We start from the raw sequence: 56,742 nt of genomic DNA on the forward strand, positions 1-56,742 counted from the left end.
TGCCGCCCCTATCGCCCCGCCCCTGCAGGACAAGCAGGCGTTCGTCGACCATCTGATCAGCCAGATGACCGAGGCCGAGAAGATCGGCCAGCTACGCCTGATCAGCATCGGCCCCGAGATGCCCCACGCGAAGATCCGCGAGGAAATCGCCGCCGGACGCATCGGCGGCACCTTCAACTCGCGCACCGCCCCGGAGAACCGTCCGATGCAGGACGCGGCCATGCGCAGCCGCCTCAAGATCCCGATGTTCTTCGCCTACGACACCATCCATGGCGAACGCACCATCTTCCCGATCGGCCTGGGCCTGGCCTCGTCCTGGGATATGGACGCCATCGCCAAGGTCGGCCGCACCTCGGCCGTCGAGGCGGCCGCCGACTCGCTGGACATGACCTTCGCACCGATGGTCGACATTGCCCGCGACCCGCGTTGGGGGCGCACCAGCGAAGGCTTTGGCGAGGACACCTACCTGACTTCGAAGATCGGCCAGGTGATGGTCAAGTCGTTCCAGGGGTCGAGCCCGGCCAATGCCGACAGCATCATGGCCATCGTCAAGCACTTCGCCCTGTACGGCGCCGTGGAAGGGGGCCGCGACTACAACACGGTCGATATGAGCCTGCCGAAGATGTACAACGACTACCTGCCGCCCTACCGCGCCGCGCTCGACGCCGGTGCTGGCGGGGTGATGGTGGCGCTGAACTCGATCAACGGCGTGCCGGCCACGTCCAACACCTGGCTGATGAACGACTTGCTGCGCAAGCAGTGGGGCTTCAAGGGCGTGACCATCAGCGACCACGGCGCCATCCAGGAACTGATCCGCCATGGCGTGGCCCGTGACGGCCGCGAAGCCGCCAAGCTGGCGATCAAGGCCGGCATCGACATGAGCATGAACGACACCCTCTACGGCGAAGAACTGCCTGGGTTGTTGAAGTCCGGTGAGGTCAGCCAGGCAGAACTGGACCAGGCAGTGCGTGAAGTGCTGGGCGCCAAGTACGACATGGGTCTGTTCAAAGACCCCTACGTGCGCATTCCAAAGCCTGAGACCGACCTGAAGGACTACTACGCCGAGGACCGCCTGCACCGCGAAGCCGCGCGTGACGTGGCACGCCGCGGCCTGGTGCTGCTGGAAAACCGCGAGCAGACCCTGCCCCTGAAAAAGGCCGGCACCATCGCCGTGGTCGGCCCACTGGCCGATGCGCCGATCGACATGATGGGCAGTTGGGCCGCCGACGGTAAACCGCAGCACTCGGTGACCGTGCGTGAAGGTTTGCGCCGCGCCGTCGAAGGCAAGGCCAAGCTGGTGTACGCCAAGGGCTCGAACGTCACTGGCGACAAGGCGATGTTCGATTACCTGAACTTCCTCAACTTCGACGCCCCGGAAATCGTCGACGACCCGCGTCCGGCCGCGGTGCTGATCGACGAAGCGGTCAAGGCCGCCAGGCAATCGGACGTGGTCGTGGCCGTGGTCGGCGAGTCCCGGGGCATGTCCCACGAGTCCTCAAGCCGCACCACCCTGGAGATCCCCGCGGTACAACGCGACCTGATCAAAGCGCTCAAGGCCACCGGAAAACCCTTGGTGCTGGTGCTGATGAACGGCCGTCCGCTGTCGATCGCCTGGGAACGCGAGCAGGCCGACGCCATCCTTGAAACCTGGTTCAGCGGCACCGAAGGCGGCAACGCCATCGCCGACGTACTGTTCGGCGACTACAACCCGTCCGGGCGGCTGGCCATCACCTTCCCGCGTTCGGTCGGGCAGATCCCGATGTACTACAACCACATACGCATCGGCCGCCCGTTCACCCCAGGCAAGCCGGGCAACTACACCTCGCAGTACTTCGAGGAGCCAAACGGCCCGCTGTATCCGTTCGGCTACGGCCTGAGCTACACCAGCTTCGAACTGTCCGACCTGACCTTGTCGCAGACCGAGCTAAAGCGCGGCGCGACCCTCAAGGCCAAGGTCGTCGTGAAGAACACCGGCAAGCGTGACGGCGAGACCGTGGTGCAGCTGTATATCCAGGACCAGAGCGCGTCGATGAGCCGCCCGGTGAAGGAGCTGAAGAACTTCCAGAAGCTGATGCTCAAGGCCGGCGAGTCGCGAACCTTGACTTTCGACATCAGTGAGCAGGATCTGAAGTTCTACAATGGCCAACTGCAGCACGTTGCCGAGGCTGGCCAGTTCAACGTGCAGGTCGGCCTCGATTCCGAAGCGGTGCAACAGCAGAGCTTCGAGCTGCTGTAAGCCAGACCCGGCCCCATCGCGGGACAAGCCCGTTTCCACACATCACGCTGTGGAAGCGGGCTTGCCCCGCGAAGAGGCCGGCACAGACAACCGCAACCCCGGATCCGCCCCATGCCCTCATCCTTCCGCACCCTGCGCCTGGGTTTGATCATCCTGCTGATCCTGGTCGGCACCACACTCAGCGCCGGCTGGGCCATGCACCAGGCCAAGCGCGAGGCGATGGCAACCGACGCCCGCCGGGCCGGCCAGCAACTGGGCCTGTATGCCAACGCCCTGCATACCCTGATCGAGCGCTACCGTGCATTGCCTGCGGTACTGGCGCTGGACCCTGAACTGATCGCCGCCCTGCGCGGCCCGGTTACCGAACAGGTGCAGGACGCCCTGAACCGCAAGCTCGAACGCATCAACGGCGCCGCCAACTCTTCCACCCTGGAGCTGTTGGACCGCACGGGCCTGGCCATCGCGGCCAGCAACTGGCGCCTGCCGACCACCTATGTCGGTTCCAACTACGGCTTTCGCCCCTATTTCAAACAGACCCGCAGCCAGGGCAGTGGCCGCTTCTACGCCGTCGGCGTGACCAGCGGCGTGCCAGGTTATTTCCTGGCGAGCGCGGTGAACGACGAACATGGCCGCTTCCTCGGCGCCATGGTGGTCAAGCTGGAGTTCCCGGAGCTCGAGCGCGAGTGGCGCCAGGGCAACGACATCCTGCTGGTCAGCGATGCCCGCGGCATCACCTTCATTGCCAACCAGGACGGCTGGCGTTACCGCGAACTGCAACCGCTGTCCGGTGCCGACCGCGCCGAGCTGGCGGAGACCCGCCAGTACGACAAGCAGCCGCTGGTGCCCCTGCAGCACCAGGCCCTGACTCGCTTCACCGACACCAGCCACCTGACCCGCGTGCAAGGCCCGGATGGCACCGCCGAGTACCTGTGGGAGCGCCTGCCCCTGGAGGCCGAAGGCTGGACCCTGCACCTGTTGCGCAAGCCGCAGGTCGCCGAGGATGGGCGCAACGCCGCCCTCGCCGCCGCGGCGATCTGGCTGAGCCTGGTGTTCGCCGCGCTGTTCGTCAGCCAGCGCCTGCGCCTGGCCCGTCTGCGTCAACGCAGCCGCGAGGAGCTCAAGCGCCAGGTCGAGGAGCGTACCCGCGAGCTGCGCACGGCCCAGGAAGGCCTGGTGCAGTCGGCCAAGCTGGCGGCGCTGGGGCAGATGTCGGCCGCGCTGGCCCACGAGATCAACCAGCCTCTTACCACCCAGCGCATGCAACTGGAAACCTTGCGCCTGCTGCTTGATCATGGCCGTCATGACGAAGCCCGCCAGGCCCTGGAACCGCTCGAGCAGATGCTCAGTCGCATGGCCGCGCTCACCGGCCACCTGAAAACCTTCGCCCGCAACAGCCCCGGAGGCCTGCGCGAACGCCTGGACCTGGCCACCGTGGTCGACCAGGCATTGCACCTGCTGGACACTCGCATGCGCGCCGAAAACGTCGAGGTGGCGCTGTACCTGGCGCGCCCGGCCTGGGTCCGTGGCGATGCGATCCGCCTGGAGCAAGTGCTGATCAACCTGCTGCGCAACGCCCTCGACGCCATGGCCGACAAGCGCTACAAACGCCTGGAGATCCGTATCGAGGCGGACGATGCGCAGTGGCGCCTGAGCGTGCTCGACTCCGGTGGCGGCATCCTCGACACCGACCTTTGCCGGGTCTTCGACCCGTTCTTCACCACCAAGCCGGTCGGCGAGGGCCTGGGCCTGGGCCTGGCCATCTCCTACGGCATCGTCATCGATGCCGGCGGCCACCTGCAGGTCGAGAACCTGCCGGGGGGCGCCCGCTTCAGCCTCACCCTGCCCCGCGACCTGGAGACGGTATGTTGAATTCAGTGATCGTTGTCGATGACGAAGCCAGCATCCGCGCTGCGGTGGAACAATGGCTGAGCCTGTCAGGCTTCAACGTGCAGCTTTTCGAGCGTGCCGAGGAGTGCCTGGCGCAACTCCCGGCGCACTTTCCCGGCGTGATCCTCAGCGACGTGCGCATGCCCGGCATGTCCGGTCTGCAGTTGCTCGACCGGCTCCAGCAGGCCGACCCCGACCTGCCGGTGATTCTGCTCACCGGCCACGGCGATGTGCCCATGGCGGTGGAGGCGATGCGCAACGGTGCCTACGACTTTCTGGAAAAGCCCTTTACCCCACAGCACCTGATGGGCAGCCTGCGCCGGGCCCTGGAAAAACGCCAGCTGGTCCTGGAAAACCGCCGCCTGCATGAGCAGGCCGACCTCAAGGCCCAGCTGGAGAACACCTTGCTGGGCATGTCCCAGGGGTTGCAGCAACTGCGCCGACAGGTGCTGGAGCTGGCCAGCCTGCCGGTCAACGTGCTGATCCGTGGCGAAACTGGCAGCGGCAAGGAGCGCGTGGCGCGCTGCCTGCACGACTTCGGCCCGCGCGCCGACAAACCCTTTGTCGCGCTAAACTGCGCGGCCATCCCCGAAACATTGTTCGAAGCCGAACTGTTCGGCCATGAAAGCGGCGCCTTTACCGGCGCTCAGGGCAAGCGCGTCGGCAAGCTGGAGTACGCCAATGGCGGTACGGTATTCCTCGACGAGATCGAGAGCATGCCCCTGGCCCAGCAAGCCAAACTGTTGCGGGTGATCCAGGAGCAGAGGCTTGAGCGCCTGGGGGCCAACCAGAGCATCGCCGTCGATCTGCGCATCATCGCCGCGACCAAACCGGACCTGCTTGAAGAGGCCCGTGCTGGGCGCTTTCGCGAAGACCTGGCGTACCGCCTCAACGTTGCCGAGCTGCGCCTGGCACCGCTGCGCGAGCGCCGTGAAGACATCCCGCTGTTGTTCGAACACTTCGCTCGCACCGCTGCCGAACGCCTGGGCCGCCATGCCCCACCGGTCGGCGGAGGACGATTGGCGCAGCTGCTGGCCCACGACTGGCCGGGCAATGTGCGTGAGTTGGCCAATGCTGCCGAACGTCATGCCTTGGGGCTGGATTCGCAGAACCTTGAGAGCCTGCCAGGCGGGCAGTCGCTGGGCGAACAGATGGAGGCGTTCGAAGCCCAATGCTTGCGTGCGGCGCTGCGCCAGCACCGGGGCGAGATCAAGGGGGTGATGGAGGCGCTGCAACTGCCGCGGCGTACGCTGAACGAGAAGATGCAGCGCCATGGCCTGGTGCGTGAGGACTTTCTCGGCAACGAATGAGCGGATTTCCGCTTATCGGTCCAGGCAAATGAGCGGAAGTTCGCTCACTGCATGCTGAATCGCCGGGACTGCCTGGCAGCCCATCGCTGGCAAGCCAGCGCCCCCCAGGCACCATGCAAGCCAGATACGGTGGGAGCTGGCTTGCCAGCGACAGGGCACAAGACGCCCCCAAATGGACCACCAAGCACCCATTTGGCACACCTCCTGCAGAACCCTTCTCAAGCTGCGCCCCGAGCGCGCTCCACAAAAACAACGAGAAGGTATCCCTGATGGATAACGCCAGCACTCTGCCCACCGGGGCGGCCGTTGCGCCCGCCGCGGAAAAGTCCACCGCCAGCCGCCTCAAATCGATCTTCAGTGGTTCCATCGGCAACATGGTCGAATGGTACGACTGGTACGTCTACGCCGCATTCTCGCTGTACTTCGCCAAGGCTTTCTTCCCCGCCGGCGACACCACCGCCCAACTGCTCAACACCGCCGCAATCTTTGCCGTGGGCTTCCTCATGCGCCCGATCGGTGGCTGGCTGATGGGCCTGTACGCCGACCGCAAGGGCCGCAAGGCGGCGCTGATGGCCTCGGTGCTGCTGATGTGCGCCGGCTCGCTGGTCATCGCGCTGACGCCGGGCTACGAGACCATCGGCGTCGCCGCACCGGTCCTTCTGGTCATCGCCCGCCTGATGCAGGGCCTCTCGGTAGGGGGTGAATACGGCACCTCGGCCACCTACCTGAGCGAGATGGCCAGCAAGGAGCGCCGCGGCTTCTTCTCCAGCTTCCAGTACGTCACCCTGATCTCCGGCCAGCTCATCGCCCTGGCGGTGCTGATCGTCCTGCAGAACACGCTGACTACCGAGGAGCTGTACGCCTGGGGCTGGCGCGTACCATTCGTGATCGGCGCGCTGTGCGCGGTGGTCGCCCTGTACCTGCGCCGTGGCATGGAAGAGACCGCCTCCTTCACCAAGAAGGAAAAGTCCAAAGAGAACCTGATGCGCACCCTGATGCGTCATCCCAAGGAACTGATGACCGTGGTCGGCCTGACCATGGGCGGTACCCTGGCCTTCTACACCTACACCACCTACATGCAGAAGTACCTGGTCAACACCGTAGGCATGAGCATCAGCGACTCGACCACCATCTCGGCGGCCACGCTGTTCCTGTTCATGTGCCTGCAGCCGGTGATCGGCGGCCTGTCCGACAAGATCGGCCGGCGCCCGATCCTGATCGCCTTCGGTGTGCTCGGCACCCTGTTCACCGTACCGATCCTCAGCACCCTGCACACCATCCAGACGTGGTGGGGCGCGTTCTTCCTGATCATGGCCGCATTGATCATTGTCAGTGGCTACACCTCGATCAACGCCGTGGTGAAGGCCGAGCTGTTTCCCACCGAGATCCGTGCCCTGGGCGTGGGCCTACCCTACGCGCTGACCGTGTCGATCTTCGGCGGCACCGCCGAGTACGTGGCCCTGTGGTTCAAGAGCAACGGCATGGAGACCGGTTTCTACTGGTACGTCACCGCCTGCATCGCCTGCTCGCTGCTGGTGTACGCGACGATGAAGGACACCAAGCAGCATTCGCGGATCACCACTGACTGATCCCTGCTCGCCAATGTCTAGTCCTGAAATAGGTTTACACCTGTTCAGGTAGGCCGACAGACCTCAAAACGCCCGATGCACCGCATCGGGCGTTTTGTTTTTCAGGGCCATATGAGACCGTTCTGTGTTGTAGATCTGCACTGCCTCATCAACCATCTTCCTCGCCTGCTCAAGATCTTCAGGGATCCTCAACAACAGCTCCGTCTTGAGGATTCCGTTGATGCGCTCCGCCAGCGCGTTCTGATAACAGTCATACCCATCAGTCATGGAGCACTGAACGTCGTGCCGTTGGTGCAGTGACTGGTACAGCGTCGAGCAGTATTGGATGCCTCGATCCGAATGATGGACTAATGGCTGGCGACGACGTCGCTTTCGTAAGGCCTGCTTGAAGGCTTGCGCCACTGACTCGGCATGCAGGCTTTCATGGACGTGGTGGCCAACAATTTTCCTGGAGTACGCATCCGTTACCAGGCTCAGATACAGCGGGCCGTTACGTGCGGGCAGATAAGTAATGTCGGCAACCCAGACGTGCTCTGGCCTTGTCGGTACGACTTGGCTTGGGCCGGGCTTAAGTAAGTTGGGATGACGGTAGAAGCGATGAAAGCTCTGCGTTGTCTTGTGATACGCCCGCTTAGGCAGCACTAGCAAGCGGCGCTCACCCAAGACCTGGAAAAGCCTGTCTCGGCCGAGCTGGACTCGTCTGTCAGGTTGGCAATGCAGCAGATAGTGCAGCTTGCGTGTACCCAGACGAGGCTGGCGCATCCGGATTTGCTGTACGAACTCAACCACTCGATCCGTCTGGCGCTCTTTGTCATCAGCGGCTTGGTTGCGCTTGTAGTATGCCTGTCGACTGATGCCTAGAAACTGACAAGCCCTGGCAATGCTCAGTCCTGCGACTTGACCTTGCGTGAGGACTTGCCGGATCGCTTTTTTACGACCGATACACCGTAGTCATTTTTCAGAACATCAACGACCGTCTCAAAGAACTGAGCCTTCTGACTCATCAGCTCAAGCTGCTGCTCAAGCTCTTTGATTCGCTGCTCTGGAGTGAGCGTTTTGGGGTCAGACATCGCGCAGCTCCTCTCGTCGCGGATCGAGGCCCCCTGGCTCCAATCCTGCCGACCGTGCTTACGCAACCATACCAGAACCGTAGATTTTCCTTGGATGCCGTACCGCTCCCGGGCCTGGGTGCAGGTCAGCTCGCCTTTTTCGATCTGATCGACCACTGCCAATTTAAAAGACAGCGAGTAATCACGCTGTGTGCGCTTTACACCTTGATCCATCTGACTCTCCGGAAATTCGGGATGGGAGGTGTAAACCTTATTCAGGACGGGACACAAACGTGAAAAAGGGGCGCTACGGTTGACGGAGCGCCCCTTTTTAATAGGCGTGTCCCAAACAATAGCGCTATTCGGCTCACAACATGAGCTGAATAGCGCTATTATTCGGCTCATGACCTCAAAACAGCACACCGCTGCAGACACCTTCTGGGTGTGGCAGCAGGCCGACTGGCCCGGCTTTCGCTGGAACGAGTCGCAACTTGCCCCCTTGCTCAGGGACTGCGTCCAGGCGCAGGGTTGCCTGCTGGGCAGAGCGGGAGCAGTGACCGAGGCCAATGCCAACCTGGACACGCTCGATACCCTGTTGCAGAACATTGTCACGTCCTCGGCCATCGAGGGTGAACAGCTGAATGTGGAGTCCGTTCGCTCCTCCCTCGCCCGACGGCTTGGCATTGCCGAGCCGGGAACAACCACGACACGCAGCGAGGGCCTGGCCGAGCTGATGGTGGACGCGACCATGGGCTATGTTCGCCCACTGGATCAGCCGCGCCTGTTCCTCTGGCACCGCTGGCTGTTCCCCGAAACCGACGACTCGCTCGCACCTCCCCTGCCAATCGGCGCATGGCGCGACCATGCCCCGATGCAGGTGATATCGGGGCGTATCGACAAGCCCAAGGTGCATTTTGAGGCACCGCCACGCGCCGGCCTGGAGCAGCAGGTGCAGCAGTTCCTCGACTGGTTCGAGAGCAGCCGCCATGATCGGCAACTCGATCCCCTGCTGCGTGCGGGCCTGGCCCATTTCTGGTTCGTCACCCTGCACCCCTTCGCCGATGGCAATGGCCGCCTGACCCGCGCCATCACAGACCTGGCATTGGCCCAGGGCGAGCAGCGAGCGGTGCGTTTCTACGCCATGTCCAGCAGTATCCTGGAAGATCGCTCCGGCTACTACGCAGCCCTTGAAAGCAGCCAGCGCGGCGATCTGGACGTCACACGCTGGCTAGCCTGGTTCCTTGCCACCTTGCTGCGCAGCCTCCAGCAGGCGCTGGTGCGCATTGACCGGGTGCTGGCCAAGTCGCGCTTCTGGCTGATCCATCGGGGCGATGGTTTGTTGCCCGAACAGGTCAAGGTGCTCAATCGACTGCTCGATGGCGGGTCTCGCGGCTTCGAGGATGGCATCAGCGCCAGCCAGTACCAGGCCGTGGCCAAGGTCTCCAAGGCCACGGCCACCCGGCACCTGGCCGACCTGCTGCAGAAAAACTGCCTGGTTCGTCTGCCCGCTGGCGGGCGAAGTACCCGCTATACGGTGAACACCCAAGCGACCTGACGCTTGTACGAAATGACGCTACCGGACCAGGTGCAAGCCGCCTTGCGGTCTGTGCATGCCTCCCCAGGAACCGCTGCCGCCACGCCTTAATTTCCCATTAATTGTCTGGGCACATGCTGATATGGCCCTGTCGTCGGTCTGCGCTTTTCATTCTTGAGTTCCAGGGCTGATCGGCGAGCAGGGCGCCAGAAGACTGCATTGAAGGTCATTCACGCCCTAACCAATCTAATTATTAGATTTTTATCCATTATTTTTTGCGCTTTTTAATCAAATTTGCAGGCGTAATATTAAACCCATAGAAACAACAACCCCTGGCACTCATCGGAGCAACGACCATGAAAAACAAACTGATCCTTTCCCTCGCCCTGTCGGTACTGGCTACTGGCGCCTTCGCCGAAGACGGTTTCGATCGCACCAACGCCCACACCTTTGCCGCTGCACAGAGCCAGTCGGCCAACTACGCAGAAGATGGCTTTGATCGTACTGGCGGCCAGCGCTTCGCCGAAGACGGCTTCGACCGCACCGGCGGCCAGCGCTTCGCCGAAGATGGCTTCGACCGCACCGGCGGCCAGCGCTTTGCTGAAGACGGCTTCGACCGTACTGGCGGCCAGCGCTTCGCAGAGGATGGTTTCGACCGCACCAACGGCCACCGCATCAGCTGATCACTGATGCGCGCTACCAGCCCGGCTTCGGCCGGGCTTGATCATTTGCAGTTGAGCCAAGCCTTGGCACACTAGGCGCCTCGTCCCCCACCAGGAAGGGCCTCGCGGCCTTGCGCAGATGTACTACTACGAACCCGCCAAAGGCCACGGCCTGCCCCACGACCCGTTCAACGCCATCGTCGGCCCACGGCCCATCGGCTGGATCTCCAGCCATGATCGCGAAGGCCGCCTGAACCTGGCGCCCTACAGCTTCTTCAACGCCTTCAACTACATCCCACCGATCATCGGTTTCTGCAGCGTCGGGCGCAAAGACAGCCTGAACAACATCGAGCAGACCGGCGAGTTCGTCTGGAACCTGGCTACCCGGCCGCTGGCCGAGCAGATGAACCAGAGCTGTGCCGCGGTGGCGGCAGATATCGACGAGTTCGCGCTCAGTGGCCTGACCCCGGCCCTGTCCAACGTGGTCAAGGTGCCACGTGTGGGCGAGAGCCCGGTGAGCTTCGAATGCAAGGTCAGCCAGATCGTCCAGCTCAAACGCGCCGACCAGGAAACTGTCCCCAGCTGGCTGATCCTCGGAGAGGTAGTGGCGGTGCACATTGCCGAGCACCTGCTCAAGGACGGCATCTACGACACCGCCGCCGCCGAGCCGATCCTGCGTGGCGGCGGCCCGGCCGACTACTTTGCGCTGGGCGAGCTGTTCAAGATGGCCCGTCCACAGGTCTGATCAGAAGAGCAGTTCGCCTTCCTCGCCTACACCCTGCAGGCGTTCGAGTTCAGCACAAGCGGCCTCGTCGGCCGCGAGCGCCGACTGGAACACCTGCCCGTCGAGCACTTTGTGAAAGCGCGGCGCACCGCCCATGCCCAGGGCCTTCACGGCGATCGCCGCGTGGTAGCCGCCGCCTTGCACCGGGACCATCGCCGAGACCGCTTCGAAGTGGGGGAATTCTCTACGTGCCATGCTGCACTCCGCCTGAATGATGTAGGGGCGGCATTCTACACATCAGGCGAAGGTATGCAGGTCAAGGCTGCTGACCACCTGCGCCTGGACCAGCTCGCCAAACACCTCCAGGGTGGGCGAGGCGAAATAGCCGCTCATCGCCTGTTGGTCGCTCCAGCTGCCGCTGAGCAGCCACAGATCGGTATCGACCTGCGAACGCTGCACACTGAAACTCAGGCAGCCGGGCGCCCGCAGCGACGGCTCCAGCAGGTCGCGCAGGCGCATGCCGAGTTCCGCCGAACGACCGTTGCTGGCGCGGATGAAAGCCAGGTGAGTGACCGGTTGAGACTGGGTCATGAACGATCTCCTTGAAGCGCTACGGACGGGAAAACAGGCTGCCAAGATTAGGGCCCCGCCCTCGCGCGACGTTAGGCCATTACTGCCGAGCGATTGCCTGATCCTGCCGCGCGACAGGATCAGGCAATCGAACGACAGCATTCGACTAGCGCCCGACATTGCCCATACCTATGCTGGCCCGGTCAGTAGAGGAACCACGCCATGACCACGCTCCCGCCACCCGACTCGCCCCTTGAGCTGCAGCGCCAGGAACTGGCCGCGCTGATCCAGCGCCACGCCGGCCAGCCCCATGGCCCGGCGTCGGCCATCGAGGACCTTTACCTTACGTGCTACGAAGAGGAGATCCGCGGCATGCCCGCGCTGGCTCAACCGGCGTTGTGCATTCTTGCCCAAGGCAGCAAGACCCTGATCCTCGGCGACGAACATTACGCCTATGATCCGCTGCACTACATGGTGGTGTCGGTCACCCTGCCGATCAGCGGCGCCCTGCTCAAGGCCAGTCCCGAGCATCCCGCGCTGGGCTTGCGCCTGGACATCGACCCGGCGCAACTGAGCCAACTGATCGCCGAGAGCAGCCCGATGGTCGTGCCCAACCGGCCATCAGGTCTCGGCCTGTACGTGGAGAAAAGCGATCCGCAGCTTCTGGACGCGTTGATCCGCCTGATCAAACTGCTGGACTCGCCACGCGACATTGCCATCCTCGCGCCGATGATCCGCCGGGAAATCTTCTACCGCCTGTTGCGCGGCCCCCAAGGTTACCGTCTGTACGAAATCGCCCTGGCCAACAGCCAGACCCATCGGGTCTGCCAGGCGATTACCTGGCTCAACAACCATTATCACCAGCCGTTGCGTATCGAAGACCTCGCCCGGGAAGTGAACCTCAGCGTCTCCACCCTGCATCACCGCTTCAAGTCGGTGACGTCGATGAGCCCCTTGCAATACCAGAAGCAACTGCGCCTGCAGGAAGCCCGACGCCTGATGTTCAACGAGGGGTTGGAGGCTGCCGTGGCCGGTTACCGGGTGGGCTACGAGAGCCCGTCCCAGTTCAGCCGAGAATACAGCCGGTTGTATGGCGCGCCGCCGATCCGCGACGTGGCAAGGTTGCGCGCCAGCGCCAGCTGAGTGACCAACCACACCTGAGGGAGCAACTATCTTGTGTGGTTTGTAATGGCCTCATCGCTGGCAAGCCAGCTCCCACAGGGATGGCGCTTAACCTGAGGCGGCGCGATAGGGGTGGGAGCCGGCTTGCCGGCGAATCGAGGGCACAGCCCTCGTGGCGCAGTCAGCCTTGCACCGCCAACTGCCATTGCCCCTGATCCACCTGGATCAACGTCGGCCCCAGGCGCTCCACCGCTCGGCCCAGCGCCGCCTGCAACTGCGCCACGTCAGCCACCGACTCGGCGTCGGCCCCCAGCGCCCGCGCCACGCCGATGAAGTCCGGGGTGTGGATGTCCACACCGACCGGCTCGATCGCCCGATTGACCATGTACTTCTTGATTTCCTCGTACCCCTGGTTGTTCCACAGCAGCACGATCAGCGGCACCTGCGCCTCGACTGCACTGGCCAGTTCGGGCAGGGTGAACTGCAGCCCGCCATCACCGATCAGGCATACCGTGGGCGCACGCGCGGCGCGCACTTCGGCGCTGCCGAGCCAGGCGCCCATGGCCGCCGGCAACGCGTAGCCCAGCGTGCCGTAGCCCGTTGACGCGTTGAACCAGCGGCGTGGCCGGGTCATGTCCAGGGTCAGGTTGCCGGTGTAGACCGGCTGGGTCGAATCGCCCACCAGCACGGCATCCGGCAGGGTTTCCAGGATGCTGTTCAGCAAACGGGTCTGGCTCAAGGTCGGCTGGTCCCAGGTGGCTGCGTTTTCCTGGCGCAGTCGGGCGGCCCGAGCAGCGCCCCAGTGACCATCACGCAGTGGTTGCGCCTGCATGTGCAGGGCCACCAGCAGGGCCTCGGTCGCCTGTGCGGCATCGGCCACCAGGGCCAGTTCGGGCGGGTAGTTGCGCACCGTCTGGTCCGGGTCGATATCGATCCGCAGGAGGCTGCCGGGAATCTCGAAACCACCCTTGAACGTCACGTCGTAATCGGTCTCGGCCAGCTCGGTGCCGATGGCCAGCACTACGTCGGCCTCGGCCACCAGCGCACGGGTGGCCGGCAAAGTCTGGGTCGAGCCGATCTGCAGCGGATGGTTGGCCGGCAGCAGCCCCTTGGCATTGATCGTCAGCGCTACCGGCGCCTGCAGGTGCTCGGCCAGCCTGGCCAGCCCGGCGGCGGCGTCCAGGGCACCACCGCCGGCAAGGATCAACGGCCGGCGCGCCTTGGCCAGGCGCATGGCCATCTGCTGCACGGTCTGCGGCGCCGCGCCCGCCCGGGCGGTGCGCACCGGGCGGGCCGGTAGCAGGTGATCTGCGGGCTCCACCAGCACATCCAGCGGAATCTCGATATGCACCGGACGCGGACGGCCACCGTCGAACACTGCGAAAGCGCGAGCCAACACCTCGGGCAGATCGTCGGCACTCATCAAGGTATGCGAAAACGCCGCCACCCCTGCCACCAGCCCGGCCTGGTTGGGCAGTTCGTGCAACTTGCCGCGCCCGCCACCCAACTGACTGCGCGACTGCACGCTGGAAATCACCAGCATCGGGATCGAGTCGGCGTAGGCCTGGCCCATGGCGGTGGTGATGTTGGTCATGCCCGGGCCGGTGATGATGAAGCACACACCAGGCTTGCCCCGGGTACGCGAGTAGCCGTCGGCCATGAACCCGGCGCCCTGCTCGTGGCGCGGGGTGATGTGGCGGATCGAGGAGGCAGCCAGGCCGCGGTAGAGTTCCACGGTATGCACGCCGGGAATGCCGAAGACATGGTCGACACCATAGCCTTCGAGGAGTTTGACCAGCACTTCGCCACAGGTTGCCATCTTCGAGTACCCGATTCTTGTTGAGACTGGTGCTCATGGAACCAAGTGCCGACTACCGCCACAATGCAAAAAAACACATACTAGCCATGACCTCATATCATGGCTTGTCACAATGAAACGCCTGCCGCCCCTCCCCGCTCTGCACACCTTCCTGGTGACCGCGCAGCACTGCAACTTCACCCGTGCCGCGCAACAGTTGCATATCACCCAGGGCGCGGTCAGCCGACAGATCGCCGGGCTCGAGGAACATCTGGGCTATGCGCTGTTCCAGCGCCAGGCCCGTGGCCTGGCCCTGACCCGCGAAGGACAGGACTGGCTGCCTCGGGTGCAGCAGGTCTTCGCCCTGATCGAGCAAGGCGTGCGCGAAGTCGGCGGGCGCAGTACGACGCTGCAGCTCAAGGCGCCGACCTGCGTGATGCGCTGGCTGCTGCCGCGGCTATTGGAATGGCAGGCGCTACGCCCGGATGTGCCGGTGGAATTGACCACCACGGTGCAGCATGGCGTGGATTTTCGCCGCGAGGGCTTCGATGCGGCCGTTGTGTATGGCGCGGTGCCGAACCATGGGCTGCAGGTACGCAAGCTGTTCGATGAACAACTGACACCGGTCTGCGCACCATCGATATCTAGCGTCCCCTTGCAATTGCAGGACCTGGCGCGGCAGATGCTGCTGCACCCCTCTCGGGACGAGCACGACTGGCGGTTGTGGTTGCAGGCGGCCAATGCCGGCGTCGAACCCCAGGGACCGAAGCAGCACTTCGAGACACTGGACATGGCGATGGCCATGGCCTCCCAGGGGACCGGGATCGCCATCGGCGATTTCTCGCTGATAGGCGACGACCTGCGCGCCGGGCGTTTGTGCATGCCGTTCGAGCTGAAGGTGACGACCGGGAAGGGGTATTACCTGGTCAGCCCGTCGAAGAGCATGCCCACGGGGTTGGTCGAGTTGATGGAGTGGCTGCAGGCGCGTGCCCGCACATGACATCAATCGCGGGGCCCCGACTTGCCCCGCGATGCAGACGCCTCAGCAGCCGACCGTGAACCGTGCCCGCGAATGCGCCGGCTTCTCCAGCTCGTCGAGCATGGCGATGGCATAGTCGGCAAAGGTGATCCAGCTCTTGCCGTCGGCGCCGATCAGCAGGTGATCCTTGCCCAGGGTGTAGTGCCCGCTGCGCTCGCCTTCAACGAACTCCGCCGACGGCGACAGGAAGGTCCAGTCCAGGGTCGGCTCCTGGCGCAGCGTATCGAGGAAGCGCACACCGGCATTGGCCTCGGCCTTGTAGGCTTCCGGGAAATCCGGGCTGTCGATCACCCGGTGCCCGGACGGCAGCAGCAGGCTGCCAGCGCCGCCCACCACCAGCAGGCGCTTGACCCCGGCACGCTTGACCGGCTCGATGATCGCGCCAGGCTCGATGGTCGAGAAATGCGCCGCGCTCAGCACCGCGTCACAGCCCGTCACCGCCGCCTGCAAGGCGGCACTGTCCTTGGCATCCAGCGCCTTGACCGTCACACCGTCACGGCCTTGCAACGCACTCGGATTGCGGGCGATGGCCACCACACTGTGGCCCCGACGCAGGGCCTCTTCCAGCAACTGGCTGCCGGCGCGCCCGGTGGCGCCGATGATTGCGATCTTGCTCATGGGAAACACTCCAACAGGTTGAAAGGGGTTACCACTTCATCTCGCCCTTGGCGACCTTGGCGCCCAATTCCAGGGAGCTCTCGTCACCCAGGTTCGGGTAGCGCTGCTGCATCGCCGCGATCAGCGCGGCGGCATTGGCAGCCTTGGCGGTCTCGATTTCGAAATCACCAATGTAGCCGGCGGTAAAGCGCACCGCGTCCAGCGAACGGCTGCTGTCGCCCAGGTAATGCCCCGGGATCACCGTGCGCGGCGCGAGCTGCTCGATGTTCGCCAGGGTCTTCAGCCAGTCGGCGTGGGATTGCGCGGTCTGGGTATCAGCCATCCACACGTGGATGTGCTCGGAAACCACCACGCCACCGACCACTGCCTTGATCGAGGGAATCCAGACGAAGCTGCGGTCCGGCTGCGGACCGTCCAGGCCGACGACCTGCAGTGCCTGGCCTTCCAGTTCCAGGCGATCACCCTGCAATACCTGCGGTACAACCAGACGTGCCGGTTTGTCCGCGCCCATCTGCGGGCCCCAATAGGCCAGCTTGGCATCCATGGTCTTGCGGATATGCTCGACCGTGGCGGCCGAGGCGACTACGCGGGCCTTGGGGAACGCCTGGGTGATGGTGTCCAGGCCAAAGTAGAAGTCCGGGTCGCCATGGCTGACATAGATGGTGGTCAGTTGCTTGCCGCTGGCACGCAGGCGCTCGACCACCTGCTCGGCCTGGGCCTTGCCGAACTGGGCGTCGACCAGGATGGCGTCGTGGGCACCGCTGACGATCACCGAGCTGACCGGGAAGATCGCCGCGTGACCGGGGTTGTAGGCGTCCAGCTTGAGCGGTTCGGCAGCCATGGCCTGGCCGCCGAGGGTAAGGCAGGCCAGCAGCAGGCCGCGAAGGGGCGTGAAGAGAGACATTGCAAGATCCTGTGAGTGGGACGATGGGTGCAAGCTTAGTTGCCCGATCCAATACAAAAAATGCGATGCTTCGACATAGTTTGTTTCTGAAATCGGACAGATCATGGATCGGCTCAACGCCATGCGCGTATTCGTCACCGTCGTCGACCTGGGCAGCCAGTCGGCCGCCGCGGACCACCTGGAACTCTCCAGGCCCGTGGTATCCCGCTACCTGGCGGAGCTGGAGGACTGGGTCGGGGCACGCCTGATGCAACGCACCACCCGCAAGCTCAGCCTGACGGCGGCAGGCCTTGAGACCTTGCCACGTTGTCGGCAGATGCTGGAGCTGGCCGGCGACCTGCAAAGCGCCGTGCGCCAGCCGGACGACGCGCCCCGTGGCGAGCTGCGCATCAGCGTCAGCACCTCGTTCGGCCAAGCCCAGCTGGTGGATGCGCTGGCGGCCTACGTCAAACGCTACCCCGGGGTGAAGGTTGAGCTGCAGATGCTCGACCGCACCATCAACCTGGTGGACGAGCGCATCGACCTGGCGATCCGCACCAGCAACGATGTCGACCCCAACCTCATCGCCCGGCGCCTGAGCGTGTGCCGCTCGGTGGTCTGCGCCAGCCCCGCCTACCTGCGCGAGCACGGTACGCCGGACCGGGTCGAGGCGTTGAGCCAGCACAACTGCCTGACCCACGCCTACTTCGGTCACAGCCTGTGGCATTTCGAGGTGGGCGGGCAGAGCGTCGCCGTGCCGGTGCAGGGCAACATAAGCGCCAACGAGGCCATGACCCTGCAGAAAGCCGCCCTGGCCCATGCCGGCATCGCCATGCTGCCCACCTACCAGGCAGCAGCCGCACTGCGCAGTGGCGAGCTGGTGCGATTGCTGCCGCAAGCCAAGCCGCGGGAACTTACCCTGAATGCGGTGTACACCTCGCGCAAGCACATGCCGGCGACATTGCGCAGCATGCTGGACTTTCTCGCGCAGCGGTTTGGCGACGAACCGGAGTGGGACAAGGGGTTGAGCTGAGTCAAGACGGTGCAGATACGCGCATTGGGCCTATGCTTGAAGGTATCACCTGTTGCACCAACAGGAGGTCCGCACCATGAGTATCAAATCCAGGCGTTGCGCCCTCGTCTTCGCCCTGCTCGCGGTAGCCGGGCTCTATGGCTCGGCCTGCTGGCGGGTGGAGCTGCTACGCAGCCAGCCCAACACGGCCAACAGTTGCGTCCATGAGCATTGCGTTCCCCACAGCGCCACGCTGAGCGCCGTCAGGTAGGTCGGATCACTCCTCGACGCTCATGTACTCTTTCGCCCAGCGAATGTAGTCCTCGGGCTGGGTGTAGGTGTGCGAAAGCTCGGTGGCACCGAGGCTGTCCGACTTGTGCTGCAGGCCACGCTGCTGGCGCAGGCAGTCGTAGGTGGCCTTGATCGCGGCGAAGTAGGCGGCATGGCCGTCAACCACGATACGCACGCCCAGGCGCGCCAGGCGCTCGTCGTCGCGCAGGCTCGGGTTGGCGTAGGTCACCAGCATCAACGGCACGCTCAGGTGCTCGGCAATCTGTTCAAGCTGCGCGAAGTCCTTGACCCCCACCATGCAGATACCATCGGCGCCCGCCTTCTGGTAGCTCTGGGTGCGCACGATGATTTCCTCGGTGGTCAGCACGCCGGCATTGGTGCGCGCAATGATCGCCAGGGCCGAATCGACCCGCGCCTCCAGTGCCGCGCGGATCTTGCCCACGCCCTCCTCCACCGAGATCAGGTCGGTGGACTTGCGACCGAACTGGGCCGGCAGCAAGGTATCCTCGATGGTCAGCGCGGCAACGCCAGCGCGTTCCAGTTCGATCACCGTGCGCATCACGTTGAGCGCATTGCCGTAGCCGTGGTCGGCGTCGGCAAGCACCGGCAACTGGGCGACACGGCCGATACGGGTAGCCTGCTCGACAAACTCGCTCAGGGTGATCAGGGCGAAGTCCGGCGCGGCCAGGACCTGCAGCGAGGCGACCGAACCACCCAGAATGCCGACTTCAAAACCAAGGTCGGCGGCAATACGGGCTGACATCGGGTCGAAGACCGACGCGGTGTGATAGCACGAACCTGAAGCAAGCAGTTCGCGGAAGGCAAAACGCAGATCGTGGTGGGAAGCCTTGGGCATGATCACTCCGCTTGTAATGAGAAATGGTGAACGGCTGACAACCGACCCCTGTATCGGGTCTACCTGACTGTTCCAACCGTCGCCATCAGGGCGGTCATGCTCGACATGCAGGCAGAGGAATATAAGGTGTGGACATACAGCGACGCGAAACCTGTGGAAAATAGTTGCACCAACCTGGTGCAGGCCACGGATTTCAGCCTCTGCGGCCCTGCCACGATATCACGCGGCCATGCAGCGCTGGATGAATGCGCCAATGCCGATCTTGCATAGGGGATGCACGGAGTACATAGGTAGCTATGTAACTCAGGGTACAATGCCCCACCACGAATGAGCCCATCACGGAGCAAGCCCGCTCCCTCGATGCCTCGCGATCGCGCCAGCTCTGACCACAAGGTATCCACCGTGACCGCCGCCCTGCCCCCCACCGTTCTGCGCAGCGTTCTTACCGCCCTGATGCTGGCGATCTTCCTCGGTGCCCTCGACCAGACCATCGTCGCCGTGTCGCTGCCGGCGATCTCCGCCCAGTTCGACGATGTCGGCCTGCTGGCCTGGGTCATCTCTGGCTACATGGTCGCCATGACCATCGCCGTGCCGATCTACGGCAAGCTTGGTGACCTTTATGGGCGGCGGCGCATGATCCTCACCGGCACCGCCCTGTTCACCCTGGCTTCGGTGGCCTGCGGCCTGGCCCAGGACATGCCGCAACTGGTGCTGGCGCGGGTGCTCCAGGGTATCGGTGCGGGTGGCATGGTGTCGGTCAGCCAGGCAATCATCGGCGACTTCGTGCCACCTCGTGAACGCGGCCGCTACCAGGGCTATTTCAGCAGCATGTATGCCCTGGCCAGCGTCGCCGGGCCGGTGCTGGGCGGCTGGCTGACCGAGTACCTGTCCTGGCGCTGGGTGTTCTGGATCAACCTGCCGCTGGGGCTGATCGCGCTGTGGGTGATCCACCGGGCGCTGGACGGGTTGCCGGTCAAGCATCGCCAGGCACAGGTCGACTACCTCGGCGCGGCGCTGATGATCCTCGGTCTGGGTAGCCTGCTGCTGGGCATCACCCTGGTCGGCCAGGGGCATGCCTGGCGGTCGTCCGAGGTCCTGGCGTTGCTGGCCTGCGCACTGCTGGGGCTGACGGCGTTCATAGTCCACGAGCGGCGCTGTCGCGAACCACTGTTGCCTCTGGGCCTGTTCGGCAACCGGGTCGCGGTGCTGTGCTGGTGCGTGATCTTCTTTGCCAGCTTCCAGTCAATCTCGTTGACCATGCTGATGCCCCTGCGCTACCAGGGCATCACCGGTGCCGGCGCCGACAGCGCGGCACTGCACTTGCTGCCGCTGGCCATGGGGCTGCCCATCGGCGCCTTTACCGGTGGACGCATGACCAGCCGCACCGGGCGCTTCAAGCCACAGATCCTCACAGGCGCGCTGTTGATGCCAATGGCCATCGCAGCCATGGCACTGACGCCGCCGCAAGCCTGGTTACAGAGCGCACTGTTCATGCTGCTGACAGGCATTGCCTGCGGCCTGCAATTTCCCACCTCGCTGGTGGGCACGCAAAGCGCGGTGGACAGCAAGGACATCGGCGTGGCGACCAGCACCACCAACCTGTTCCGCTCGCTGGGCGGGGCGATGGGGGTGGCGTGCATGTCCAGCCTGTTGCTGGCGTGGTTGCACCAGGGTGGCTTCGAAGTGCTGGGCAACCCGCTGCTGGGCAGCCTCAAGGCGGGCGAGGCGGATCCGCACACCCAGGCGCGTTTGCTGGAAACCTTCCGCGACCTGTTGCTGGTCAGTGCCGGGGCTTCGCTGATCGGCCTGTTGGCGGCGCTGGCCTTGCCGGACAGACAGTTGCGCGGGCGCTGAAAGGCGTGGGAGCGGGCTTGCCCCGCGATAGCGTCCGCCCAGGCGACATCACGGCCTGAAGGTTGTCATTGCCGGGCAAGACCGCTTCCAGGTTATTAATCCTGCGTTAACCGAAAAGGGATAACACTTCCTCACAATCGTTAACAAAGTGTCATTTGCGCAAGCCAGGGCTCAAGCGCAGCATATCCAGCCCGGTGTCGACCCATTTCTCGACATCGCCCAACAGGTCGAAGCTTTCCGGCAGCAGCAGCCAGCGGCCGATCAGGCCATCCACATAGGCAAACATGGCCACCGCAGCCCGGTCGATCTCGAGCTCGGCAGGCAACTGGCCGCGGCGTACGGCATTACCCAAGGCCAGGGCAATGCTTTGATGACAGTCCAGCACCGCGCCCTGACGCTGCTGGCGAATCTCACACATGTCGTCGGTGAATTCGCACTTGTGATGCAGGATTTCGTTGATACGCCGGGTTCGGGCATCGAGCACCAACTCGTTGAACACTTGCAGCAACAGCTTGCGCATGCAGCCAAGCGGATCGAGCTCATCCTCGCTCTCACTGGCGCGGGCCAGGTGGTCATGGGTCTCGTGCAGGCTGTCGAGCAGCGCCTGCACCAACTCGGCCTTGTTGCTGAAGTGCCAGTAGATCGCCCCGCGAGTGACGCCGGCGAGCTCAGCGATGTCGGCCAGGGTGGTACGCGCTACCCCGCGCTTGTAGAAGGCCTTCTCCGCCGCCTCGATGATCTGGGCGCGGGTTTCCTGGGCTTCTTCTTTGGTTCGACGGACCATGGCAGTACAACCTCATCAGGCCCCGCGCGCTCAATCTGGCGGGCGGGAATCAGGCCGGGGCAGGCTCTTTCAGGGCCGCTCCCGGGTGGATTTGGGCGATAGACGGTGGTCACCCACGACGCACCGGCACTATTTACAAACAACCATGAATGTAAGTATATTCCTTAGCAAGCTATTTATCCACCGGATAGCGTTTTTCTGACAAAGCACTTCCACTATATTCTTGAGCTCCCCTGCTCCTGCGACCCGAGGATCCTCATGCAATTCAAGCCAGCCGTAACCGCCCTGGTTTCCGCCGTGGCCCTGGCAACCCTGCTCAGTGGCTGTAAGAAAGAGGAAGCAGCGCCTGCGCCGCAGGCTCCTCAGGTCGGCGTCGTGACCGTACAACCGCAAGCCTTCACCCTGACCTCGGAACTGCCGGGGCGCACCAGCGCCTACCGTGTGGCCGAGGTCCGCCCACAGGTGAACGGCATCATTCTCAAGCGCCTGTTCAAGGAAGGCAGCGACGTCAAGGAAGGGCAACAGCTCTACCAGATCGACCCAGCCGTCTACGAGGCGAACCTGGCCAACGCCCAGGCCAACCTGCAGGCTACCCGCTCGCTGGCCGAGCGTTACAAGCAACTGATCGACGAGCAGGCCGTCTCCAAGCAGGAATACGATGACGCCAATGCCAAACGATTGCAGGCCGAGGCATCGCTCAAGAGCGCCCAGATCGACCTGCGCTACACCAAGGTGCTGGCCCCGATCAGTGGCCGCGTCGGCCGCTCCTCGGTCACCGAAGGCGCCCTGGTGAACAACGGCCAGACCAACGCCATGGCCACCATCCAGCAGCTCGACCCGATCTACGTCGACGTCACCCAGTCCACCGCCGAGCTGCTCAAGCTGCGCCGTGACCTGGAAAGCGGCCAGTTGCAGAAGGCCGGCGACAACGCCGCCCAGGTTCAGCTGGTGCTGGAAGACGGCAGCCTGTTCAAGCAACAGGGCCGCCTGGAGTTCTCCGAAGTCGCGGTCGACGAGACCACCGGTTCCGTCACTCTGCGCGCGATCTTCCCCAACCCCGACCACACCCTGCTGCCCGGCATGTTCGTGCATGCGCGGCTCAAGGCCGGCGTCAACGCCAACGCCATCCTGGCCCCGCAACAGGGCGTGACCCGTGACCTCAAGGGTGCGCCGACCGCGCTGGTGGTCAACCAGGAGAACAAGGTCGAACTGCGCCAGCTCAAGGCCAGCCGCACCCTGGGCAGTGACTGGCTGATCGAGGAAGGCCTGAACCCGGGCGACCGTCTGATCACCGAAGGGCTGCAGTTCGTGCGACCAGGCGTCGAGGTCAAGGTCAGCGAAGCCACCAACGTCAAGAAGCCGGCCAGCGCTGCTCAGGCCAACACGGCCAAAGCTGACGCCAAAGCGGAGTAAACCATGTCGAAGTTCTTTATCGATCGCCCGATCTTCGCCTGGGTGATCGCCCTGGTGATCATGCTGGTCGGCGCCCTGTCGATCCTGAAGCTGCCGATCAACCAGTACCCGAGCATCGCCCCGCCGGCCATCGCCATCTCCGTGACCTACCCGGGCGCCTCGGCGCAGACCGTGCAGGACACCGTGGTGCAGGTGATCGAGCAGCAGCTCAACGGGATCGACAACCTGCGTTATGTGTCGTCGGAAAGTAACTCCGACGGCAGCATGACCATCACCGCCACCTTCGAGCAGGGCACCAACTCGGACACCGCGCAGGTCCAGGTACAGAACAAGCTGAACCTGGCCACCCCGCTGTTGCCGCAGGAAGTGCAGCAGCAAGGTATCCGCGTCACCAAGGCAGTGAAGAACTTCCTGCTGGTGATCGGCCTGGTGTCCGAAGACGGCAGCATGACCAAGGACGACCTGGCCAACTACATCGTCTCCAACATGCAGGACCCGATCTCGCGGACCGCAGGCGTGGGCGACTTCCAGGTGTTCGGTGCGCAGTACGCCATGCGTATCTGGCTGGATCCGGCCAAGCTGAACAAGTTCCAGCTGACCCCGGTCGACGTGCGCACTGCGGTCGCCGCGCAGAACGTGCAGGTATCCTCCGGCCAGCTCGGCGGCCTGCCGGCGCTGCCAGGTACCCAGCTCAACGCCACCATCATCGGCAAGACCCGTCTGCAGACCGCCGAGCAGTTCGAGAAGATCCTGCTCAAGGTCAATGCCGACGGTTCCCAGGTACGCCTGGGCGACGTGGCCCAGGTTGGCCTGGGCGGCGAAAACTACGCCATCAGCGCCCAGTACAACGGCAAGCCGGCCTCGGGCCTGGCGGTCAAGCTGGCCACCGGCGCCAACGCCCTGGATACCGCCAAGGCGCTGCGCACGACCATCAGCGGCCTCGAGCCGTTCTTCCCACCGGGGGTGAAGGCAGTGTTCCCGTATGACACCACCCCGGTGGTCACCGAATCGATCAGCGGGGTAATCCACACCCTGATCGAAGCGGTGGTCCTGGTGTTCCTGGTGATGTACCTGTTCCTGCAGAACTTCCGCGCCACCATCATCACCACCATGACCGTACCGGTGGTATTGCTGGGTACCTTCGGCATCCTCGCCGCCGCCGGCTTCAGCATCAACACCCTGACCATGTTCGCCATGGTCCTGGCCATCGGCCTGCTGGTGGACGATGCCATCGTCGTGGTGGAGAACGTCGAGCGGGTGATGTCCGAGGAAGGACTGCCGCCCAAGGAGGCGACCAAGCGCTCCATGGAGCAGATCCAGGGCGCCCTGGTGGGTATCGCCCTGGTATTGTCGGCGGTACTGCTGCCGATGGCCTTCTTCGGCGGTTCCACCGGTGTGATCTATCGCCAGTTCTCCATCACCATCGTCTCGGCCATGGGCCTGTCGGTGCTGGTCGCGCTGATCTTCACCCCGGCCTTGTGCGCCACCATGCTCAAGCCATTGAAGAAGGGCGAGCACCATGTGGCCAAGCGCGGCTTCTTCGGCTGGTTCAACCGCAATTTCGACCGCAGCGTCGTCGGCTATGAGCGGAGCGTCGGCACCATCCTGCGCAACAAGATCCCGTTCCTGCTGGCCTACGCGCTGATCGTAGTCGGCATGATCTGGCTGTTCGCGCGCATTCCGACCGCATTCCTGCCAGAGGAAGACCAGGGCGTGCTGTTCGCCCAGGTACAGACCCCGGCCGGCTCCAGTGCCGAGCGCACCCAGGTGGTGGTCGACCAGATGCGCGAGTACCTGCTCGACAAGGAAGCCGATACCGTGGCATCCGTGTTCACCGTCAACGGCTTCAATTTCGCCGGCCGCGGCCAGAGCTCGGGCATGGCATTCATCATGCTCAAGCCTTGGGGCGAGCGCTCGAAGGAGAACAGCGTGTTCGCTCTCGCCCAGCGCGCGCAGATGCACTTCTTCAGCTTCCGCGACGCGATGGTGTTCGCCTTCGCCCCGCCGGCGGTACTCGAACTGGGTAACGCCACCGGCTTCGACGTGTTCCTCCAGGACCGCGCCGGGGTCGGCCATGCAAAACTGATGGAAGCACGCAACCAGTTCCTGGCCAAGGCCGCGCAGAGCAAGATCCTCAGCGCCGTGCGTCCGAACGGCCTGAACGACGAGCCGCAGTACCAGCTCACCATCGACGACGAACGCGCCAGCGCCCTGGGCGTGACCATCGCCGACATCAACAACACCTTGTCGATCGCCCTGGGCGGTAGCTACGTCAACGACTTCATCGACCGTGGCCGGGTCAAGAAGGTCTACATCCAGGGTGCGCCAAACGCCCGGATGAGCCCGGAAGACCTGCAGAAGTGGTACGTGCGCAACGGCAAGGGCGAGATGGTGCCGTTCTCCTCGTTCGCCAAGGGCGAATGGAGCTATGGCTCGCCGAAGCTGTCGCGCTACAACGGCGTGGAAGCGGTCGAGATCCTCGGTACCCCGGCGCCGGGCTACAGTACCGGTGAGGCCATGGCCGAAGTCGAACGCATCGCCGGCGAACTGCCAACCGGCATCGGCTTCTCCTGGACCGGCATGTCCTACGAGGAAAAACTCTCCGGCTCGCAAATGCCGGCGCTGTTCGCCCTCTCGGTGCTGTTCGTGTTCCTCTGCCTGGCGGCGCTGTACGAAAGCTGGTCGATCCCGATCGCGGTCGTGCTGGTGGTGCCATTGGGTATCATCGGTGCCCTGCTCGCCACCAGCCTGCGCGGCTTGTCCAACGACGTGTACTTCCTGGTCGGCCTGCTGACCACCATCGGCCTGGCGGCGAAGAACGCCATCCTGATCGTCGAGTTCGCCAAAGAGCTGCACGAACAGGGCAAAAGCCTGTACGACGCAGCCATCGAGGCCTGCCGCATGCGTCTGCGCCCGATCATCATGACCTCGCTGGCGTTCATCCTCGGCGTGGTACCGTTGACCATCGCCAGCGGCGCTGGTGCCGGTAGCCAGCACGCCATCGGCACCGGTGTGATCGGCGGCATGATCAGCGCCACCGTGCTGGCCATCTTCTGGGTACCGCTATTCTTCGTCGCAGTGTCGTCGCTGTTCGGCAGCAAAGAGCCGAAAGAACACGCCACCCCTGAAACTCCACGTTATGAGGCTGGGCAATGACCAAGTCTTTGTTGTCCCTGGCGGTAACCGCCTTCATCCTCGGCGGTTGCTCGCTGATCCCCGACTACCAGACGCCCGAGGCGCCGGTGGCCGCGCAGTGGCCGCAAGGCCCTGCGTACTCGCCGACCCAATCGGCCGACGTCGCTGCGGCCGAACAGGGCTGGCGCCAGTTCTTCCACGACCCGGCGCTGCAGCAACTGATCCAGACGTCGCTGGAAAACAACCGCGACCTGCGGGTCGCGGCGCTGAACATCGACGCCTACCGCGCGCAGTACCGCATCCAGCGCGCCGACCTGCTGCCGGCGGTTTCCGCCAATGGCAGCGGCAGCCGCCAGCGGATGCCGGCGAACATGTCGCAGACCGGCGAATCCACCATCAGCAGCCAGTACTCGGCCACCCTGGGTGTCAGCGCCTATGAGCTGGACCTGTTCGGCCGGGTGCGCAGCCTGACCCAGCAGGCCTTGGAAACCTACCTGTCCAGCGAACAGGCGCGCCGCTCCACGCAGATCAGCCTGGTGGCCAGCGTGGCCAACGCCTACTACACCTGGCAAGCCGACCAGGCGCTGCTGAAGCTGACCGAGGAAACGCTCAAGACGTACGAAGAGAGCTACAACCTCACCCGCCGCAGCAATGAGGTGGGTGTCGCCTCGGCCCTGGACCTGAGCCAGGCGCGCACTGCCGTCGAAGGCGCACGCGTCAAGCTGTCGCAGTACCAGCGCCTGGTCGCCCAGGACCTGAACAGCCTCACCGTGCTGGTAGGTACCGGCGTGCCGGCCAACCTGCCCAAGCCGCTGGAGCTCAATGCCGACCAGCTGGCCGAAGTGCCGGCCGGCCTGCCGTCCGACATCCTGCAGCGCCGCCCTGATATCCAGGAGGCCGAGCACCTGCTCAAGGCCGCCAACGCCAACATCGGCGCGGCGCGGGCCGCGTTCTTCCCGAGCATCAGCCTGACCGCCAACGCCGGCACCCTGAGCCCGGACATGGGCGGGCTGTTCAAGGGCGGTTCGGGCACCTGGCTGTTCCAGCCGCAGATCAACCTGCCGATCTTCAACGCCGGCAGCCTGCGGGCCAGCCTGGACTACTCGAAGATCCAGAAGGACATCAACGTCGCCAAGTACGAAAAGACCATCCAGACCGCCTTCCAGGAAGTCGCCGATGGCCTGGCCGCACGCAAGACGTTCGAAGAGCAGCTGCAGGCCCAGCGTGACCTGGTGGCCGCCAACCAGGACTACTACCGCCTGGCCGAGCGCCGCTACCGCATCGGTATCGACAGCAACCTGACCTTCCTCGATGCCCAGCGCAACCTGTTCAGCGCCCAGCAGTCGCTGATCGGTGATCGCCTGTCGCAGCTGGTCAGCGAGGTCAACCTGTACAAGGCCCTCGGCGGCGGCTGGTACGAGCAGACCCAGCAGCAAGCCTCGATCCAGACACCGAAAGGCTGACTGGACCGGTAACGGCACCAAGCCCACCCTCGCGGTGGGCTTTTTGTTGCCCGTACAGGCCTCATCGCGGGGCAAGCCCGCTCCCACGTTGCTCTTCAACCTGGAGAATCGCGTGGGAGCGGGCTTGCCCCGCGATGCCAGTCGATCAACATTACGTTCGATAATCGCCCCGTTCCGCGATCCACGAATTGCCTAGCCCCCACCCTCCCCCGCACCATCGCCTGCGCAACGTTGCACAAGTTCTCTCTAAAGATGCCTACCCCTGCGGCCGCACCCGCAGCGACCCGGCTCGCCCAATAAAAACAAGAGATCCACGACAGATGAGCACTTTGCAACCCGCACGCCAGCTGCTGCCCGGCCTGTTGGCCCTGTCCTGCGCCCTGCCCGGCGTGGCCGCCGAAGGTGGCTTCCTGGAAGACGCCAAGGCCAGCCTCAACCTGCGCAACTTCTACATCAACCGCAACTTCGTCGACCCGGCCAACCCCCAGGGCAAAGCCGAGGAATGGACCCAGAGCTTGATTCTCGACGCCCGCTCCGGCTTCACCCAGGGCACCGTCGGTTTCGGCATCGATGTGCTGGGGCTCTACTCGGTCAAGCTCGATGGCGGCAAGGGTACAGCCGGCACCCACCTGCTGCCGGTGCATGACGACGGTCGCCCGGCGGATGATTTCGGCCGCCTGGGGGTGGCGTTCAAGACGCGCCTGTCGCAGACCGAGCTCAAAGTAGGCGAGTGGATGCCGGTGCTGCCGATCCTGCGTTCGGACGATGGCCGCTCGCTGCCGCAGACGTTCCGCGGCGGTCAGCTCACCTCGAAGGAGATCGACGGCCTGACCCTGTACGCCGGCCAGTTCCGCGGCAACAGCCCGCGCAACGATGCGAGCATGGAAGACATGTTCATGCAGGGGCGCGCCGGTATCACCTCCGACCGCTTCAACTTCGCCGGCGGCGAATACAGCTTCAACGACAAACGCACGATGGTCGGCCTGTGGGATGCCCGGCTAAAAGACATTTATCGCCAGCAGTATCTGAACCTGGTGCACAGCCAGCCGTTGGGCGACTGGACCTTGGGCGCCAATCTGGGCTACTTCCTCGGCAAGGAGGATGGCAGCGCCCGCGCCGGCGACCTGGACAACCGCACCGTCTCGGCCATGCTCTCGGCGCGATATCAAGGCCACACCTTCTATATCGGCCTGCAGAAGGTCAGTGGCGATGACGCCTGGATGCGTGTCAACGGCACCAGTGGCGGCACGCTGGCCAACGACAGTTACAACGCCAGCTTCGACAATGCCAAGGAGCGCTCCTGGCAACTGCGTCACGACTTCAATTTCGTCACCGTCGGCATCCCCGGCCTGACCTTGATGAACCGCTACATCAAAGGCGACAACGTGCATGCCGGAGGGGTGGACGATGGCAAGGAGTGGGCCCGGGAGACCGAGCTGGCCTACGTGGTGCAGGCCGGGACCTTCAAGGACCTGTCGGTGAAGTGGCGCAATTCGACCATGCGCAGGGATTTCAGCAGCAACGCGTTCGATGAGAACCGCCTGATTGTCAGCTATCCGTTCAATCTCCTTTGAGGCCATCGCGGGGCAAGCCCGCTCACGCCTGCACAATGCAGGAGCGGCGTGGGCTTGCCCGCGATGGGACCTGCCGTCCGGCAAATAACCAGAAGACATATCCAAATCAAATAACATTCTTTGACGCTATATGTAACAAGCCGCTAAAACCAAGCTCTGATCCCGCACCAGAGCCCGAGCATGGACCTCCGCCAACTGCGCTATTTCATCGCCCTCATCGAATACCGCAGTTTCGTCCGCGCCGCCGATGCCATGGGCATCACCCAACCCGCCTTCAGCCGCGCAATCCAGAACCTCGAACATACCTTTGGTTGCGCCCTGGTCGATCGTGCCAGCAAGGCATTGCCCCCCACCCCCGAGGGCCAAGTGGTGTTGCAACATGCCCGTCGCCTGGTCCAGGGCGCCGCGCAACTGAACCATGACGTCCTGCAGATGACCAAGCTCGATGCCGGAGAGCTGCACTTCGGCAGCGGCCCGGCCCTGGCCGTGCGCCTGGTGCCCCAGGCCCTGCAACATTTTATCGGGGCTCATCCCGGCATCCGCACCGACTTGCTGGTGGACAACGCCGAGCGCCTGGGCCAGGCCCTGCGTCGCGAGCAGATCGAGTTCTTCGTCGATGACGTACGTCCCTTCGAGGCCGATCCCTACTTCCACACCGAGGCACTGTCCCCGCGTCCAGGCCTGTTCTTCTGCCGTCCCGGGCACCCACTGCTGGCAAAGGACAGCCTGTCGACCAACGACCTGTTCACCTACCCACTGGCCAGCGCCCTGCTCGCTCCCGGTGTGCGCAAACGCCTGGCCAACCTCAGCGGGCGCAATGACTTCACCCCGCACCTGCAGACCGAACACCTGGCAGTGCTGCGCAACGTGGTAATGGCCAGCGACGCCATCGGCACGGCCAGCGAAGAAGCAGTGGCCGAGGACCTGGCCGCCGGCCATCTGGTGCGTCTGCACTGGCGCAACCTGCCGCCGGGCATGGAAGTGCTCAGCGTGCGCTGCGGGGTAGTTAGCCGCAGCGGTTATCGCCTGTCACCGGCGGCGCGGGCGATGATCGATACCCTGGTCAGCCTTGATGCTGCCCCATCGCCCGCAGACGTGGCGCATCGACAATCTCCACCTCGCCATAGCCCAGGCGCACCACGCCGGCCTGTTCGAGGCTCCTGAGGATCTGGTTGATGGTCTGGCGCGACAGCGACAGCATCAGGGCCAACTGTTCCTGGGACACTTGCAACCGCCATTGGGCAACATCGCGCTCACCGTAGCCTTCGGCCATCTGCAACAGGCGCTGCGCCACCCGCGGCGCGGCGGCCAGCAGGCTCTGCTGCTCGAGGGCGACGAACACCCAGCGCAACTTCTGGCTCATCAGCAGGGCCAGGTCGCGCCAGTGCTCTGGCTGGCACGCCAACCATTCCAGCAACGGCGCCTGGGGAATCCACAGCAGGCGTGTCGGCCCCTCGGCATAGGCGTCATGGGTGCGCGGCTGGCCATCGAACAGGCTGATCTCGCCGAACCAATGGGGTGACTCGACCAGCGTCAGCAACGCCTCCTTGCCTGCGCTGCTGACCGCTCCGACCCGCATCGCCCCTTCGAGTACCGCATACAGGCCACACGGCGCATCGCCACGCTGGAACAGACGCTGCCCCGCTGCCAGTTCACGCGGACGGCCCAGGGCCAGCAGACTATCCTGAACGGTAACGGGCAATTGCCGGAACCATTGGCCATGCAGCAGTTGAGTGCGCGGATCGTGCATGGCACCTCGCAAAGCGAACTCTGTCGGCCAGGCGACAGACGACGATGAATGAACAGGGGCAAGCTGTGCTCACCCCTGATGGAGGAACAACAATGAAAAACCTCGTCGAGCACCTGAGTCAATACGCGGCCTACCACCGCGATCCACGGAACATCGCCACCCACTTCATCGGCATTCCGCTGATCGTGCTGGCCGTGGCCGTGCTGCTGTCACGCCCAGGTTGGGACGTGGCGGGGCTGTGGCTGTCGCCAGCGCTGCTGCTGGCGCTCTGGTCGGTGTGGTTCTACCTGCGCCTGGACCTGCGCTTCGGCCTGGTGATGGGGCTGCTGCTGGGATTGTGCCTATGGGCCGGCCAGGCACTGGCCGTGCAGAGTACCGGGCTGTGGTTGAGTGCCGGGCTAGGTGCGTTCGTGGTGGGGTGGATCATCCAGTTCGTCGGACATGCCTACGAAGGGCGCAAGCCGGCATTCGTCGATGACCTGAGCGGGCTGATCGTCGGGCCGCTGTTCGTGGTGGCGGAGCTGGCGTTCATGGCTGGCTTGTGTGGCGAACTGAAAAAGGCCGTGGAGGCCAATGCCGGGCCTGTCGCCGTTCGCCAGAAGAAAGCAGTCGTGTGAAGTAATCGCGGGGCAAGTCGCATCGGTGCGCCGATGCGACTTGCCCCGCGATGCGTTACTGCCTGGACTCCACCCCCAGTTCATCCCACACCGACTCGGCCAGATGGAACGTGGCATTGGCCGCCGGGATCCCGCAGTAGATCGCGCTCTGCATGATCACTTCCTTGATCTCCTCACGCGTCACGCCGTTGTTGGCGGCTGCGCGCAGGTGAAGTTTGAGCTCGTCGTTGCGGTTCATGCCGATCAGCATGGCGATGGTGATCAGGCTGCGGGTGTGCCGGGGCAGGCCGGGGCGGGTCCAGATATCGCCCCAGGCGTGCCGGGTGATCATCTCCTGGAACTCGCCGTTGAAGTCATTGAGCTTTTCCAGGCTGCGGTCCACGTGGGCATCGCCGAGCACCGCGCGGCGCACCTGCATGCCGGCATCGTAACGTTGTTTCTCATCCATGGCAGGTTCCTCAGCGGGCCAGCAGGAAATCGAGCACACGGGCGCTGAAGGCCGCGCCGATCTCGACGTTGGACAGGTGCGCCGCCGGGAATTCGGCATAGGTCGCGTTGACGATGCGGCGCTGCATGAAGCGGCCATGCTCAGGCGTGGTCACCACGTCCGCAGAGCCCGCCACCACCAGCGTCGGCACCTGGATGCGCCCCAGCTGTTCGCGGTAATCGGCATCACGTACCGCCGCGCAGTTGGCGGCATAGCCTTCTGGATTGGTGCGCGCGAGCATCTGGCAGATGCGCTGGGCCTCGTCCGGCCGCGCCTGGGCGAAGGCCGGGGTGAACCAACGGGCGATGGAGCCGTCGCGCAGGTCCGCCATGGCCTGCTGGCCACCCTTGAGCACCGCGTCGATGCGGGAGTTCCAGACCTCGTCGTTGGCGATTTTTGCCGCAGTGTTGCACAGGGTCAGGCTGTGCAGGCGCTGGCCGGCGTTGATGCCCAGCCACTGGCCGATCAGGCCGCCCATGGACAGGCCGACGAAGTGTGCATGCTCGATGTCCAGCGCCTCGAGCAGGGCCAGCACGTCGCCCCCCAGCTGCTCGATGCTGTAGGGGCCTTGAGTGACCAGCGAGCCGCCATGGCCACGGGTGTCGTAGCGCAGCACGCGAAAGTGTTCGCTCCAGGCGGGAATCTGCTCATCCCACATGCCCAGGTCGGTGCCCAGGGAGTTGGAGAGCACCAGCACCTGCGCATCGGCCGGGCCATCGAGTTGGTAGTTCAGTACGCCATCGGCCAGTTGCAAATGCGCCACAGCGGTCTCCTTTCAGGCAGTGAAACGTTGATGTTCGGCCACGGCGCGCGCCACCCAGACGCGGGCCTGGCCCAGGTAATGGGTGGGGTCGAGCAAGCGGTCGAGCTCCTCGCCGGACAACTCGGCGTTGACCTGCGGCTCATCACCAAGCACTGCACGCAGATGGCGCCCTTCGGCCACGGCGCGCTGGCAGCACTGCTCCAGCAGGTGATGGGCCCGGTCGCGGCCCAGGCGCTGGGCGAGGACAATACTGACCGCCTCGGCCAGCACCAGGCCCTGAGTGAGGTCGAGGTTGCTGCGCATGCGTTCGGCGTCCACCTCCATGCCCTCGGCGATCACCTGGGCCTGACGCAGGGCACCGGAGACCAGGCAGCAGATCTCCGGCAGGGTTTCCCACTCGGCATGCCACAGGCCAAGGCTGCGTTCGTGCTCCTGGGGCATCGCGCTGAACAAGGTCGAGAGCAGCCCGGGCACACGGGTGGCGGCGCTGATCAACACCGCCGCCCCGACCGGATTGCGCTTGTGCGGCATGGTCGAGGACCCGCCCTTGCCCGGCGCGGCGGGTTCGAACAACTCGCCCGCCTCGGTCTGCATCAGCAGGCTGACGTCACGGCCGAACTTGCCCAGGCTGCCGGCGACCAGGCCCAGCACCGAGGCAAACTCCACCAGGCGGTCACGCTGGGTGTGCCACGGCTGTTCGGGCAAGGACAGCTTCAGTTGCGCGGCCAGGGCCTCGGCCACCGGCAGCGCTTTGCTGCCCAGCGCCGCCAGGCTGCCGGAAGCGCCACCAAACTGCAGCACCAGCAGGCGCGGACGCAGTTCCTTGAGGCGTTGGCGATGGCGGGTCAGGGCACCGAGCACACCCGCCAGCTTCATGCCCAGTGTCACCGGCGTGGCATGCTGCAACCAGGTCCGCCCCACCAGCGGTGTGTCGGCATGCTGCAAAGCCTGCTGCGCCAGGGTGTCGGCCAGCTTGCCAAGATCGTTTTCGAGCAATCCCAGGGCATCGCGCAGTTGCAGTACCAGGCCACTGTCCATCGCATCCTGGCTGGTGGCGCCCAGATGCACGTAGCGCTCGGCCTCAGGTACGCCACTGGCGACCACCTTGCCCAGGGCCTTGACCAACGGGATCGCCGAATTGCCGGCCACCGCTATGGCGTCGGCCAGCGCCCGGGCATCGTAGCGCTCGGCCTTGCAGGCCGCCTCGATGGCAGCCACCGCCGTGTGCGGCACCAGCCCGGCGGCCGCCTCGGCGCGAGCCAGGGCCGCCTCGAAGTCGAGCATGCCCTGCAACCGGCCCCGGTCGGAGAAAACCTCGCGCATGGCCGGGGCGGTGAAGTAGGCGTCGAACAGTTGGTTGCTCATGCAACGTCCTTAGTGATCGTGGTGCAGGTACGCCGCCTGCTTCGGCAGGCGCAGGCTGAACAGGAAGGCCACCGCCATCATGGCGGTTACGTACCAGTAGAAGGTGTTCTCCATGCCCAAGGTTTTCAAGCCCAGTGCCACGTATTCGGCCGAGCCGCCGAACACCGCGTTGGCCACGGCGTAGGCCAGCCCCACGCCCAATGCGCGAACCTGTGGCGGAAACATCTCGGCCTTCACCAGGCCGCTGATGGAGGTGTAGAAGCTGACGATGCACAAGGCCAGGCTTACCAGCACGAAGGCCATGAACGGGCTGGTCACGGTCTTCAGCGCCATCAGCAAGGGTACGGTGAAGAGCGTCCCCAGGGCGCCAAACAGCAGCATCGAGTTACGCCGGCCGATGCGGTCGGAGAGCATGCCGAACAGCGGCTGCAGGATCATGAACAGGAACAGCGCGCCGGTCATGACGAAACTGGCACTCTTGGCATTCATGCCGGCGGTGTTGACCAGGTACTTCTGCATGTAGGTGGTGAAGGTATAGAAGATCAGCGAACCGCCGGCGGTGTAGCCCAGTACGGTGATGAACGCGGCGGCGTGATTGCGAAACAGCCCACTGATGCTACCGGCATCCTTGTCCTGGCGGGTCTCTGCGCTGCTGGTCTCCTTCAGCGAACGGCGCAGCATCAGCGAGATCAACGCGGCAATGGCACCGACCACGAACGGGATGCGCCAGCCATAGGCGCGCAGTTCGTCCTCGGTGAGCAGTTGTTGCAGGATCACCACCACCAGCACCGCCAGCAACTGGCCGCCGATCAGGGTGACGTACTGGAACGAGGCGAAGAAACCGCGCTGGCCACGCAGCGCCACTTCACTCATGTAGGTGGCGGTGGTGCCGTACTCACCGCCCACCGACAGCCCCTGGATCAGCCGCGCCAGGAGCAGCAGCGCTGGCGCCCAGGTGCCGATGCTGGCGTAGGTGGGCAGGCAGGCGATGATCAGCGAGCCGCCGCACATCATCAGCACCGAGATCATCAGCGAGTTCTTGCGCCCGTGACGGTCGGCCAGGCGGCCGAAGATCCAGCCACCGATGGGGCGCATCAGGAAGCCCGCGGCGAACACACCGGCGGTGTTGAGCAACTGCACCGTGGGGTCGTCGGAGGGGAAGAAAGCCGGGGCGAAATAGATGGCGCAGAAGGCGTAGACATAGAAGTCGAACCATTCCACCAGGTTGCCCGACGAGGCGCCGACGATGGCGAAGATACGCTTGCTGCGTTCTTCGCCGGTGTAATAGGTTGAGGTCATGGTGCGTTTGCTCCTGGAGGGTCACAGGTAATTCTAGACATACCTGGTTACACACTCGTTCCGCCTTGCCCGTGCGTCATTGCTAACGGCCTCATCTCGGGGCAAGGCCGCTCCCACGCTGCCTGGCAGGCATGCTCGTGCGAGCGGAGGGTTCCAAAGGATCAGATCCTTTCTATGGCCAACGCCAACCCCTGCCCAACGCCCACGCACATGGTCGCCAGGCCCTTGCGCCCGCCGCTCTTCTCCAACTGATGCAACGCCGTCAGCACCAGACGTGCCCCGCTCATGCCCAGCGGATGCCCCAGGGCAATTGCGCCACCATTGGGGTTCACCTGCGGTGCATCGTCTGCCACACCCAGCTCGCGCAGCACTGCCAGGCCCTGGCTGGCAAAGGCTTCATTGAGTTCGATGACATCGAAGTCGGCCACGGCAATGCCAAGGCGCTCGGTCAGCTTGCGCACCGCGGGCACCGGGCCGATACCCATCACCCGTGGCGCCACACCAGCGCTGGCCATGCCCAGCACCCGGGCACGTGGGGTCAGACCGTGCGTCTTCACCGCCTCGGCCGAAGCCAGAATCAGCGCGGCGGCACCGTCGTTGACACCCGAGGCGTTGCCAGCGGTAACGGTCTTGTCCGGGCCGTTGACCGGCTTGAGCTTGGCCAGCGCCTCCAGCGTGGTCTGCGGGCGCAAATGTTCGTCGTGCTCGACCACCGTCTCACCCTTGCGGTGCTGGATACGCACCGGGACGATTTCCTCGGCGAAAAAGCCGGCGGCCTGCGCGGCGGCAGCCTTCTGCTGGCTGCGCAGGGCGAAGGCATCCTGGTCGGCACGCGATACCTGGTAATCATCGGCGACGTTGTCGGCGGTCTCGGGCATCGAGTCCACACCGAACTGGGCCTTCATCAACGGATTGACGAAGCGCCAGCCGATGGTGGTGTCCTCGAGCTTCATGTTGCGCGAGTAGCCGCTCTCGGCCTTGCCCATCACGAACGGTGCGCGGGACATCGACTCGACGCCACCGGCAATCGCCAGCTCCATCTCGCCGCTGGCGATGGCCCGGAAGGCGCTGCCAACGGCGTCCATGCCCGAGGCGCACAGGCGGTTGAGGGTCACGCCTGGGACGCTGTGCGGCAAGCCGGCCAGCAACAGCGCCATGCGCGCCACGTTACGGTTGTCCTCGCCGGCCTGGTTGGCACAGCCGAAGAACACTTCGTCGAGCTGATCCCATTGCACATCCGGGTTGCGCTCGATCAGCGCCTTGAGCGGCACTGCCGCCAGGTCGTCGGCGCGCACGCAGGCCAAGGCCCCGCCGAAACGGCCGATAGGAGTACGCACAGCATCGCAGATAAAGACGTCTCGCATCAGGCTTCTCCTGCCGTCTGGCCATGGGCGGCGGCGGTGCGCGCTTCGAGGTCGCGCAGGGCGGACAGTTCTACCTCGCTCGGAGCCGTGGTTTGCCGCACGTCGTCGGCGAAGCGGATCGCCCAGCCAGTGGCAGCGATGATCTGCTCGCGGGTCACGCCTGGGTGGATCGAGGTGACCACGAACTCATGGGTACCCGCCTCCGGCTCCATGATGCACAGGTCGGTGATGATGCCGACCGGACCTTCACCCGGCAGCCCCAGGCGCTGACGTGAATCGCCGCCTTCGCCATGCCCCACCGAGGTGATGAAGTCGAGCTTGTCGACGAAGGCCCGCGGCGACTGCTTGAGGATGATCAGCACCTGCTTGGCGGAACCGGCGATCTCCGGGGCGCCGCCGGCACCTGGCAGCCGGGTCTTCGGCGCGTGGTAGTCACCGACCACGGTGGTGTTGATATTGCCGAAGCGGTCAACCTGGGCAGCGCCGAGGAACCCTACATCGATGCGCCCACCCTGCAGCCAGTAACGGAAGATCTCACCGGTAGGCACCACGGTGTCGGCGGTCTCGGCCAGCTCGCCGTCACCGATGGACAACGGCAGCACGCTGGGCTTGGCACCGATCGGACCGGACTCGTAGATCAACACCACGTCGGGCGACGAGGTCAGACGCGCCAGGTTGGCGGCCTTGGAAGGCAGTCCGATGCCGACGAAGCAGACGGCGCCATTGCGCAGGCGACGGGCGGCGGCGACGGTCATCATTTCGGAAGTGGAGTAGCTCATTGCGCGGCCTCCGCGGTGCTGGCCAGCCTGGCCTGGAATTCGGTGAAGTCGGCGGTGCCACGGATATAGGTGTCGACCCAGGCGGTGAACGATTCACGGTTGCGGGCAATCGGGTCCCAGGCCTGGTAGAAGCGGTTGTCGCGCTCGTAGTAGCCGTGGGCGTATGAAGGGTGGGCGCCGCCAGGCACCAGGCATACCGCGCTGAGGGCCCATGTGGGCAGCACACAGGCATTCATCGGCGCCTGCAGGTCATCGACGATCTCCTCGACGGTGACGATGCAGCGCTTGGCTGCCAGCGCCGCTTCCTTCTGCACACCGAGGATGCCCCACAGCAACACATTGCCCTTGCGATCGGCCTTCTGCGCATGGATCACGGTGACGTCCGGGCGCACGGACGGTACCGCGGCAAGTACTTCACCAGTGAATGGGCAAGTGACGGACTTGATCAGCGGGTTGACCTTTGGCAGATCGGAACCGGCGTAGGCGCGCAGCACCGCGAATGGCAGGCCGGAGGCACCGGCGACATAGGCGTTGGCCAGGTCGGCGTGGCTGTGCTCCTCGATCTCGATCGCGTGGGGCCACTGTTTCTCCACCGCGTCGCGCAGGCGATGCAGCGAGCCCACGCCCGGGTTGCCGCCCCAGGAGAAGATCAATTTGCGCGCGCAACCGGCGCCGATCAGCTGGTCGTAGATCAGATCCGGGGTCATGCGCACCAGGGTCAGGTCGCGCTTGCCCTGGCGGATGATCTCGTGGCCGGCGGCGGTCGGGATCAGGTGGGTGAAACCTTCGAGGGCGACACTGTCGCCATCCTGGATGAACTGCTTCACGGCCTCGTGAAGCGAGAGGATTGCTGCCATTGGAGACTCCTGGTCAGGTCGAGTCGGGTCAGTGAGCAGCGGGCCGATGCATCGCTGCGATGGGCCCAGATTATGGAGACTGAGGGGGTTATCTCAATCCGATAATCGCACTTTTGTGCGATTATCGAACCATTTGTTACCCTGCTATTTATACGATCCTGCAGGAGCGAGCCACCAGACCTCAGGTCGCATCCGAGTGGCTGACCAACCCTTTCACCACGACAGCCACCGCGGCCAATGCCGCCGGCACCAGCAGTGCCGTCAGCACCTGCTCGAAATTCCAGCCCAACCCCAGCAGCGTAGCCCCGCTCCAGGCGCCGAGAATCGCGCCGAAGCGGCCGATCCCGAGCATCCAGGAAACGCCTGTGGCACGGCCTTGGGTCGGATAGAAGCGCGCCGCCAGCGAGGGCATGGCCGATTGCGCGCCGTTCACGCACATGCCGGCAACCAGCACCAAGGTCGCCAGCAAGGTGATGTTGCCCAGGCTCTGTCCAACGGCGTAGGCGAACACACCTGCCAGCAAGTAGAAGATGCCGATCACCTTGTGCGGGTTGAAGCGGTCCATGGCCCAACCCACTGCCACCGCGCTGAGCACCCCGCCAAACTGGAACAATGCGCCGATAAAGGCGGCCTGCTCCATGCTTGCGCCGCTGTCTCGCATCAGTGTCGGCAGCCAGCTGGTCAGCAGGTAGACGATCACCAGGCCCATGAAATAGGTCAGCCACAGCAATACGGTGCCCAGGCCATAGGTACCCGAGAAGATCACCGCAAACACGTTGCGCGCCGCCACCGCCTTCTGTTCCGGCACGCTGAAGCTCGATGCCTGGGCCACCTGTTCAGGATTGATCGGCGCCAGGGTCTTGCGCACCTTGTCGGCGCCGCGGTTGCGCACCACAAGGAATCGCGCCGACTCCGGCAACCAGGCCAAGAGCACCACTGCCAGCAGCAGTGGCAGGACACCGCCGATCACCAGCAGGCTGTGCCAGCCATATGCCGGGATCAGCTTGGCCGAAATGAAACCGCCGCCGGCCATGCCCAGGTTGAAGCCACAGAACATGCTGGTCACCAGCAGCGACTTGAGGCGCTCCGGAGTGTATTCCGACAGCAAGGTGGTGGCGTTGGGCATGCCAGCCCCAAGGCCCAGACCGGTCAGAAAGCGCAACACCAGCAATTGGTCGACATTGCTCGCGTAGGCCGAGGCCAGACTGAAGCCACCGAACACCAATACCGCGCCCACCAGCACGCCCTTGCGTCCGAAGCGGTCGGCCAGCGGGCCGGAGCCGAGGGCGCCGAACACCATGCCGATCAGCGCGGCGCTCATCACCGGGCCGAGGCTGGCCCGGTCGATGCCCCATTCCTGAGACAGTGCCGGGGCGATGAAGCCCATGGCGGCGGTGTCCAGGCCGTCGAGGAAGACGATCAGGAAACACAGGATCACCACCCGCCATTGATAACGGGACAGCGGCTGGGCATTGATGAAGGATTGGACGTCGAGGCAGTTGCCGACAGCGGATTGTGGCTTGTTCATTATTGTTATCCGGGAGTTGGGCGCAGGCAGGCTACCGCGCAGGGCGGATGCACTGGAACAGAAAACAGCGGATAGGTCGGCCGTGCTCAGCCGGAGCGCAGCAGCACCGTGCGCGGGTGCGACCGCGACAGCGAAGGGACAGTGGTCATGGGGATGCCCTCGGGCCTGTTGTTATTATCCGGTCGGCGCAGCCGACAGGTGCGACAGACATTAATCAGCGGGCGTGGGCGGCGCAATTCGTCGAGAGCGACACTGTGCGTTTATCGAACAGGAAACGGTATGGCGTGTTCAACGTTTCCGCGTATGAGCAACTGTCTTGTGTTGTTCGTAATCGCCTCATCGCTGGCAAGCCAGCTGAGCACGGTCGGTGTGGGAGCCAGCTTGCCGGCAATGGGGCGCAACGCGCCCCGGCGGGCTCAGCCAAATAGCTGATGGCACAAGTCCCTGCTGGCCGCCAGCAGGATCGGCAGGAAACGCTGCTCCAGTTCCCCGCGGCTGACGCGGCCGACATGGGTACTGACATTCAGCGCCGCCAGCACTTGACCCGACGCGTCATAGATCGGCACGGCAATCGAACGCAAGCCTTGCTCCAGTTCCTGATCCACCACGCACCAGCCCTGCTCACGCACCTGCTGGATACACGCGAACAACGAGGCCGGGTCATGCAGGGTACGGCTGGTACGGGCCTTGAGGTCGGCGCGTTCCAGGTATTCGTGCAGACTGGCATCGTCCAGTGCCGCCAGCAGGATACGGCCCATCGAAGTGCAATAGGCCGGCAAACGCCCACCGACCGAGAGGTCCACCGAGATCAGCCGTTCGACCGTGGCGGAGCGCGCAATATAAAGGATGTCATCGCCTTCCAATGTGGCCATGTTGGCCGCTTCGTGGAGCTGGTCGCTGATGCGATCCAGGTAAGGCTGGGCCGACACCGCCAATGGCGTGGATGACAGGTAGGCATGACCAAGGGTCAACACTTTGGGCAACAGCGAATAGGTACGCCCGTCAGTGGTCGCGTAACCCAGCTTCATCAGGGTATGCAGGCAGCGCCGCACCGCGGCCCGCGGAATCTCCGTTCGATGGCTGATCTGGGCGATGGTCAGGTGGCGCTTGCGCTCCTGGAAGGCTTGGATCACTGCCAGGCCACGGGCCAGGGAGGTCATGAAGTCAGGGTCACCGGTGAATGCCTGGATACGCTTGGCAGCCGACGCCACGATCGGGGGTGCCAGGGTGGGGCTGGTACTGCGTGCGGGCTCGTTGGCTGACTGGCCGCTGGTTTCTTCGCTCATGGACATGCCTCAAAAAAATCGCTACCTCGTGCGATTATCGAACGAACGGCCGATAATCGCAATTGACCGCTGACACTTTTACTTATACCTTTCCCCTGCCACATGTGGCTTCTTTGGAGAGACTGGTCAGGTACCCACCGTAGAAGTCCCAGGCAACGGCCTCGCCCCTCAGCGAGGCCGTTTTCATTTCTGACGGTAGACGGCGAACTTGCTTGGCACATCGGCTTGAACCTTTTGAATGCCGGCACGACAAAGGGTTTATAGACTGCACAATAAACTTCAGGTCTATTGTCAGTTGCAGGTAAAGAACGATAGCCTTCAACCGGGCGATTGCTATAATTGCCGATGTTGATTGCAAGCACCGTTTAACGGATCCAATCGACGCACTTTCGTTGCCTTGCGACTGCCAGCCCCTGTCTTTGCAGTGGTTTGCCGTGCGCTGCACAGCAGCTTGCCAACTCATGCATTGCCATTTCGGTGCAATGAATTGTTGGGCTTGCCGACATATCCGCATTCTGCGTGTGTATTTAAAGGCTGACGCCCCACTTCAACCTATTCAGGTATTACTGTGACGAAAGAAGAACTGCGCGCGGAACTCGAGCGCCAGGCTGAACGTTACAAGGATGTTTACGGTGGTGAAGTCACCACGTATGCCGCACAACCCGACCCGGAACGCAAACCTTGGCGTAAGCGTGCCAGCGTTCTCGACCAGGCGTTCGCCCAGGAAATCGAGAAGATCGAAAAGGAGCTGCGCAGCGACGACAATTGAAGCCGCTCAGTGCCAATGCGCCATCACCCAGGAAGGGTGTGCGGCGAAGCATGCCGGCGAAAACCTGTGATATGAAATGGAATCACACAAATTTCATACAGTCGTTTTAATTGCGCAAGCCCAGTAAAAATCACCTCAAATAGCTGATTTTTCTGAATTTTATCGATTTTTAACGGCGTTTTTTTGCGATTACCCGGCACGTGGGTGCTCGTGCCATGCCGGCATTCTCCTGCCATCGGTCAGCGGCAGGTGCATCGATTGCCATGGTTTTCTGGCATAATCCGCCCCCCCTAAGACCGCCAGACAACCTTCATGATCGATTTATTCAGCGGACTGGATGCCTGGGTTATCGTGAGCTTGACGCTCGCTCTGACCTTCGTGCTCGCCTTCGAGTTCATCAATGGCTTTCATGACACCGCCAATGCGGTAGCCACCGTCATCTATACCAAGGCCATGCCACCGCACCTCGCCGTGTTCTTCTCTGGCGTGTTCAACTTCCTCGGCGTTCTGCTCGGTGGTGTCGGGGTGGCCTATGCCATCGTCCACCTGCTGCCGGTCGAACTGCTGATCAATGTGAACACCGGCCACGGCCTGGCCATGGTCTTCTCGTTGCTGGCCGCCGCCATCACCTGGAACCTGGGCACCTGGTACTTCGGCATTCCGGCGTCCAGCTCGCACACCCTGATCGGCTCGATCCTCGGCGTCGGCCTGGCCAACGCCCTGCTCAGCGACATTCCGCTGGGTGACGGCGTCAACTGGCAGAAGGCCATCGATATCGCCATGTCCCTGGTGCTCTCGCCAATGGCCGGCTTTGCTGTCGCAGCCCTGGTGCTGATTGGCCTGAAATGGTGGCGCCCGCTGTCGAAGATGCACAAGACCCCTGACCAGCGCCGCAAGCTCGACGACAAGAAGCACCCGCCGTTCTGGAACCGCCTGGTGCTGGTGATCTCGGCCATGGGCGTGAGCTTCGTGCACGGCTCCAACGATGGCCAGAAAGGCATCGGCCTGATCATGCTGGTACTGATCGGTATCGTCCCGGCCAAGTTCGTCCTCGACCTGAACAGCACCACCTACCAGATCGAGCGTACCCGTGATGCCACCTTGCACCTGAGCCAGTTCTACCAGCGCAACGCCGCCACCCTGGGCGAGTTCCTGGCACTGGGCAAGGCGCAGGCAAGCGACCTGCCGGAGCAGTTCAGCTGCAATCCGCAGCAGACCGAGCCGACCATCGCCGCGCTGCAATCGTCGCTCGCCGGTGTGACCGACTATCGCGCCCTGAGCGCCGAGAAGCGCGTCGAAGTGCGCCGCTACCTGCTGTGCCTGGACGACACGGCGAAGAAGGTCGGCAAGCTGCCAGGCCTGGAGCCTCGCGAAAAGGCTGACCTGGATAAACTGCGCAAGGACCTGACCGCCACCACCGAATACGCCCCGTTCTGGGTGATCGTCGCTGTCGCCCTGGCCTTGGGCCTGGGCACCATGGTCGGCTGGAAACGCGTGGTGCTGACCGTTGGCGAGAAGATCGGCAAGCAGGGCATGACCTATGCCCAGGGCATGTCGGCCCAGATCACCGCGGCCTGCGCCATCGGCATGGCCAACGTGTTCAGCCTGCCGGTGTCCACCACCCACGTGCTGTCGTCTGGTGTCGCCGGTACCATGGTCGCCAACAAGAGCGGCCTGCAGGGCGGCACCGTGAAGACCATCCTGCTGGCCTGGGTACTCACCCTGCCGGCGTCGATGGGCCTGGCGGCCGGCCTGTTCTGGCTGGCCACCAAGGCCATTAGCTGAGTGCTGATGCAGTACTGAAAAAGGCGCCCCTTGCAGGGCGCCTTTTTCGTGGGAGCGGCGGTGCGCCGATGCGATTTGTCCCGAGATAGGCCCATTGAGGTTTAACGTTTCTTCCCACCCAACAGCGACCCCATCAACCCACGCACCAACTGGCGCCCCAGCTGATTGGCCGCCTGGCGCACCGCCGACTTGATCGCCTGCCCCGCCGCGCTCTGCAAGAACTCGCCGGCCTTGTCGGCGAAGCTGTCTTCCTCGGCCTTGGCCTGGGGTACCGGCTCCACAGGCTCACCCTTGCGCTGCGTGAGCATTTCATAGGCCGACTCACGATCGATCGGTTTGTCATAATGCCCTGACAACGGTGACGCCGCGATCAGCGCACTGCGCTCAGCCGCGCTCAAGGGTCCGATCCGCGACTGTGGCGGCGCGATCAACACCCGCTGAACCATGGCTGGCGTGCCCTTCTCCTCCAGGGTGCCAACCAAGGCTTCGCCGATACCGAGCTCAGTGAGCACCGCCAGGCTGTCGAACGCCGGGTTCGGCCGGAAACCATCAGCCACTGCACGCAATGATTTCTGCTCCTTGGCGGTGAAGGCGCGCAGGCCATGCTGGATACGCAACCCCAACTGAGCCAACACCGCATCCGGCAGATCTCCCGGCGACTGGGTGACGAAGTACACCCCCACGCCCTTGGAGCGGATCAGCCGCACCACCTGCTCCAGGCGGTCCTGCAACGCTTTGGGCGTACCATTGAACAGCAGATGCGCCTCATCGAAGAACAGCGCGAGCACGGGCTTGTCGGCATCGCCGCGCTCCGGCAATTGCTCGAACAGTTCAGCCAGCAACCACAACAGGAACGTCGCATAGACCTTGGGAGCGTCATGCACCAGGCGGCTGGCATCGAGCAGGTGGATGCGGCCGCGCCCGTCGCCCTCCGGGCGCAGCAGATCTTCGAGCTGCAGCGCCGGTTCGCCGAACAATGCCTCGGCCCCTTGTTGTTCCAGCGTCGCCAACCGGCGCAAGAGCGCCTGCGTGGAAGCGCTGGTCATCAACGCGCTGTCCTCGCCCAGCAATTGCGGGTTGTCCTTGAGGTGCGCGAGCAGGGCCTTGAGGTCCTTCAGGTCGAGCAGCAGCAAGCCCTCCCGGTCGGCCACCTTGAACGCCGCATACAAGGCAGCCTGCTGGCTGTCGGTGAGCTCCAGCAGGTTGCCCAGCAACAGCGGCCCCATTTCACTCATCGTGGTGCGCAGGGGGTGCCCCGATTGCCCCGCGACATCCCACAGGCTTACCGGGTAGCCCCGGGGCGTGTGATTCAGCCACGGCATGCCGGCGATCCGCTCGGCGACCTTGCCCTGCGGCGCGCCCGCCGCTCCGAGGCCACACAGGTCGCCCTTGACATCCGCGGCGAATACCGCCACCCCGGCGTCACTGAACAGCTCGGCGAGGTGCTGCAGGGTCACCGTCTTGCCGGTGCCCGTGGCTCCGGCCACCAGGCCATGCCGGTTGGCCAGGCGCATGGCCTGGGATACCGGCTGACCATCCGGCCCCGCCCCTACAACCATTCGTAAGGAATCTGACATCTTCTTTCATCCCCTGCTCAAGTTCTGCCGCGTGACAGCCGATATTTCAAAATGATTCTTACCAGAAAGACAGTAACAACCCGAAAAGGACCCACGGGACTTGTTGCACTGTTTTCCAGCCGTGCTTTGTGCGAACGACCCGATAAAAACCTTAGCGGACACGATCACGTTATGAACAAAAGCCTTCGTTTCAGCCACAAGATTCTTCTGGCGGCATCACTGATCGTGATACTCGCCTTCAGCCTGTTCACCCTGTACAACGACTATCTCCAGCGTAACGCCATTCGCGAAGACCTGGAGAACTACCTGGCCGAGATGGGCGAGTCTACCTCCACCAACATCCGCAACCTGTTCGAAGGGCGCATCAAACTGGTCGACAACGTCGCCCAGAACCTCGCCCAGTTCCCACAGAACACCGGCACCCTGCTGGGCCAGAATGCGCTCACCTCGAGCTTCCTGACCATCTACCTGGGCCAGCCCGACGGCACCTTCACCGTGCGCCCCGACACCAAGATGCCCGACGGCTACGATCCGCGCGTGCGCCCGTGGTACAAGGACGGCCTGAACGCCAGCGGCCCGATCCTCACCGAGCCCTACATCGACATGGCCACCAACAAGATGGTCATCTCGATCATCAGCACCGCGTCGCGCTCGGTTGGCGTGGTCGGCGGCGACCTGGCCCTCGACGGCCTGGTGGAGATCATCAACTCGCTGAACTTCGGCGGCATGGGCTATGCCTTCCTGGTCAACGACCAGGGCAAGATCCTGGTGCACCCGGACAAGAACCTGGTGATGAAATCGCTGACAGACCTGTTCCCGCAGAACACCCCTCGCCTGTCCCGCGACCTGACCGAAGTCACCCTCAATGGCGAAACCCGCCTGCTGACCTTCACCCCGGTCAAAGGCCTGCCATCGGCCAACTGGTACATCGGCCTGTCGGTGGACAAGGACAAGGCATTTTCGATGCTCAGCACCTTCCGCACCTCGGCAGTGATTGCCACAGTGGTGGCGGTGGTGATCATCATCGCCCTGCTCGGGCTGTTGATCCGCGTGCTGATGCAGCCACTGCACACCATGACCCGCGCCATGTCGAACATCGCCGAAGGCGAAGGCGACCTGACCCGCCGCCTGGAAATTCACAACCACGACGAATTCGGCATTCTCGGCACCGCTTTCAACCGCTTCGTCGAACGCATCCACGGTTCGATCCGCGAGGTGTCATCGGCCACCGAGCAGGTCAACGAAGTGGCGCTGCGCGTGATCAGCGCCTCGAACTCGTCGATGGCCAACTCCGACGAGCAGTCCAATCGCACCAACAGCGTCGCCGCCGCCATCAACCAGCTCGGTGCCGCCGCCCAGGAGATCGCCGGCAATGCCGCCCAGGCCTCGCAGCATGCCAGCTCCGCGCGGCTGCTGGCCGAGGAAGGCCAGCAGGTGGTGCAGCGCAACATCGATGCGATGAACCGCCTTTCGGACCTGATCGTCACCTCCAGCGAGCATATCGAGACGCTGAACAACAAGACCGTGAACATCGGCCAGATCCTCGAGGTGATCACCAGCATTTCCCAGCAGACCAACCTGCTCGCCCTCAACGCCGCCATCGAGGCTGCACGCGCCGGTGAGGCCGGGCGCGGCTTCGCCGTGGTCGCCGACGAGGTACGCAATCTGGCGCACCGCACCCAGGAGTCGGCGCAACAGGTGCAGACCATGATCGAAGAGCTGCAGGTTGGCGCTCGCGAGTCGGTCGACACCATGGGCCAGAGCCAGCGTCACAGCCAGGACAGCATGGACATCGCCAACCAGGCCGGCGAGCGCCTGGGCAGCGTCACCCAGCGTATCGGCGAGATCGACGGCATGAACCAGTCGGTGGCCACCGCCACCGAAGAGCAGACCGCCGTGGTCGACTCGATCAACATGGACATCAACGAGATCAACATGCTCAACCAGGAAGGCGTCGAGAACCTGCAGGCCACCCTGCGCGCCTGTTCGGACCTGGAACAGCAGGCCGGTCGCCTCAAGCACTTGGTCGGCAGCTTCCGCATCTGACCCTGCGCCCGCTCCCACTTTTGCAGTGGGAGCGGGCCGCGCCAAACCTCGATCGAACAAACTATCCTTCAAGTAGGTCAACCCTAAGGCGCGTCATCGTCGGCCCAGTGCCGCCTGGTGACACACCCGAGGACGATCCCGGAGGGATGCTGATCGTGCACATCGCCGACATCACCATGTTCTATGCCCCGGCCAGCGGCGGGGTAAGAACCTATCTTGATGCCAAACACCGCCGCCTCGACGCCATGTCCGGCGTTCGCCACAGCCTGTTGATTCCCGGCGCCAGCGCCAGCCAGACCAATGGCGTCTACCATGTTCCCGCGCCGCCCCTACCCTTCGGCAACGGCTACCGTTTCCCGGTACGCCTGGCTCCTTGGTGCAAGGAGCTACGTCGTCTGCAACCCGACCTGATCGAAGTCGGCGACCCTTATCTCACCGCCTGGGCGGCCCTGGAAGCGCGGCGCAAGCTCGATGTCCCGGTGATCGGCTTCTATCACTCCGACCTGCCGCTGCTGGTGAGCAACCGCATGGGCAATTGGTTCACCCCCAATGTCGAGGCCTATGTCAGCAAGCTCTACGGACATTTCGACCGGGTACTCGCGCCCAGCCAGGTGATGGCCGACAAGCTGCGCAGGCTGGGGGTCGAGAATGTGCATGTGCAACGCCTGGGGGTGGACCTGATGCAATTTCACCCTGACAAGCGCGACCCCGGCCTGCGTCGCGAACTGGGCATCGCCGATACCAGTCGACTGCTGGTGTTTGCCGGCCGTGGCTCGCGGGAAAAGAACCTGCCGGTACTGCTCGACTGCATGCAGGCACTCGGACAGCCCTATCACCTGCTTTTGGTGGGCTCGAACATGCCGATCGGGGTGCCAGACAATGTCAGCGTGATCGACCACTTCTGCCCCCCCGATGAAGTCGCTCGGCTACTGGCCAGCGCCGACCTGCTGGTGCACGCCGGCGACCAGGAAACCTTCGGCCTGGTCATTCTCGAGGCCATGGCCAGTGCCACGCCCGTGGTGGCCGTGCACGCTGGCGCCTTCGGCGAAATCGTCAACGAACAGTGCGGCCGCCTGTGCCCACCTAACGACGGCCGCGCCATGGCCGCCGCCGTGCGCGAAGTCTTCGACCACGGCGTGCGCCAGCTTGGCAGCCAGGCGCGTCGCCACGTGGAACGCCATTACAGCTGGGACAACGTGGTCAGTGGCCTGCTCCAGCATTATCAGGCGGTGCTGGGCCACCCGCTACCGGTGCGCGCCCATGGCTGAGCCCGCCTCCACCCGACGCAGCCTGATGCTGGTGCTGCACGACGTGGCGCCGGAAACCTGGCCGGACTACCAGCCCTTCGTCCAGGCGATCGATGACTTGGGGGACGTGCCCATGACCTGGCTGGTGGTGCCGGATTTCCACCACCGCAATCCGCTCACGCATTCGCCCACCTTCTGTCGCCTGCTCGACCGACGCCTGGCCCGTGGCGACGAACTGGCCCTGCACGGCTACTACCATGCCGACGACGGTCCGGCGCCTCGCGGGCCGCGCGAATATTTCATGCGCCGGATCTACACCCACGAAGGTGAGTTCCACGGCCTGGAACAGGCCAGCGCACTTCAGCGCCTGCAAGCCGGGCTGGCATTGTTCGGGCAACAAGGCTGGCCAGTGGCGGGGTTCGTCGCCCCCGCCTGGCTGATGAGCGAAGGCACGCGCCAGGCGCTGCGCCAGCTGCCGCTGCGCTACACCAGCACCCCAAGGCACCTGTACCGGTTGCCGGACTTCACCGCCTTTGATGCCCCGGGGCTGGTATGGAGTGCGCGCAGCGCCTGGAGACGAGGGTTGTCCAAGGTAGTCAGTGACTGGCAGTGCCGGCGCTGGCGCGAGGCCGACACTCTGCGCCTGGGCCTGCATCCGGTGGACATGCGCCACGCCAGCTCACGCAATTACTGGCTCGAGACCTTGCACCAATTGCTGGCGCAGGGGCGTGAGCCACTGACCAAGTCGGCCTGGTTGGAGCGCCAGGCCGCGCCATGAGTCGCCTGGGCTGGCTAGGCCTGGCCTTGCTGCTGGCAGTGTCAGTGCCCGCCCTGCTGGGCGGCCGCGATTTGCTCCCACGCCTGCAATCCTTCGCCCCCGGCCTGATGGCGCTGCTGCTGGGCATGATCCTGCTGTGCTGGACGCTCAATGCCCTGCGCCTGCGCCTGCTGCTCGGCGAACAGGGCGCCCGGGTGGGCCGGCTCCGCAGCCTGGGAGTAGTCATGGCCACCGAGTTCGCCATCTGTACCACTCCTGGCGGTACGGGGGGCCCACTGACGCTGATGACCCTGCTGAAACGCGAGCGTATCGCGCCTTCGCTTAGCGGCGCGGTGTTCGCCATGGACCAGTTGAGCGACCTGCTGTTCTTCTTCTGCGCCATGCTGGCGATAGCCGCGTACGCCCTCTTCCACAGGCTCGGCCACAGCCAGACGCAAATGTTGATGGGCAGCGCGTTGCTCTTGTGCACCGCGCTGGCGGGAATCGTCCTGCTGCTGCGTTATCGACGCGGGGTGATGCGCGGCAATGGCCGGCTGTTGCGGCGCCTGGGCATGTCACCGGCACGGCGGCGACGCTGGGCACGCAAAGTGCTGCGCTTCATCCATGCCCTGGGCGATACCTGGCGCATGCCACGGCGCACACTGGCTGCGGTGTTCTTCCTGACCTGCGCGCACTGGTGCCTGCGCTATAGCGTGCTGTACCTGGTGTTGCGCGGATTGGGCGTGGAGCTGGCGTGGATTCCGAGCTTCCTGGTGCAGATGCTGTCGCTCAGCGCGGGGCAGTTCAGCCTGCTGCCGGGCGGCGCCGGCGCGGCGGAGCTGACTTCGGCGACCTTGCTGTCACCGCTGGTGGGCAGTTCGACGGCAGCCGCGGCCATTCTGATCTGGCGCGCGGTTACCTACTATTTCTATCTGTTGGCCGGGGGGCCGGTGTTTCTATATCTGCTGGCGCGGCCATTGCTGGATCGTCGGCGCCGACAGACGGGTTGAGCCGCCCCCAGAGTTCGACAGCACCAGGGAACTCAGTGCCGTCTTCGTCGCTCAGGGCCTCGGGATCGAAGCGGGCCAGGCAACCCTCGCCCAAGGTCGCTGGCGCCGAGGCGCCGGCCTTGTCACGTGGATCCGCCATGCACCGGCCCTCGACTCAGTTGAACACCACGGTCTTGTTGCCGTGCACCAGCACGCGGTCTTCCAGGTGATAGCGCAGGCCACGGGCCAGGACCATCTTCTCCACGTCGCGGCCGAAGCGGACCATGTCCTCGATGCTGTCGGCATGGCTGACCCGTACCACGTCCTGCTCGATGATGGGGCCGGCGTCGAGCTCCTCGGTCACGTAGTGGCAGGTCGCGCCGATCAGTTTCACGCCACGCAGCGCCGCCTGGTGATAAGGCTTGGCGCCGACGAACGACGGCAGGAAGCTGTGGTGGATGTTGATGACCTTTTCCGCGTATGCCTGGCACAGCTGCGGCGGCAGGATCTGCATGTAGCGCGCCAGCACCACGGCATCGGCACCACACTCCTCGACCAGGCGCGATACCTCGGCGAACGCCGGCTGCTTGTCCTTCGGATCGACCGGCACATGATGAAACGGAATGCCGTGCCATTCGACCATGCTGCGCAGGTCGTTGTGGTTGGAGATCACACACGGGATCTCGCAATCCAGCTCGTCGGTGTGCCAACGGTGCAGCAGGTCTGCCAGGCAGTGCGATTCGCGGCTGGCCATCAACACCACGCGCTTCTTCTGTGCCGAATCGGTGATCCGCCAGGTCATGGAGAACTCTTCGGCGATCGGCGCGAACGCCTCGCGGAAAGCCTCGATACCAAACGGCAGGGACTCGGCGCGAATCTCATGGCGCATGAAGAACCAACCGCTCTGCTCGTCGGAATGGTGGCTGGCTTCGTTGATCCAGCCATTGTAGAGGGCCAGGAAATTACTGACTTTCGCCACGATGCCGACACGGTCGGGGCAGGCAATCACCAGTCGATAGGTGCGCATGAGAGAGACTCCAGAACTTCGCAAAGGCGCATATTCTAGCGGCCTGCCGGGGAAAACGCAGTAATCATCTTTACCTGAGCGCCTTGCCTGAAGGGCTCGATCACACAGGTCCATAGCCTTTTTCCCAAGGGGGTAATCGGCATTGCCCCAAGAAATTTGTAAATTTTTCTTAACCTAATGACCGTGAAGTCATGCCCTACTATTAATTGAGTCTTCAATTTTAAATTGTTTACTTGAGAGTATCGTCTGTCTATTATTGCCCCCACTGTCTCTCTCCCTGAACATGTACTAAGGAACACACCATGTCCCTGATCAACGAGTACCGCGCCACCGAAGAAGCTATCAAGGAACTTCAGGCCCGTCTGGCCAACCTGTCGCAAGACGGCAAACTGCAAAAAGAGCTGGAGTTCGAAAAGAAGCTGCGCGAGCTGATGGCCGAAAACGGTAAATCGCTGCGTGACGTGATCGCGCTGCTCGATCCGGAAAGCAAACTGAGCAAGGCGCCGCGTGGCGCAGTCAAGACCACCGGCACCAAACGTGCACGCAAGGTCAAGCAATACAAGAACCCGCATAACGGCGAGGTTATTGAAACCAAGGGTGGCAACCACAAGACCCTGAAAGAGTGGAAAGCCAAGTGGGGCGGCGACGTCGTCGAAAGCTGGGCCACCCTGCTGGACTGATACGCTTAACGGGCGCATTGGTTTCAACATGAAAACGCCGGCAGTTGCCGGCGTTTTTGTTTATCTGCACATTTCAAAGCTGGTATTGCACTTTCAGTTGTCGGATATGGCCCTGCCAGGCTTCCAGTACCTGACGCCCCGCCTCGCTGGCGTCTAGCAGGCTGCTTTGGCATGCCAGCTCAAAATCGGCCAGGGTGTTCGGTGCACCAAAGGCAGGGTCTGTAAGACGTTGCTGACAGAACGCATGCCAACGTGCGCGCTCTTGTTCATCAAGGGTGTCGGAAAAGTTTCGCGCCCGATAGCGGAACAACAATTCCGGCATGCGCGGATCATCGAACATCCACTGCCCCTTGGCCAATTGCGCCGGATCGGTACACCGCACTTGCTCGCTCAGGCGTTTGTCGCGGTCACCGAGGAAACCGTCATACAACTGTTGCTCCGGGTCTTCACTGGGTGCAAAGCCCTCTTCCTGATAGATGATGCCCAGCTTGTCTCGCCAAACAGTTTGCTGGTTGGCCAACTGCTGCGCCTGCGCCTGCAACACCGACAATTCAAGCCCCAACCGTTGTTGATCGGCCGGGCGCAGTACCGATAGCGGCGCCAGCACCGGGCACCGATTGATATGCACCAACTTCAGCGGTACCGGTAGTTCGCCCTCGGCCATATCTTCGTGCCGCGTGTACAAACGCTCACGCAATGCTTGCGCACTCTCCTCGAGCAGCGGCGAACTATCCTGCTGCAAGTCGCAGACGATCAGCGCGTTGCGATTACGCGGGTGCCAGGCCAATGGCAACACCACACCGATATAGTTACGCTGCGCCGAGAAACGTCCGGATACATGTACCAGGGGCTGCAATAGGCGGATCTGCTCCATGACCTTGTGCTTGCTGCGCAACTGGAACAACCAGTCATACAACCTGGGCTGCCGGTCCCGAATCAACCGGGCCAGGGCAATGGTCGCCCGCACGTCGGAAAGCGCTTCGTGGGCATGGCCATGGTCGATGCCATTGGCCTTGCTCAACAACTCCAGACGCAAGCTGGTGCGTCCATCCTGCTGCGGCCAGACGATGCCCTCGGGGCGCAGCGCATAGGCAGTACGCACCACATCGATCAAGTCCCAGCGGCTGTTGCCCCCCTGCCATTCACGGGCATAGGGGTCGAAGAAGTTGCGGTAGAGGCTGTAGCGGGTGACCTCATCGTCGAAGCGCAACGTGTTGTAGCCGGCGCCACACGTGCCAGGCCGGGCCAGTTGCGCATGGATGCGCGTCATGAATTCGGCCTCGCACAGCCCCTGGCTGGCCAGCTGCTGTGGAGTAATGCCGGTCACCAGGCAGGCCGCCGGGTGCGGCAGGATATCGTCGGAGGGCCGGCAATAGAGGCTGATCGGCGCCTCGATCTCGTTGAGATCGAGGTCGGTGCGCACGCCGGCCACCTGCAGGGGGCGATCGCAGCGTGGATTGATGCCGGTGGTTTCGTAGTCGTGCCAGAAGATGCTGGAGCTCACGGGGTCTTCCTGTAACAAGGTCGACCAGAGTCTAACGGCACGCGCGAGGGCTGGGCCAGCCTTACGCAGAGGCGTTCATGGGCCGGAAGCTGAAGAAATCGCGCAGCGAGCGGACAAAGCCGTCGTATTCCTGCGGCGCCTGCAACAACATGAAACCGGCATCGAAATGCCCGGGCGTTTCATCTTCGCGGCACCACAGGCAACTGGCGGTCAGGTTGATGAACTGCAGGCCACCGCCGGCAAGGGGAACACGCAGTTGCAGCTCGAAGTCCGGCCCCACCAGCACCGGCAACTGGCTGATCAGCATCAGGCCGTCTTCGGAGGCATTGCCCAGATAGCCGATCTGCTGGTCGGTGCAGCGGTTGAAGACCTTGAGCACGCAAGGCAGTTGATGACGCTCTATATGTCGCTCGATAAACATGATCGCAGTGAAGTCCTGTACCTGGAGCCAGGAAGACAAGGTACTGGCGATGATCGTTACAACTCTCCAACAGGTTAGCCCAGTCCGACGGACGGACTACATGAAATCATCGACACCTTGGGATTAACGCCAAGGTGTAGTGTTCACCGGGCTGGCCACCGCCGCTTCGCTGCCACGCAGATGTCCGAGCTTCTCCAGCGTCTGCAGGCGCGCCTGCGCGCGGTAGGCGTATTCGTTGCGCGGGTACTGCTGGATCAGGTACTGGTAGGTCTGCGCCGCGTCGACGTAGAGCTTCTGGCGCTCCAGGCACTGGCCACGCAGCAGCGATACTTCCGGGTGGATGAACGGCCGGGCACGGCTGGTGCGGTCGACCTGCGACAGCTCCAGCATCACCTTTGCACAGTCACCACGGTCATAGGCGCGATAGGCATTGTTCAGGTGGTGGTCCATGGACCAGCGGGTGCAGCCGACGACACTGGCCGCCATGGTCAAAACGATCAGGGTGCGCATGGGAATTCTCCTTTGATGGCAGTGTATCGGCCTTTCACGGCAAATCTTCACAGCCTTTTGCAAGCATACCCTGACCGTTCAAACGCTACCCGCATGGGCGTGCAGGTAGTGCAACGGAACAATGACTACAGCGCAATTGAGGAGTAGCCTTTCGCTGCGCTTCACTATAGGAGTCTGTGCATGACCATCCGCCGTACCAAAATCGTCGCCACCCTTGGCCCCGCCAGCAACTCGCCGGAAGTGATCGAACAGCTGATCCTCGCCGGCCTTGACGTGGCACGCCTGAACTTCTCCCACGGCACTCCGGACGAGCACAAGGCCCGCGCCCGCCTGATCCGCGACATCGCCGCCAAGAACGGCCGTCACGTCGCGCTGCTGGGGGACCTGCAGGGTCCGAAGATCCGCATCGCCAAGTTCGCCAACAAGCGCATCGAACTGAAAGTCGGTGACAAGTTCACCTTTTCCACTGCCCACCCGCTCACCGAAGGCAACCAGGATATCGTCGGCATCGACTACCCCGACCTGGTCAAGGACTGCGGCGTCGGTGACGAACTGCTGCTCGACGACGGCCGGGTGGTCATGCGCGTCGAAACCGCCACCGCAGACGCCCTGCACTGCGTGGTGATCATCGGCGGCCCGCTGTCGGACCACAAAGGCATCAACCGCAAAGGTGGCGGCCTGACCGCACCGGCCCTGACCGAGAAGGACAAGGCCGACATCAAGCTGGCCGCGGAAATGGACCTGGACTACCTGGCCGTTTCGTTCCCGCGCGACGCCAGCGACATGGAATACGCCCGCAAGCTGCGTGACGAAGCCGGCGGCAGCGCCTGGCTGGTGGCCAAGATCGAACGCGCCGAAGCGGTCGCCGACGACGAGACGCTCGACCAGTTGATCCTCGCTTCCGACGCAGTCATGGTTGCCCGTGGCGACCTGGGCGTGGAAATCGGCGATGCCGAGTTGATCGCCATCCAGAAGAAGATCATCCAGCACGCCCGCCGCAACAACAAAGCGGTGATCGTGGCGACCCAGATGATGGAGTCGATGATCCAGAACCCGATGCCGACCCGCGCCGAAGTATCGGACGTGGCCAACGCCGTGCTCGACAACACCGACGCAGTGATGCTGTCAGCCGAAAGCGCCGCCGGCAGCTACCCGATCGAAGCCGTACAGGCCATGGCCCGTATCTGCTCGGGCGCCGAGAAGCACCCGACCAGCCAGAAGTCCAGCCACCGCCTGCACACCACCTTCGAGCGCTGCGACGAGTCCATCGCCCTGGCGGCGATGTACACCGCCAACCACTTCCCCGGCGTCAAGGCGATCATCGCCCTCACCGAAAGTGGCTACACCCCGCTGATCATGTCGCGCCTGCGTTCGCACGTGCCGATCTTCGCCCTGTCGCCGCACCGTGCTACCCAGGCCCGTGCCAACATGTTCCGCGGCGTCTACCCGATCGCCTTCGACCCGGCCTCGCTGCCGGCCGACAAGGTCAGCCAGGCGGCGGTCGACGAGCTGCTCAAGCGCGGCCTCGTAGAGCAAGGCGACTGGGTCATCCTGACCAAGGGTGACAGCTACCACACCATCGGTGGCACCAACGGCATGAAGATCCTGCATGTCGGTGATCCGCTGGTCGGCTGATCCCTCAGCAGCACCTATCGCGGGGCAAGCCCGCTCCCACGCCGGTGTCGGCATTGTGGGAGCGGGCTTGCCCCGCGATGCTTTTCAGCCCTCAAACATGCTCGGTAAACACGTCCGCAAATATCTGATTACGTGGCACCCCAGCAATGAACAGCCGTCGGGCAAAGCGCTCCACGCTCCCAGGTGACCCGCACACCAGCGCCATGGTCTGACGCGACATCAGCTTCAACCCAGCCAGCGCTTCATCCAGCTGCGCCGCCAACACCCATTCGACCGTCACTCCGTCCAGCGCCTGTA

General features: G+C 63.8%; 52 protein-coding genes and 1 pseudogene (2 of these 53 cut by a window edge). 28 read left to right on the forward strand and 25 right to left on the reverse strand.

Annotation, left to right across the window (positions count from 1 at the left end):
* The 4 genes from bglX to LOY42_RS20940 form a co-directional block, all read left to right on the forward strand.
* Positions 1-2,236, forward strand: partial view of a beta-glucosidase BglX gene (gene bglX / locus LOY42_RS20925; protein ID WP_258599117.1) — the 3' portion only. It extends 56 nt beyond the left edge of the window; 2,236 of the gene's 2,292 nt are visible here — the last part of the coding sequence; the start codon falls outside the window, past its left edge; its stop codon occupies positions 2,234-2,236.
* A 111-nt stretch (positions 2,237-2,347) separates the two neighbouring features.
* Entirely contained in the window at positions 2,348-4,105 is a 1,758-nt protein-coding gene (locus tag LOY42_RS20930) for an ATP-binding protein (protein ID WP_102682755.1), read from the forward strand.
* Positions 4,099-5,433, forward strand: a complete 1,335-nt coding sequence (locus LOY42_RS20935) for a sigma-54 dependent transcriptional regulator (protein WP_102682756.1) — start codon at positions 4,099-4,101, stop codon at positions 5,431-5,433. Before LOY42_RS20930 ends, LOY42_RS20935 begins: the two co-directional genes overlap by 7 nt.
* Before the next feature lie 269 nt (positions 5,434-5,702).
* Positions 5,703-7,022, forward strand: a complete 1,320-nt coding sequence (locus LOY42_RS20940) for an MFS transporter (RefSeq protein ID WP_110697667.1) — start codon at positions 5,703-5,705, stop codon at positions 7,020-7,022.
* Between the two features lie 63 nt (positions 7,023-7,085).
* Here the strand turns inward: LOY42_RS20940 and LOY42_RS20945 are convergent.
* Positions 7,086-8,305 (reverse strand): IS3 family transposase gene (locus tag LOY42_RS20945; RefSeq protein ID WP_258598537.1). Its coding sequence is split into 2 segments (ribosomal slippage): positions 7,086-7,957 and positions 7,957-8,305, totalling 1,221 coding nucleotides; the frame shifts between segments, so codons are not numbered across the junction.
* A gap of 169 nt (positions 8,306-8,474) precedes the next feature.
* Here LOY42_RS20945 and LOY42_RS20950 point away from each other — a divergent pair.
* The 3 genes from LOY42_RS20950 to LOY42_RS20960 all read left to right on the forward strand — a co-directional run bounded on the left by LOY42_RS20950 (position 8,475) and on the right by LOY42_RS20960 (position 11,012).
* A complete protein-coding gene (locus tag LOY42_RS20950) occupies positions 8,475-9,626 on the forward strand; it encodes a Fic family protein (RefSeq protein WP_110697665.1) in 1,152 nt (383 codons plus the stop codon).
* 335 nt (positions 9,627-9,961) lie between these two features.
* On the forward strand, positions 9,962-10,288 hold the full coding sequence (locus LOY42_RS20955; protein ID WP_139669452.1) for a hypothetical protein: 327 nt from the start codon (positions 9,962-9,964) through the stop codon (positions 10,286-10,288).
* 118 nt (positions 10,289-10,406) lie between these two features.
* Positions 10,407-11,012 (forward strand): flavin reductase family protein, encoded by a 606-nt coding sequence (locus tag LOY42_RS20960; RefSeq protein WP_139669450.1) that lies wholly within the window; start codon positions 10,407-10,409, stop codon positions 11,010-11,012.
* On the opposite strand, the gene LOY42_RS20965 is transcribed toward LOY42_RS20960, so the two are convergent.
* Positions 11,013-11,246: a hypothetical protein gene (locus LOY42_RS20965; RefSeq protein WP_258599119.1), complete on the reverse strand. Its 234-nt coding sequence runs from the start codon at positions 11,244-11,246 to the stop codon at positions 11,013-11,015.
* A 42-nt stretch (positions 11,247-11,288) separates the two neighbouring features.
* Positions 11,289-11,582 (reverse strand): putative quinol monooxygenase, encoded by a 294-nt coding sequence (locus LOY42_RS20970; protein ID WP_258599121.1) that lies wholly within the window; start codon positions 11,580-11,582, stop codon positions 11,289-11,291.
* Between the two features lie 201 nt (positions 11,583-11,783).
* On the opposite strand from LOY42_RS20970, the gene LOY42_RS20975 reads away from it, so the two are divergent.
* On the forward strand, positions 11,784-12,704 hold the full coding sequence (locus tag LOY42_RS20975) for an AraC family transcriptional regulator (protein ID WP_139669446.1): 921 nt from the start codon (positions 11,784-11,786) through the stop codon (positions 12,702-12,704).
* A gap of 160 nt (positions 12,705-12,864) precedes the next feature.
* Here LOY42_RS20975 and LOY42_RS20980 read toward each other — a convergent pair whose 3' ends face one another.
* A complete protein-coding gene (locus tag LOY42_RS20980; protein WP_258599123.1) occupies positions 12,865-14,502 on the reverse strand; it encodes a 5-guanidino-2-oxopentanoate decarboxylase in 1,638 nt (545 codons plus the stop codon).
* Between the two features lie 112 nt (positions 14,503-14,614).
* Here LOY42_RS20980 and LOY42_RS20985 point away from each other — a divergent pair, with 112 nt between their 5' ends.
* Positions 14,615-15,481, forward strand: a complete 867-nt coding sequence (locus LOY42_RS20985) for a LysR substrate-binding domain-containing protein (protein WP_139669444.1) — start codon at positions 14,615-14,617, stop codon at positions 15,479-15,481.
* Between the two features lie 42 nt (positions 15,482-15,523).
* Here the strand turns inward: LOY42_RS20985 and LOY42_RS20990 are convergent, their stop codons facing one another.
* Complete coding sequence (locus LOY42_RS20990; protein ID WP_258599125.1) at positions 15,524-16,138, reverse strand: NAD(P)-dependent oxidoreductase; 615 nt, start codon at positions 16,136-16,138, stop codon at positions 15,524-15,526.
* A gap of 28 nt (positions 16,139-16,166) precedes the next feature.
* Positions 16,167-17,042: an MBL fold metallo-hydrolase gene (locus LOY42_RS20995; protein WP_258599127.1), complete on the reverse strand. Its 876-nt coding sequence runs from the start codon at positions 17,040-17,042 to the stop codon at positions 16,167-16,169.
* 103 nt (positions 17,043-17,145) lie between these two features.
* Here LOY42_RS20995 and LOY42_RS21000 point away from each other — a divergent pair, with 103 nt between their 5' ends.
* Both LOY42_RS21000 and LOY42_RS21005 read left to right on the forward strand, forming a co-directional pair.
* Positions 17,146-18,054: a LysR family transcriptional regulator gene (locus tag LOY42_RS21000; RefSeq protein WP_258599129.1), complete on the forward strand. Its 909-nt coding sequence runs from the start codon at positions 17,146-17,148 to the stop codon at positions 18,052-18,054.
* Positions 18,055-18,130: 76 nt separating this feature from the next.
* Entirely contained in the window at positions 18,131-18,304 is a 174-nt protein-coding gene (locus LOY42_RS21005; RefSeq protein WP_173862428.1) for a hypothetical protein, read from the forward strand.
* 6 nt (positions 18,305-18,310) lie between these two features.
* On the opposite strand, the gene LOY42_RS21010 is transcribed toward LOY42_RS21005, so the two are convergent.
* Positions 18,311-19,180, reverse strand: a complete 870-nt coding sequence (locus LOY42_RS21010) for an oxaloacetate decarboxylase (protein WP_258599131.1) — start codon at positions 19,178-19,180, stop codon at positions 18,311-18,313.
* 96 nt (positions 19,181-19,276) lie between these two features.
* On the opposite strand from LOY42_RS21010, the gene LOY42_RS21015 reads away from it, so the two are divergent.
* Together LOY42_RS21015 and LOY42_RS21020 are read left to right on the forward strand one after the other, a co-directional pair.
* On the forward strand, positions 19,277-19,450 hold the full coding sequence (locus LOY42_RS21015; protein ID WP_258599133.1) for a hypothetical protein: 174 nt from the start codon (positions 19,277-19,279) through the stop codon (positions 19,448-19,450).
* A 132-nt stretch (positions 19,451-19,582) separates the two neighbouring features.
* Positions 19,583-21,034, forward strand: a complete 1,452-nt coding sequence (locus tag LOY42_RS21020) for an MDR family MFS transporter (RefSeq protein ID WP_258599135.1) — start codon at positions 19,583-19,585, stop codon at positions 21,032-21,034.
* A gap of 151 nt (positions 21,035-21,185) precedes the next feature.
* Here the strand turns inward: LOY42_RS21020 and ttgR are convergent, their stop codons facing one another.
* The gene (ttgR, locus tag LOY42_RS21025; protein WP_023630222.1) at positions 21,186-21,818 is read right to left on the reverse strand and encodes an efflux transport transcriptional regulator TtgR; all 633 of its coding nucleotides are present in this window, start codon (positions 21,816-21,818) and stop codon (positions 21,186-21,188) included.
* Positions 21,819-22,076: 258 nt separating this feature from the next.
* On the opposite strand from ttgR, the gene ttgA reads away from it, so the two are divergent.
* The 5 genes from ttgA to LOY42_RS21050 all read left to right on the forward strand — a co-directional run bounded on the left by ttgA (position 22,077) and on the right by LOY42_RS21050 (position 30,567).
* Entirely contained in the window at positions 22,077-23,231 is a 1,155-nt protein-coding gene (ttgA, locus tag LOY42_RS21030; RefSeq protein ID WP_102682766.1) for a toluene efflux RND transporter periplasmic adaptor subunit TtgA, read from the forward strand.
* Between the two features lie 3 nt (positions 23,232-23,234).
* Positions 23,235-26,387 (forward strand): multidrug efflux RND transporter permease subunit TtgB, encoded by a 3,153-nt coding sequence (ttgB, locus tag LOY42_RS21035; protein ID WP_102682767.1) that lies wholly within the window; start codon positions 23,235-23,237, stop codon positions 26,385-26,387.
* A complete protein-coding gene (locus LOY42_RS21040) occupies positions 26,384-27,829 on the forward strand; it encodes an AdeC/AdeK/OprM family multidrug efflux complex outer membrane factor (protein WP_046856915.1) in 1,446 nt (481 codons plus the stop codon). The genes ttgB and LOY42_RS21040 overlap by 4 nt, the downstream gene beginning before the upstream one ends.
* Before the next feature lie 320 nt (positions 27,830-28,149).
* Positions 28,150-29,403 carry an OprD family porin gene (locus tag LOY42_RS21045; RefSeq protein ID WP_258599137.1) on the forward strand — a complete coding sequence of 418 codons (1,254 nt, stop codon included), beginning with the start codon at positions 28,150-28,152 and terminating at the stop codon, positions 29,401-29,403.
* A 180-nt stretch (positions 29,404-29,583) separates the two neighbouring features.
* Entirely contained in the window at positions 29,584-30,567 is a 984-nt protein-coding gene (locus LOY42_RS21050; RefSeq protein ID WP_258599138.1) for a LysR family transcriptional regulator, read from the forward strand.
* Here LOY42_RS21050 and LOY42_RS21055 read toward each other — a convergent pair.
* A complete protein-coding gene (locus LOY42_RS21055) occupies positions 30,467-31,153 on the reverse strand; it encodes a Crp/Fnr family transcriptional regulator (RefSeq protein WP_258599139.1) in 687 nt (228 codons plus the stop codon). The genes LOY42_RS21050 and LOY42_RS21055 overlap by 101 nt on opposite strands.
* A gap of 92 nt (positions 31,154-31,245) precedes the next feature.
* On the opposite strand from LOY42_RS21055, the gene LOY42_RS21060 reads away from it, so the two are divergent.
* A complete protein-coding gene (locus tag LOY42_RS21060; RefSeq protein ID WP_102682772.1) occupies positions 31,246-31,770 on the forward strand; it encodes a DUF962 domain-containing protein in 525 nt (174 codons plus the stop codon).
* A 55-nt stretch (positions 31,771-31,825) separates the two neighbouring features.
* On the opposite strand, the gene pcaC is transcribed toward LOY42_RS21060, so the two are convergent.
* The 9 genes from pcaC to pcaR all read right to left on the reverse strand — a co-directional run bounded on the left by pcaC (position 31,826) and on the right by pcaR (position 41,498).
* Positions 31,826-32,218, reverse strand: a complete 393-nt coding sequence (gene pcaC / locus LOY42_RS21065) for a 4-carboxymuconolactone decarboxylase (RefSeq protein WP_070093782.1) — start codon at positions 32,216-32,218, stop codon at positions 31,826-31,828.
* 10 nt (positions 32,219-32,228) lie between these two features.
* Positions 32,229-33,020, reverse strand: coding sequence for a 3-oxoadipate enol-lactonase (gene pcaD / locus LOY42_RS21070; protein WP_110697642.1), 792 nt, complete (start codon positions 33,018-33,020; stop codon positions 32,229-32,231).
* 12 nt (positions 33,021-33,032) lie between these two features.
* Entirely contained in the window at positions 33,033-34,385 is a 1,353-nt protein-coding gene (locus tag LOY42_RS21075) for a 3-carboxy-cis,cis-muconate cycloisomerase (protein WP_139669429.1), read from the reverse strand.
* Between the two features lie 9 nt (positions 34,386-34,394).
* Positions 34,395-35,684, reverse strand: a complete 1,290-nt coding sequence (locus LOY42_RS21080) for an MFS family transporter (RefSeq protein ID WP_102682775.1) — start codon at positions 35,682-35,684, stop codon at positions 34,395-34,397.
* A gap of 161 nt (positions 35,685-35,845) precedes the next feature.
* Positions 35,846-37,051 (reverse strand): 3-oxoadipyl-CoA thiolase, encoded by a 1,206-nt coding sequence (gene pcaF, locus LOY42_RS21085; protein ID WP_177485997.1) that lies wholly within the window; start codon positions 37,049-37,051, stop codon positions 35,846-35,848.
* The gene (locus LOY42_RS21090) at positions 37,048-37,827 is read right to left on the reverse strand and encodes a CoA-transferase subunit beta (RefSeq protein ID WP_139669423.1); all 780 of its coding nucleotides are present in this window, start codon (positions 37,825-37,827) and stop codon (positions 37,048-37,050) included. The genes pcaF and LOY42_RS21090 overlap by 4 nt, the downstream gene beginning before the upstream one ends.
* Positions 37,824-38,684 carry a CoA transferase subunit A gene (locus LOY42_RS21095; RefSeq protein WP_102682778.1) on the reverse strand — a complete coding sequence of 287 codons (861 nt, stop codon included), beginning with the start codon at positions 38,682-38,684 and terminating at the stop codon, positions 37,824-37,826. Before LOY42_RS21095 ends, LOY42_RS21090 begins: the two co-directional genes overlap by 4 nt.
* Positions 38,685-38,865: 181 nt before the next feature.
* Positions 38,866-40,212 carry an MFS transporter gene (locus LOY42_RS21100; protein ID WP_139669421.1) on the reverse strand — a complete coding sequence of 449 codons (1,347 nt, stop codon included), beginning with the start codon at positions 40,210-40,212 and terminating at the stop codon, positions 38,866-38,868.
* Positions 40,213-40,628: 416 nt separating this feature from the next.
* Positions 40,629-41,498: a pca regulon transcriptional regulator PcaR gene (pcaR, locus tag LOY42_RS21105; protein ID WP_102682779.1), complete on the reverse strand. Its 870-nt coding sequence runs from the start codon at positions 41,496-41,498 to the stop codon at positions 40,629-40,631.
* A gap of 568 nt (positions 41,499-42,066) precedes the next feature.
* Between pcaR and LOY42_RS21110 the strand changes: the two genes are divergently transcribed.
* On the forward strand, positions 42,067-42,267 hold the full coding sequence (locus LOY42_RS21110) for a hypothetical protein (protein WP_023629966.1): 201 nt from the start codon (positions 42,067-42,069) through the stop codon (positions 42,265-42,267).
* A gap of 23 nt (positions 42,268-42,290) precedes the next feature.
* Here LOY42_RS21110 and LOY42_RS21115 read toward each other — a convergent pair whose 3' ends face one another.
* Positions 42,291-42,467, reverse strand: a complete 177-nt coding sequence (locus tag LOY42_RS21115; protein WP_158247504.1) for a hypothetical protein — start codon at positions 42,465-42,467, stop codon at positions 42,291-42,293.
* Between the two features lie 112 nt (positions 42,468-42,579).
* Here LOY42_RS21115 and LOY42_RS21120 point away from each other — a divergent pair, with 112 nt between their 5' ends.
* Complete coding sequence (locus LOY42_RS21120; RefSeq protein WP_023629967.1) at positions 42,580-44,052, forward strand: inorganic phosphate transporter; 1,473 nt, start codon at positions 42,580-42,582, stop codon at positions 44,050-44,052.
* A gap of 101 nt (positions 44,053-44,153) precedes the next feature.
* Here LOY42_RS21120 and LOY42_RS21125 read toward each other — a convergent pair whose 3' ends face one another.
* Entirely contained in the window at positions 44,154-45,629 is a 1,476-nt protein-coding gene (locus tag LOY42_RS21125; protein WP_139669419.1) for a helicase HerA-like domain-containing protein, read from the reverse strand.
* 315 nt (positions 45,630-45,944) lie between these two features.
* Between LOY42_RS21125 and LOY42_RS26720 the strand changes: the two are divergent.
* The 5 genes and pseudogenes from LOY42_RS26720 to LOY42_RS21145 form a co-directional block, all read left to right on the forward strand.
* Positions 45,945-46,769: pseudogene (locus LOY42_RS26720) on the forward strand (cache domain-containing protein); the annotation flags it as partial.
* 141 nt (positions 46,770-46,910) lie between these two features.
* A complete protein-coding gene (locus LOY42_RS26725; protein ID WP_371041571.1) occupies positions 46,911-47,675 on the forward strand; it encodes a methyl-accepting chemotaxis protein in 765 nt (254 codons plus the stop codon).
* A 146-nt stretch (positions 47,676-47,821) separates the two neighbouring features.
* Positions 47,822-48,943: a glycosyltransferase family 1 protein gene (locus tag LOY42_RS21135; RefSeq protein WP_102682782.1), complete on the forward strand. Its 1,122-nt coding sequence runs from the start codon at positions 47,822-47,824 to the stop codon at positions 48,941-48,943.
* On the forward strand, positions 48,936-49,700 hold the full coding sequence (locus LOY42_RS21140) for a DUF2334 domain-containing protein (protein ID WP_139669416.1): 765 nt from the start codon (positions 48,936-48,938) through the stop codon (positions 49,698-49,700). Before LOY42_RS21135 ends, LOY42_RS21140 begins: the two co-directional genes overlap by 8 nt.
* Positions 49,697-50,689 carry a lysylphosphatidylglycerol synthase transmembrane domain-containing protein gene (locus LOY42_RS21145; RefSeq protein WP_102682784.1) on the forward strand — a complete coding sequence of 331 codons (993 nt, stop codon included), beginning with the start codon at positions 49,697-49,699 and terminating at the stop codon, positions 50,687-50,689. Before LOY42_RS21140 ends, LOY42_RS21145 begins: the two co-directional genes overlap by 4 nt.
* Before the next feature lie 154 nt (positions 50,690-50,843).
* On the opposite strand, the gene purU is transcribed toward LOY42_RS21145, so the two are convergent.
* Entirely contained in the window at positions 50,844-51,695 is an 852-nt protein-coding gene (gene purU, locus LOY42_RS21155; protein ID WP_046856933.1) for a formyltetrahydrofolate deformylase, read from the reverse strand.
* Between the two features lie 302 nt (positions 51,696-51,997).
* Between purU and mvaT the strand changes: the two genes are divergently transcribed.
* Positions 51,998-52,375 (forward strand): histone-like nucleoid-structuring protein MvaT, encoded by a 378-nt coding sequence (gene mvaT / locus LOY42_RS21160; RefSeq protein ID WP_028690229.1) that lies wholly within the window; start codon positions 51,998-52,000, stop codon positions 52,373-52,375.
* Between the two features lie 73 nt (positions 52,376-52,448).
* Here mvaT and sbcB read toward each other — a convergent pair whose 3' ends face one another.
* From sbcB to LOY42_RS21175, 3 genes are all read right to left on the reverse strand, one after another.
* The gene (gene sbcB, locus LOY42_RS21165; protein WP_139669412.1) at positions 52,449-53,879 is read right to left on the reverse strand and encodes an exodeoxyribonuclease I; all 1,431 of its coding nucleotides are present in this window, start codon (positions 53,877-53,879) and stop codon (positions 52,449-52,451) included.
* A 61-nt stretch (positions 53,880-53,940) separates the two neighbouring features.
* Positions 53,941-54,300 (reverse strand): PilZ domain-containing protein, encoded by a 360-nt coding sequence (locus LOY42_RS21170; RefSeq protein ID WP_046856935.1) that lies wholly within the window; start codon positions 54,298-54,300, stop codon positions 53,941-53,943.
* Between the two features lie 123 nt (positions 54,301-54,423).
* Complete coding sequence (locus tag LOY42_RS21175; protein WP_023631127.1) at positions 54,424-54,810, reverse strand: tol-pal system YbgF family protein; 387 nt, start codon at positions 54,808-54,810, stop codon at positions 54,424-54,426.
* A 180-nt stretch (positions 54,811-54,990) separates the two neighbouring features.
* Between LOY42_RS21175 and pyk the strand changes: the two genes are divergently transcribed.
* The gene (gene pyk, locus LOY42_RS21180; RefSeq protein ID WP_023631128.1) at positions 54,991-56,445 is read left to right on the forward strand and encodes a pyruvate kinase; all 1,455 of its coding nucleotides are present in this window, start codon (positions 54,991-54,993) and stop codon (positions 56,443-56,445) included.
* A gap of 91 nt (positions 56,446-56,536) precedes the next feature.
* Here pyk and LOY42_RS21185 read toward each other — a convergent pair whose 3' ends face one another.
* Positions 56,537-56,742, reverse strand: the end of a protein-coding gene (locus LOY42_RS21185) for an iron-sulfur-binding ferredoxin reductase (protein ID WP_139669410.1). 715 nt of this gene lie beyond the right edge of the window; 206 of the gene's 921 nt are visible here — the last part of the coding sequence; the start codon falls outside the window, past its right edge — the gene reads right to left on this strand; its stop codon occupies positions 56,537-56,539.

The organism is Pseudomonas sp. B21-023 (genome assembly GCF_024749165.1).
In the GTDB taxonomy this organism is placed as follows: Bacteria; Pseudomonadota; Gammaproteobacteria; order Pseudomonadales; family Pseudomonadaceae; genus Aquipseudomonas.

Excerpts from the sequence above, each read along its gene's own strand:
- LOY42_RS20930 (WP_102682755.1), top strand. The coding sequence starts at position 2,348 with ATGCCCTCATCCTTCCGCACCCTGCGCCTGGGTTTGATCATCCTGCTG.
- LOY42_RS20935 (WP_102682756.1), top strand. The coding sequence starts at position 4,099 with ATGTTGAATTCAGTGATCGTTGTCGATGACGAAGCCAGCATCCGCGCT.
- LOY42_RS20940 (WP_110697667.1), top strand. The coding sequence starts at position 5,703 with ATGGATAACGCCAGCACTCTGCCCACCGGGGCGGCCGTTGCGCCCGCC.
- LOY42_RS20950 (WP_110697665.1), top strand. The coding sequence starts at position 8,475 with ATGACCTCAAAACAGCACACCGCTGCAGACACCTTCTGGGTGTGGCAG.
- LOY42_RS20955 (WP_139669452.1), top strand. The coding sequence starts at position 9,962 with ATGAAAAACAAACTGATCCTTTCCCTCGCCCTGTCGGTACTGGCTACT.
- LOY42_RS20960 (WP_139669450.1), top strand. The coding sequence starts at position 10,407 with ATGTACTACTACGAACCCGCCAAAGGCCACGGCCTGCCCCACGACCCG.
- LOY42_RS20965 (WP_258599119.1), bottom strand. The coding sequence starts at position 11,246 with ATGGCACGTAGAGAATTCCCCCACTTCGAAGCGGTCTCGGCGATGGTC.
- LOY42_RS20970 (WP_258599121.1), bottom strand. The coding sequence starts at position 11,582 with ATGACCCAGTCTCAACCGGTCACTCACCTGGCTTTCATCCGCGCCAGC.
- LOY42_RS20975 (WP_139669446.1), top strand. The coding sequence starts at position 11,784 with ATGACCACGCTCCCGCCACCCGACTCGCCCCTTGAGCTGCAGCGCCAG.
- LOY42_RS20980 (WP_258599123.1), bottom strand. The coding sequence starts at position 14,502 with ATGGCAACCTGTGGCGAAGTGCTGGTCAAACTCCTCGAAGGCTATGGT.
- LOY42_RS20985 (WP_139669444.1), top strand. The coding sequence starts at position 14,615 with ATGAAACGCCTGCCGCCCCTCCCCGCTCTGCACACCTTCCTGGTGACC.
- LOY42_RS20990 (WP_258599125.1), bottom strand. The coding sequence starts at position 16,138 with ATGAGCAAGATCGCAATCATCGGCGCCACCGGGCGCGCCGGCAGCCAG.
- LOY42_RS20995 (WP_258599127.1), bottom strand. The coding sequence starts at position 17,042 with ATGTCTCTCTTCACGCCCCTTCGCGGCCTGCTGCTGGCCTGCCTTACC.
- LOY42_RS21000 (WP_258599129.1), top strand. The coding sequence starts at position 17,146 with ATGGATCGGCTCAACGCCATGCGCGTATTCGTCACCGTCGTCGACCTG.
- LOY42_RS21005 (WP_173862428.1), top strand. The coding sequence starts at position 18,131 with ATGAGTATCAAATCCAGGCGTTGCGCCCTCGTCTTCGCCCTGCTCGCG.
- LOY42_RS21010 (WP_258599131.1), bottom strand. The coding sequence starts at position 19,180 with ATGCCCAAGGCTTCCCACCACGATCTGCGTTTTGCCTTCCGCGAACTG.
- LOY42_RS21015 (WP_258599133.1), top strand. The coding sequence starts at position 19,277 with ATGCTCGACATGCAGGCAGAGGAATATAAGGTGTGGACATACAGCGAC.
- ttgR (WP_023630222.1), bottom strand. The coding sequence starts at position 21,818 with ATGGTCCGTCGAACCAAAGAAGAAGCCCAGGAAACCCGCGCCCAGATC.
- ttgA (WP_102682766.1), top strand. The coding sequence starts at position 22,077 with ATGCAATTCAAGCCAGCCGTAACCGCCCTGGTTTCCGCCGTGGCCCTG.
- ttgB (WP_102682767.1), top strand. The coding sequence starts at position 23,235 with ATGTCGAAGTTCTTTATCGATCGCCCGATCTTCGCCTGGGTGATCGCC.
- LOY42_RS21040 (WP_046856915.1), top strand. The coding sequence starts at position 26,384 with ATGACCAAGTCTTTGTTGTCCCTGGCGGTAACCGCCTTCATCCTCGGC.
- LOY42_RS21045 (WP_258599137.1), top strand. The coding sequence starts at position 28,150 with ATGAGCACTTTGCAACCCGCACGCCAGCTGCTGCCCGGCCTGTTGGCC.
- LOY42_RS21050 (WP_258599138.1), top strand. The coding sequence starts at position 29,584 with ATGGACCTCCGCCAACTGCGCTATTTCATCGCCCTCATCGAATACCGC.
- LOY42_RS21055 (WP_258599139.1), bottom strand. The coding sequence starts at position 31,153 with ATGCACGATCCGCGCACTCAACTGCTGCATGGCCAATGGTTCCGGCAA.
- LOY42_RS21060 (WP_102682772.1), top strand. The coding sequence starts at position 31,246 with ATGAAAAACCTCGTCGAGCACCTGAGTCAATACGCGGCCTACCACCGC.
- pcaC (WP_070093782.1), bottom strand. The coding sequence starts at position 32,218 with ATGGATGAGAAACAACGTTACGATGCCGGCATGCAGGTGCGCCGCGCG.
- LOY42_RS21075 (WP_139669429.1), bottom strand. The coding sequence starts at position 34,385 with ATGAGCAACCAACTGTTCGACGCCTACTTCACCGCCCCGGCCATGCGC.
- LOY42_RS21080 (WP_102682775.1), bottom strand. The coding sequence starts at position 35,684 with ATGACCTCAACCTATTACACCGGCGAAGAACGCAGCAAGCGTATCTTC.
- LOY42_RS21090 (WP_139669423.1), bottom strand. The coding sequence starts at position 37,827 with ATGAGCTACTCCACTTCCGAAATGATGACCGTCGCCGCCGCCCGTCGC.
- LOY42_RS21095 (WP_102682778.1), bottom strand. The coding sequence starts at position 38,684 with ATGGCAGCAATCCTCTCGCTTCACGAGGCCGTGAAGCAGTTCATCCAG.
- LOY42_RS21100 (WP_139669421.1), bottom strand. The coding sequence starts at position 40,212 with ATGAACAAGCCACAATCCGCTGTCGGCAACTGCCTCGACGTCCAATCC.
- pcaR (WP_102682779.1), bottom strand. The coding sequence starts at position 41,498 with ATGAGCGAAGAAACCAGCGGCCAGTCAGCCAACGAGCCCGCACGCAGT.
- LOY42_RS21120 (WP_023629967.1), top strand. The coding sequence starts at position 42,580 with ATGATCGATTTATTCAGCGGACTGGATGCCTGGGTTATCGTGAGCTTG.
- LOY42_RS21125 (WP_139669419.1), bottom strand. The coding sequence starts at position 45,629 with ATGTCAGATTCCTTACGAATGGTTGTAGGGGCGGGGCCGGATGGTCAG.
- LOY42_RS26725 (WP_371041571.1), top strand. The coding sequence starts at position 46,911 with ATGGCCAACTCCGACGAGCAGTCCAATCGCACCAACAGCGTCGCCGCC.
- LOY42_RS21135 (WP_102682782.1), top strand. The coding sequence starts at position 47,822 with ATGCTGATCGTGCACATCGCCGACATCACCATGTTCTATGCCCCGGCC.
- LOY42_RS21140 (WP_139669416.1), top strand. The coding sequence starts at position 48,936 with ATGGCTGAGCCCGCCTCCACCCGACGCAGCCTGATGCTGGTGCTGCAC.
- LOY42_RS21145 (WP_102682784.1), top strand. The coding sequence starts at position 49,697 with ATGAGTCGCCTGGGCTGGCTAGGCCTGGCCTTGCTGCTGGCAGTGTCA.
- purU (WP_046856933.1), bottom strand. The coding sequence starts at position 51,695 with ATGCGCACCTATCGACTGGTGATTGCCTGCCCCGACCGTGTCGGCATC.
- mvaT (WP_028690229.1), top strand. The coding sequence starts at position 51,998 with ATGTCCCTGATCAACGAGTACCGCGCCACCGAAGAAGCTATCAAGGAA.
- LOY42_RS21170 (WP_046856935.1), bottom strand. The coding sequence starts at position 54,300 with ATGTTTATCGAGCGACATATAGAGCGTCATCAACTGCCTTGCGTGCTC.
- LOY42_RS21175 (WP_023631127.1), bottom strand. The coding sequence starts at position 54,810 with ATGCGCACCCTGATCGTTTTGACCATGGCGGCCAGTGTCGTCGGCTGC.
- pyk (WP_023631128.1), top strand. The coding sequence starts at position 54,991 with ATGACCATCCGCCGTACCAAAATCGTCGCCACCCTTGGCCCCGCCAGC.